Annotated in this window: 42 protein-coding genes, 2 tRNA genes, 1 other RNA gene and 1 pseudogene; 15 read left to right on the plus strand and 31 right to left on the minus strand. The window is 70.5% G+C overall.

Annotated elements, in window-relative coordinates; all coding sequences use genetic code 11:
• Positions 1–242: 242 nt before the first annotated feature.
• The 5 genes and pseudogenes from GEV10_13455 to GEV10_13475 form a co-directional block, all read right to left on the minus strand.
• The gene (locus GEV10_13455; protein MQA79463.1) at positions 243–1,031 is read right to left on the minus strand and encodes an MBL fold metallo-hydrolase; all 789 of its coding nucleotides are present in this window, start codon (positions 1,029–1,031) and stop codon (positions 243–245) included.
• Positions 1,032–1,123: 92 nt separating this feature from the next.
• Positions 1,124–1,810: pseudogene (locus tag GEV10_13460) on the minus strand (NUDIX hydrolase).
• A gap of 79 nt (positions 1,811–1,889) precedes the next feature.
• Entirely contained in the window at positions 1,890–2,348 is a 459-nt protein-coding gene (locus GEV10_13465) for a RidA family protein (protein ID MQA79464.1), read from the minus strand.
• Positions 2,349–2,562: 214 nt separating this feature from the next.
• Positions 2,563–3,816 carry an MFS transporter gene (locus GEV10_13470; protein ID MQA79465.1) on the minus strand — a complete coding sequence of 418 codons (1,254 nt, stop codon included), beginning with the start codon at positions 3,814–3,816 and terminating at the stop codon, positions 2,563–2,565.
• Complete coding sequence (locus GEV10_13475) at positions 3,816–4,271, minus strand: MarR family transcriptional regulator (GenBank protein MQA79466.1); 456 nt, start codon at positions 4,269–4,271, stop codon at positions 3,816–3,818. The genes GEV10_13470 and GEV10_13475 overlap by 1 nt, the downstream gene beginning before the upstream one ends.
• Positions 4,272–4,330: 59 nt before the next feature.
• Between GEV10_13475 and GEV10_13480 the strand changes: the two genes are divergently transcribed.
• Both GEV10_13480 and GEV10_13485 read left to right on the plus strand, forming a co-directional pair.
• On the plus strand, positions 4,331–5,332 hold the full coding sequence (locus tag GEV10_13480) for an ATPase (protein MQA79467.1): 1,002 nt from the start codon (positions 4,331–4,333) through the stop codon (positions 5,330–5,332).
• Entirely contained in the window at positions 5,329–6,531 is a 1,203-nt protein-coding gene (locus tag GEV10_13485; GenBank protein ID MQA79468.1) for an AAA family ATPase, read from the plus strand. The genes GEV10_13480 and GEV10_13485 overlap by 4 nt, the downstream gene beginning before the upstream one ends.
• A 23-nt stretch (positions 6,532–6,554) precedes the next feature.
• On the opposite strand, the gene GEV10_13490 is transcribed toward GEV10_13485, so the two are convergent.
• Positions 6,555–6,848, minus strand: coding sequence for a WhiB family transcriptional regulator (locus GEV10_13490; protein ID MQA79469.1), 294 nt, complete (start codon positions 6,846–6,848; stop codon positions 6,555–6,557).
• A gap of 345 nt (positions 6,849–7,193) precedes the next feature.
• Here GEV10_13490 and GEV10_13495 point away from each other — a divergent pair, with 345 nt between their 5' ends.
• Positions 7,194–9,602 (plus strand): PASTA domain-containing protein, encoded by a 2,409-nt coding sequence (locus GEV10_13495; GenBank protein ID MQA79470.1) that lies wholly within the window; start codon positions 7,194–7,196, stop codon positions 9,600–9,602.
• On the opposite strand, the gene GEV10_13500 is transcribed toward GEV10_13495, so the two are convergent.
• On the minus strand, positions 9,599–10,057 hold the full coding sequence (locus GEV10_13500) for a GatB/YqeY domain-containing protein (GenBank protein ID MQA79471.1): 459 nt from the start codon (positions 10,055–10,057) through the stop codon (positions 9,599–9,601). The two genes, GEV10_13495 and GEV10_13500, sit on opposite strands and share 4 nt — an antisense overlap.
• 145 nt (positions 10,058–10,202) lie before the next feature.
• Here GEV10_13500 and GEV10_13505 point away from each other — a divergent pair, with 145 nt between their 5' ends.
• Entirely contained in the window at positions 10,203–11,096 is an 894-nt protein-coding gene (locus tag GEV10_13505; protein ID MQA79472.1) for a metallophosphoesterase, read from the plus strand.
• Positions 11,097–11,199: 103 nt separating this feature from the next.
• On the opposite strand, the gene GEV10_13510 is transcribed toward GEV10_13505, so the two are convergent.
• Entirely contained in the window at positions 11,200–12,147 is a 948-nt protein-coding gene (locus GEV10_13510; protein ID MQA79473.1) for a cellulose-binding protein, read from the minus strand.
• 474 nt (positions 12,148–12,621) lie between these two features.
• Here GEV10_13510 and GEV10_13515 point away from each other — a divergent pair.
• A tRNA-Pro gene (locus tag GEV10_13515) sits at positions 12,622–12,695 on the plus strand.
• A gap of 360 nt (positions 12,696–13,055) precedes the next feature.
• Here GEV10_13515 and GEV10_13520 read toward each other — a convergent pair.
• The gene (locus tag GEV10_13520; GenBank protein ID MQA79474.1) at positions 13,056–13,505 is read right to left on the minus strand and encodes a hypothetical protein; all 450 of its coding nucleotides are present in this window, start codon (positions 13,503–13,505) and stop codon (positions 13,056–13,058) included.
• 186 nt (positions 13,506–13,691) lie between these two features.
• Here GEV10_13520 and GEV10_13525 point away from each other — a divergent pair, with 186 nt between their 5' ends.
• The gene (locus GEV10_13525; GenBank protein MQA79475.1) at positions 13,692–14,186 is read left to right on the plus strand and encodes a hypothetical protein; all 495 of its coding nucleotides are present in this window, start codon (positions 13,692–13,694) and stop codon (positions 14,184–14,186) included.
• 8 nt (positions 14,187–14,194) lie between these two features.
• Here GEV10_13525 and GEV10_13530 read toward each other — a convergent pair whose 3' ends face one another.
• From GEV10_13530 to GEV10_13555, 6 genes are read right to left on the minus strand one after another with little or no spacing between them, the layout of a single operon-like run.
• A complete protein-coding gene (locus tag GEV10_13530) occupies positions 14,195–14,797 on the minus strand; it encodes a sarcosine oxidase subunit gamma (GenBank protein MQA79476.1) in 603 nt (200 codons plus the stop codon).
• Positions 14,787–17,438 carry a ferredoxin gene (locus GEV10_13535; protein ID MQA79477.1) on the minus strand — a complete coding sequence of 884 codons (2,652 nt, stop codon included), beginning with the start codon at positions 17,436–17,438 and terminating at the stop codon, positions 14,787–14,789. The genes GEV10_13530 and GEV10_13535 overlap by 11 nt, the downstream gene beginning before the upstream one ends.
• Complete coding sequence (locus tag GEV10_13540; GenBank protein MQA79478.1) at positions 17,435–17,701, minus strand: sarcosine oxidase subunit delta; 267 nt, start codon at positions 17,699–17,701, stop codon at positions 17,435–17,437. Before GEV10_13540 ends, GEV10_13535 begins: the two co-directional genes overlap by 4 nt.
• A gap of 11 nt (positions 17,702–17,712) precedes the next feature.
• Positions 17,713–18,963: a sarcosine oxidase subunit beta family protein gene (locus GEV10_13545; GenBank protein MQA79479.1), complete on the minus strand. Its 1,251-nt coding sequence runs from the start codon at positions 18,961–18,963 to the stop codon at positions 17,713–17,715.
• The gene (locus tag GEV10_13550) at positions 18,944–19,861 is read right to left on the minus strand and encodes a pyridoxal-phosphate dependent enzyme (protein MQA79480.1); all 918 of its coding nucleotides are present in this window, start codon (positions 19,859–19,861) and stop codon (positions 18,944–18,946) included. Before GEV10_13550 ends, GEV10_13545 begins: the two co-directional genes overlap by 20 nt.
• Positions 19,862–19,879: 18 nt before the next feature.
• Positions 19,880–22,312, minus strand: coding sequence for an FAD-dependent oxidoreductase (locus GEV10_13555; protein ID MQA79481.1), 2,433 nt, complete (start codon positions 22,310–22,312; stop codon positions 19,880–19,882).
• A gap of 247 nt (positions 22,313–22,559) precedes the next feature.
• On the opposite strand from GEV10_13555, the gene GEV10_13560 reads away from it, so the two are divergent.
• From GEV10_13560 to GEV10_13580, 5 genes are all read left to right on the plus strand, one after another.
• Positions 22,560–23,468 (plus strand): RNA polymerase sigma-70 factor, encoded by a 909-nt coding sequence (locus GEV10_13560; protein MQA79482.1) that lies wholly within the window; start codon positions 22,560–22,562, stop codon positions 23,466–23,468.
• Positions 23,469–23,500: 32 nt separating this feature from the next.
• On the plus strand, positions 23,501–24,253 hold the full coding sequence (locus GEV10_13565; protein MQA79483.1) for an NAD(P)H-binding protein: 753 nt from the start codon (positions 23,501–23,503) through the stop codon (positions 24,251–24,253).
• Positions 24,250–24,666: a hypothetical protein gene (locus tag GEV10_13570; GenBank protein MQA79484.1), complete on the plus strand. Its 417-nt coding sequence runs from the start codon at positions 24,250–24,252 to the stop codon at positions 24,664–24,666. Before GEV10_13565 ends, GEV10_13570 begins: the two co-directional genes overlap by 4 nt.
• Positions 24,667–24,732: 66 nt before the next feature.
• Complete coding sequence (locus GEV10_13575; protein MQA79485.1) at positions 24,733–25,620, plus strand: LysR family transcriptional regulator; 888 nt, start codon at positions 24,733–24,735, stop codon at positions 25,618–25,620.
• Positions 25,621–25,716: 96 nt separating this feature from the next.
• Entirely contained in the window at positions 25,717–26,892 is a 1,176-nt protein-coding gene (locus GEV10_13580) for a hypothetical protein (protein ID MQA79486.1), read from the plus strand.
• 317 nt (positions 26,893–27,209) lie between these two features.
• Here the strand turns inward: GEV10_13580 and GEV10_13585 are convergent, their stop codons facing one another.
• The 7 genes from GEV10_13585 to GEV10_13615 form a co-directional block, all read right to left on the minus strand.
• On the minus strand, positions 27,210–28,157 hold the full coding sequence (locus GEV10_13585) for a glycine/betaine ABC transporter substrate-binding protein (protein MQA79487.1): 948 nt from the start codon (positions 28,155–28,157) through the stop codon (positions 27,210–27,212).
• The gene (locus GEV10_13590) at positions 28,157–30,169 is read right to left on the minus strand and encodes an ABC transporter permease subunit (GenBank protein MQA79488.1); all 2,013 of its coding nucleotides are present in this window, start codon (positions 30,167–30,169) and stop codon (positions 28,157–28,159) included. Before GEV10_13590 ends, GEV10_13585 begins: the two co-directional genes overlap by 1 nt.
• On the minus strand, positions 30,169–31,236 hold the full coding sequence (locus GEV10_13595; protein MQA79489.1) for a betaine/proline/choline family ABC transporter ATP-binding protein: 1,068 nt from the start codon (positions 31,234–31,236) through the stop codon (positions 30,169–30,171). The genes GEV10_13590 and GEV10_13595 overlap by 1 nt, the downstream gene beginning before the upstream one ends.
• Before the next feature lies 1 nt (position 31,237).
• The gene (locus tag GEV10_13600) at positions 31,238–32,761 is read right to left on the minus strand and encodes an oxidoreductase (GenBank protein MQA79490.1); all 1,524 of its coding nucleotides are present in this window, start codon (positions 32,759–32,761) and stop codon (positions 31,238–31,240) included.
• Between the two features lie 19 nt (positions 32,762–32,780).
• Complete coding sequence (locus tag GEV10_13605; protein ID MQA79491.1) at positions 32,781–34,277, minus strand: aldehyde dehydrogenase family protein; 1,497 nt, start codon at positions 34,275–34,277, stop codon at positions 32,781–32,783.
• A gap of 3 nt (positions 34,278–34,280) precedes the next feature.
• Positions 34,281–35,081, minus strand: a complete 801-nt coding sequence (locus GEV10_13610; protein MQA79492.1) for a helix-turn-helix domain-containing protein — start codon at positions 35,079–35,081, stop codon at positions 34,281–34,283.
• 92 nt (positions 35,082–35,173) lie between these two features.
• Positions 35,174–36,367, minus strand: a complete 1,194-nt coding sequence (locus tag GEV10_13615; protein ID MQA79493.1) for a glycine cleavage system protein T — start codon at positions 36,365–36,367, stop codon at positions 35,174–35,176.
• Positions 36,368–36,556: 189 nt separating this feature from the next.
• On the opposite strand from GEV10_13615, the gene GEV10_13620 reads away from it, so the two are divergent.
• Complete coding sequence (locus GEV10_13620; protein MQA79494.1) at positions 36,557–37,324, plus strand: helix-turn-helix domain-containing protein; 768 nt, start codon at positions 36,557–36,559, stop codon at positions 37,322–37,324.
• Here the strand turns inward: GEV10_13620 and GEV10_13625 are convergent.
• The 8 genes from GEV10_13625 to ffs all read right to left on the minus strand — a co-directional run bounded on the left by GEV10_13625 (position 37,321) and on the right by ffs (position 44,898).
• On the minus strand, positions 37,321–38,175 hold the full coding sequence (locus GEV10_13625; protein MQA79495.1) for a 5,10-methylenetetrahydrofolate reductase: 855 nt from the start codon (positions 38,173–38,175) through the stop codon (positions 37,321–37,323). The two genes, GEV10_13620 and GEV10_13625, sit on opposite strands and share 4 nt — an antisense overlap.
• Before the next feature lie 238 nt (positions 38,176–38,413).
• A complete protein-coding gene (locus GEV10_13630; GenBank protein ID MQA79496.1) occupies positions 38,414–39,478 on the minus strand; it encodes an aspartate-semialdehyde dehydrogenase in 1,065 nt (354 codons plus the stop codon).
• An 8-nt stretch (positions 39,479–39,486) separates the two neighbouring features.
• On the minus strand, positions 39,487–40,761 hold the full coding sequence (locus tag GEV10_13635; GenBank protein ID MQA79497.1) for an aspartate kinase: 1,275 nt from the start codon (positions 40,759–40,761) through the stop codon (positions 39,487–39,489).
• A 115-nt stretch (positions 40,762–40,876) separates the two neighbouring features.
• The gene (locus GEV10_13640) at positions 40,877–41,437 is read right to left on the minus strand and encodes a DUF5063 domain-containing protein (protein ID MQA79498.1); all 561 of its coding nucleotides are present in this window, start codon (positions 41,435–41,437) and stop codon (positions 40,877–40,879) included.
• A gap of 161 nt (positions 41,438–41,598) precedes the next feature.
• Positions 41,599–42,204, minus strand: coding sequence for a recombination protein RecR (gene recR / locus GEV10_13645; protein MQA79499.1), 606 nt, complete (start codon positions 42,202–42,204; stop codon positions 41,599–41,601).
• Positions 42,205–42,225: 21 nt separating this feature from the next.
• On the minus strand, positions 42,226–42,564 hold the full coding sequence (locus GEV10_13650; protein ID MQA79500.1) for a YbaB/EbfC family nucleoid-associated protein: 339 nt from the start codon (positions 42,562–42,564) through the stop codon (positions 42,226–42,228).
• A 77-nt stretch (positions 42,565–42,641) separates the two neighbouring features.
• Positions 42,642–44,573 carry a DNA polymerase III subunit gamma and tau gene (locus GEV10_13655; protein ID MQA79501.1) on the minus strand — a complete coding sequence of 644 codons (1,932 nt, stop codon included), beginning with the start codon at positions 44,571–44,573 and terminating at the stop codon, positions 42,642–42,644.
• 228 nt (positions 44,574–44,801) lie between these two features.
• Positions 44,802–44,898, minus strand: an RNA gene (gene ffs, locus GEV10_13660) — signal recognition particle sRNA small type.
• A 40-nt stretch (positions 44,899–44,938) separates the two neighbouring features.
• On the opposite strand from ffs, the gene GEV10_13665 reads away from it, so the two are divergent.
• Positions 44,939–45,026, plus strand: a tRNA-Ser gene (locus GEV10_13665).
• Positions 45,027–45,342: 316 nt separating this feature from the next.
• Here GEV10_13665 and GEV10_13670 read toward each other — a convergent pair.
• Positions 45,343–45,615: an NrdH-redoxin gene (locus GEV10_13670; GenBank protein ID MQA79502.1), complete on the minus strand. Its 273-nt coding sequence runs from the start codon at positions 45,613–45,615 to the stop codon at positions 45,343–45,345.
• Between the two features lie 36 nt (positions 45,616–45,651).
• Between GEV10_13670 and GEV10_13675 the strand changes: the two genes are divergently transcribed.
• Positions 45,652–46,260: a TetR family transcriptional regulator gene (locus GEV10_13675; protein ID MQA79503.1), complete on the plus strand. Its 609-nt coding sequence runs from the start codon at positions 45,652–45,654 to the stop codon at positions 46,258–46,260.
• A gap of 764 nt (positions 46,261–47,024) precedes the next feature.
• Positions 47,025–47,624: a hypothetical protein gene (locus tag GEV10_13680; protein ID MQA79504.1), complete on the plus strand. Its 600-nt coding sequence runs from the start codon at positions 47,025–47,027 to the stop codon at positions 47,622–47,624.
• Positions 47,625–47,672: the final 48 nt, after the last annotated feature.

Consider the following 47,672-nt stretch of genomic DNA (forward strand, 5'->3'; position numbering starts at 1 on the left):
CACGTGCACGTGATCAACGTGGACTTCACCTCGTGCCGGGACGAGGTGAAGTCCACGTCGGTGAGGTGAAGCTCCACCGACGACCCTCGCAGCGCACCCGTGAACGGCACCCTCACCATGCCCCGACACGGTGAGGGTGCCGTTCACGTGTTGCGGCCGCGAAGCGACCGACACCACGACCGAGTCCACCCTTGTCACCCGCCCCGGGGTCGCCGCACCAGCGGCGATGGATGACTGACAACTCAGCCATGGCTGCGGAGGTAGTCGAGCTGGGCGCGGACGGACTGTTCGGCGGCGGGCCAGACGGCGCGGTCGACGTCGGCGTAGACGGTGCGGACGACGTCCATCGGCGTCGTGTGGCCGGTGGCGACGGCCGCGCGTACCTGGTCGAGACGCTCGGCCCGGTGGGCGAGGTAGCCGTCGAGCACGCCGACCGCGTCGGCGACGACCGGGCCGTGCCCGGGCAGCAGCGTGGCGACCGGCGCGGACCCGGCGAGCTCGCGGAGCCGGTGGATCGAGGCGAGGTAGTCACCCAGGTCGCCCTCGGGATGCGTCACCACGGTCGTGCCGCGGCCCAGGACGGTGTCGCCGGTGAAGACCGCCGAGTCGGCCGGCAGGTGGAACGACACCGAGTCGGCGGTGTGTCCTGGCGTCGCGACCACGTCGATCCGCAGGCCGTCGACGTCGATCGACTCACCGTCGACGAACGGGTCCCCTCCGGTGCAGTACGCGGGCGCGAACGCACGGACGGGCGCGTCGACGAGCTCGGCGAACCGCGGTGCACCCTCGGAGTGGTCGAAGTGCCCGTGGGTGAGCAGCACGACCGCGACCCGGCGACCCGAGCCGTGCACGTGGTCGGCGACCCGCCGCAGGTGGTCGTCGCCGGCGGGACCGGGGTCGATCACCACGACCCGCTCGGCGCCCGGCTCCGCGACCACCCAGGTGTCGGTGCCGTCGAGCGTCATCGGTGACGGGTTGGGCGCCAGCAGGCAGCGCGCCCGCGTCGTGCCGCTGCCGTCGATGGTGCTCATGCGCGCCCGCCTCCTCCCTCGGTCTCCTCGTGCCCGGGGACGAGCAGGTCGGCGCCGTCGTCGGTGAGCACGACCTCGGGGAGGATCGGCTGCACCACGCGGGCGTCCGCCCCGGCGAGGACGGCTTCGGCCGTCGGGTACGTCGCCACCTCGGCCAGCGTCGTCGCCGTGGGCGGCAGCAGCTGCAGCTCACCGTGGTGGAACCGGTCGAGCGCGTCCGCCGGACGCAGCCAGGCGACGCGGTCGGCCTCCCCACCGACGTCCCTCGTGCGCTGGCCGGGGGGCAGTGCCGCGACGAAGAACCTCGTGTCGTAGCGCCGCGGCTCGACCTCGGGCGTGATCCAGTGCGCCCACGCGCGGAGCAGGTCGGCACGCAGCACGAGCCCGCGGCGGTGCAGCATCTCGGCGAACGCCAGCGACCGGTCGATGAGCGCGAGCCGGTCGGCCTCCCAGTCGTCGCCGGTGGTGTCGTCGACGACGGTCGTCGGGCCCGGACCCGCGAGCAGGACGCCCGACTCCTCGAACGTCTCGCGCACCGCGGCGCACACCAGCGAGGCCGCGAGGTCGGGCCCCGCCTCCAGCGTCGCCGCCCAGGCATCGCGCGGCGGCCCCGACCACGCGAGGTCCGCGTCACCGTCCCTGGCGTCGACCCCGCCGCCGGGGAAGACGTACATGCCGGCCGCGAACGACATCGACGTCTTGCGCCGCAGCAGGTAGACCTCGACGCCGTCGGCGCCGTCGCGCAACAGCACGACCGTGGCCGCGTCGGCCGCGGTCACGGTCGGCCGGGGCTCGACCTGTCGACGCCTCGCCTCCGCAACGAACTCGTCAGGAAGCCGCCAGCGCCGAGCCACGGGGTCACACCTCGACGATCAGCTCGACCTCGACGGACGCGTTGAGCGGCAGCGCCGCGACACCGATCGCGCTCCGCGCGTGCTTGCCCGCGTCACCGAACACCTGGCCGAGCAGCTCGCTGGCGGCGTTCATCACCTGCGGCTGGGAGGAGAAGTCGGGTGCGCTGTTGACGAAGCCCACGACCTTGACCACGCGCTTGACCTTGCCCAGGTCACCGACGACCGACTTCACCGCGGCGAGCGCGTTGAGCGTGCAGGCGCGGGCGCCCTGGCGGCCCTCGTCGATGTCGACGTCGATGCCGAGCTTGCCGCTCACCGCCAGCTCACCGTCGACGAACGGAACCTGTCCCGAGGTGTACACGAACGAGCCGCTGACGACCGCCGGCACGTAGTCGCCCGCCGGTGGTGCGACGGGCGGCAGCTCGAGCCCGAGCTCGGCGAGCCTCTCCTCCGGGGCGCTCACGACGGCAGCTCCCGTTTGAGGTAGCCCACGACGTTCTCCGGGTTCGGACCCGGGACGACGGCGACGAGCTCCCACCCGTCCACGCCCCAGGTGTCGAGGATCTCCTTCGTCGCGTGCACGAGCAGCGGCACGGTTGCGTATTCCCACTTGGCCATGGCGCGACCATATCGCCTACCCGCGCGGCTGCCACGGCGGCGAGACGCTCGTCACGGAGCTAGGCGTCGCCGGCGGTGACGGCGAGTGCCTCGTCGTGCGAACGCGACGGGACGCGATGGTCGTCGACGTGGGCGAGCGACCTGCGGCCGCTCGCCAAGACCAGCACCGCCACCAGCACGACACCGGCGCCGACCCAGAACGGCACGTGCGGGTTGATCGACTCGCCCAGCTTGCCGGCGAGCCACGGCGCGATCGCGCCGCCGGTGAACCTCACGAAGCTGTACGCCGCCGACGCGGTCGGACGCTCGACGGGTGCGGCCAGCATGACCGCCTCGGTGATGAGCGTGTTGTTGACGCCGCTGAGCAGGCCGCTCAGCACCACGCAGACGATGAGCACCGCCTTGTGGTCGGTGCCGATGGCCATCACGACGAGCACGGCGGCGAACGCCGTCAGCACGCCGAGCAGCACCGGCACCGTGCCGCGCAGGCGTTGCAGGACGGGCGCGAGGAACACCGAGGTGACGGCGACTCCCACGCCCCAGCCGCAGAAGATGAGCCCGATCTCGATCGCCCCGAGCGCGAGCGGGAACGGCGTGTAGGCGAGCAGCGCGAAGAAGCCGAAGTTGTAGCAGAGCGCGGTGATGCCGACGGTCAGCAGCGACCGGTGGCGCAGCGCGCGGAACGGGTCGAGCAGCGAGCTGTGCCGCGCCGGTCGCGGGGTGCTCGGCAGCAGGACCGTCGTCACGATGAACCCGATCGCCATCAGCGCCGCGACGCCGAAGAACGGCCCGCGCCAGCTGACCTCGCCGAGCAGGCCGCCGAGGAGGGGGCCGCTCGCGATGCCGACGCCGAGCGCGGCCTCGTACAGGATGATCGCGCTCGCCACGCCACCGCTAGCCGAGCCGACGATCGCCGAGAGCGCCGTCGCGATGAACAGGGCGTTGCCGAGACCCCACCCCGCACGGAATCCGATGATCTGGCCGATGGTGTCGGACGACCCCGCCAGCGCGCTGAACACCACGATGAGCACCAGCCCGATGAGCAGGGTGCGCTTCGCGCCGAACCAGCTGGAGACCACGCCGGTCACGAGCATCGCGAAGCCCATGATGAGCAGGTAGCTCGAGAACAGCAGCGACACCTGGGACGGCGAGGCGTCGAGCTGTTCGGCGATGGGCTTGAGGATGGGGTCGACGAGGCCGATGCCCATGAACGCGATCACGCACGCGAAGGCCACGGCCCACACGGCCTTGGGCTGACGGAGGATGCTCGAGCTCGCGCTCTCGGGTCGGTCGTCGGTGGGGTTCGCGCGCATCAGCTGGTCGGGTCCTCCATCAGCGTTCGCAGGATGTCGGCGTGCGCGACGAGCTGGTCGCGCTCCGACGGACTCAGCCGCTCGATGCTCGGGACGAGCACCGCGGCCATCGAGGCCCGCGCGACGGAGAGCCGCCGTACGCCCTCGTCGGTGACCGCCACGAGGACCGCGCGGCCGTCGTCGGCGTCGCCACGCCGCACGACGAGGCCGGCGCGTTCGAGCCGGTCGACCGCAGCGGTCATGGACGGTTGCGTGCAGTGCTCGTGGCGAGCGAGCTCGGTGACCCGCAGCGGGCCGCCGTCGCGCAGCCGCGCGAGCACCCGCGACTGCGTGGCCGACATCGACACGTCGGCCATCGCGCCGACCATCCGCACCAGGCGCGCGCTCAGCGCGATCAGGTCGTCGGCCAGCGCCTCCACCGGCCTCGTCTCGGTCATCACCCCCACAATATACATAGCCTATCTATACAACTGCCGAGCCGCCGGTGCCCGCGGACGCCTCCTACCCTGGAGGTGTGGCACGAGCGACGGGCTGGGGCGAGGTTCGCCTGCATGTCATCACCGGCAAGGGCGGCACCGGCAAGACGACCGTCGCCGGTGCACTCGCGCTCGCCCTCGCCGCGGGCGGCAACCGCACGCTGCTCGTCGAGGTCGAGGGTCGCCAGGGCATCGCGCAGCTCTTCGACGTCCCGCCGCTGCCGTACGAGGAGCGCAGGATCGCGGTCGCCCGCGACGGTGGCGAGGTCTACGCGCTCGCGGTCGACCCGGAGGCTGCCCTGCTCGACTACCTCGACATGTTCTACAAGCTGGGACGTGCCGGGCGCGGACTCGAACGGCTCGGCGTCGTCGACTTCGTGACGACGGTGGCGCCGGGGCTGCGTGACGTGCTCCTCACCGGCAAGGCGGCCGAGTCCGTGCGCCGCCGCCGCGGCAGCGGGTACGCGTACGACCACGTCGTCGTCGACGCGCCGCCCACCGGGCGCATCGCGCGGTTCCTCAACGTGTCGAGCGAGGTCGCGGGCATCGCCCGGATGGGCCCGGTGCGCACCCACGCCGATCTGGTGCTCGGCGTCATCCGGTCGGCGCAGACGGCCGTCCACTTCGTCTCGCTGCTGGAGGAGATGCCGGTGCAGGAGACCGTCGACGGGATCGGGGAGCTCGACCGCACCGGCATCGCCACCGGCAAGGTCGTCGTGAACATGACGCGCGAGCGGCTGCTCCCCGCCGACGAGCTCGCCAGGATCGCCGACGGCACGGTCGACGCCGCCTCGATCGAGGCGGGCCTCGCGGCCGCGGGCGTCGCCGCCGGCGAGCGCACCACCGAGGCACTCGCGCGGCAGCTCGTCGACCACGCCCAGCGCGTCCAGGCCGAGGACGAAGCCCTCGGCGCGCTGGAGAAGCTCGATCGGCCGCTCCTGCGGCTGCCGTTCGTCGCACACGGCATCGACCTCGGCGCGCTGTACGACCTCGCCGAGCACATCGAGGACCAGGTCGCGACCGAGGCGGAGGACGCATGACGCGGGCGGCGAGCGGAGGAGAGAGCTCGGGAGCGAGCGGGCGCGTCAGGAGAGCACAGGCACCGCGGCTCGCGGTCGACACGCTGATCGGCGACCGGCGCACGCGGATCGTGGTGTGCTGCGGCTCGGGCGGCGTGGGCAAGACCACGACCGCGGCGGCGATCGGCCTCCGGGCCGCCGAGCTCGGCCGCTCGACGGTCGTGCTCACCATCGACCCGGCGCGGCGGCTCGCGCAGTCGCTGGGGCTTGCGGAGCTCGACAACGTGCCGCGCCGCATCGACTGCGTCGACACGTCGAACGGCGGCGACCTCTGGGCGATGATGCTCGACATGAAGCGCACGTTCGACGAGATCGTCGAGGCGCACACCGATTCCGGCAGGGCGAGCCAGATCCTGGCGAACCCGTTCTACCAGTCGCTGTCCGCCGGGTTCGCGGGCACGCAGGAGTACATGGCCATGGAGAAGCTCGGCCAGCTCCGCGCCGCCGACGAGTGGGACCTCATCGTGGTCGACACCCCGCCGAGCCGGTCGGCCCTCGACTTCCTCGACTCGCCCGAACGGCTCGGCCGGTTCCTCGACGGACGGTTCATCCGGTTGCTCGTCGGGCCGGCGAAGAGCGGCGGTCGGGCGTACCTGCGCATGCTCACGGCGGGGTTCGGACTCGTCGCCGGCGCGGTCACCAAGGTGCTCGGCGCCCAGCTGCTGAAGGACGCGCAGACGTTCGTCACCGCGCTCGACACGATGTTTGGTGGGTTCAGGGAACGCGCGGAGGCGACGTTCCGGTTGCTCCAGGCACGCGGCACCGCGTTCCTCGTCGTCGCCGCCCCGGAGCCGGACGCGCTGCGCGAGGCTTCGTACTTCGTCGAACGGCTGTCGCGGGACGACATGCCGCTCGGCGGGCTCGTCCTCAACCGCGTGCACCGCACGACCGGCACCGGGGGACGGATGCGGCTCGGCGCCGAGCGCAGCGTCGCCGCGGCGGAGACCCTGGAGGAGTCGGGCGAGCACCCGCTCGCGGCCGCGGCACTACGGTTGCACGCGGAGCGCCTCGTGCTGGCTGCCAGGGAGGGCCGGCTGCGGGACGGGTTCGTCTCCGCTCACCCTCGTGTCGCCATCGCCGAGGTGCCGGCACTGCCGGCGGACGTCCACGACCTCGACGGCCTCCGCGCGGTCGGCGACGCGCTGGCGGCGCGGAGCTGACGAGAGTCCGGTCGCGAGCGACGTCAGGCCGCGCCCGACGCCGTCTCCCAATCGGACTTGGCGGCCTCGAACAGGCTGCGCCAGGAGCTGACCTCGGTGCGCTGCCGCAACAACGACCTGCGCTCGCGCTCGGTCATGCCGCCCCACACGCCGTACTCCATCTCGTAGTCCAGCGCATAGGCGAGGCATTCGGCACGTACCGGGCAGTGTCGGCAGATCCGCTTCGCGTGATTCTGCTCGGCGCCCCGGACGAACAACTTGTCTGGATCGCCGCCCTTGCAGGCAGCGGACCCTGCCCACGACTCGTTCCACGTCATCGGGTACGTCCCCGTCTTTCCCCCGTGTGTGCCGCCCCCGGTACCGACCCAAGCGTAAGAATCTCGCTCACCCTGTGTAATCCCTCGCCCCGACCATCTGGCGTAGCCAGAAATGACTAGTCACTCGAAGGTTCGCGTAGTGCTCAAGTACCACGTACACGACGCTTCCCCTCCATTCGTGACATTGGCGGCATGTTGCCCCCTGCCTCAGCTAACGCTTGGCGCGTCCCCAGGTAACGCCCAGTCGTGTACTGTTCCGCCGGTTACCGACCCGGCTCGGAAGTCGCCGTCCTGAGAGAGGGCGACTTGCGGTAATGATGCGCCTTCCGAGCCGATCGATAATGGATGGCGGGCGGCCACGGAACCACCGTGCCGGTGGCTTACCCTGGACCGGTGTCTGGCAACTTCGCACCGATCCACATCCTGCGTAATCTCGCGCTGCTCGTCGTCCTGAGCCTGGTGGCGGGCATTCTCGTGGCGGGCATCGCCCTGCCCGCGGTCGGTGGTGCCGGACTCGTCGGCAAGGCGGGAGCGGACAGCTTCGAGTCGCTGCCGAGCGAGCTGGCGACGCCGCCCCTGCCCGAGCGATCCCGCATCCTCGACAGGAGGGGCAACGAGATCGCGACCTACTACCGCGAGTACCGCGTCAACGTGCCGCTCGAGAAGGTCGCGCCCATCATGCGCAAGGCGATCGTCGCGATCGAGGACTACCGCTTCTACGAGCACGGCAGCCTCGACTTCAAGGGCACGCTGCGCGCGCTCGCGCGCAACCAGGCGGGCGGCAGCACCCAGGGCGGCTCGACGCTGACGCAGCAGTACGTCAAGCAGGTGCAGGTCGAGCAGGCGAAGTCGCCGGACGAGGTCCAGAAGGTCACCAACCGCGAGGGCGCGGAGGGATACGGCCGCAAGCTGCAGGAGCTCAGGTACGCCGTCACGATGGAGAAGAAGTACTCCAAGGACGAGATCCTCGAGCGCTACCTCAACATCATCTACTTCGGCGACGGCGCGTACGGCGTCGAGGCGGCCGCCCAGCACTACTTCAGCACCTCGGCGAGCAAGCTGACACTCACGCAGGCGTCCATGCTGGCGGGGCTCGTCCGCAGCCCGTACGCCTACGACCCGACCAAGCACGCGACGACGGCGAAGGCCCGCCGCAACACCGTGCTGCAGCGCATGGGCGAGACCGGCGCTATCTCGATGGCCGAGGCCGCGAAGGCCCAGAAGGAGTACCTCGAGCTCAAGGTCACCGAGTTCCCCAACAGCTGCGGCCAGGCCGGCAAGTACAACGGGTTCTTCTGCGAGTACGTCGCGCAGGAGATCCTGGGCAACCCGGCGTTCGGTAAGACGCGCACCGACCGCTACAACCTGCTCGTCGGCGGCGGCCTCACGATCCGCACGTCGCTCGACCCGAAGGTCCAGCGGTCGGCCATCAAGGCGATGCGCAACAACGTGTCGAAGAAGTCGCCCATCGCGGGATCGCTCGTCACGGTGCAGCCGGGCACCGGCAAGGTGCGCGCGATGGTCGTGTCGCGCGACTTCACCACCGCGGGCAAGGCCAAGAAGGGCCAGCTCAACTTCAACACCGCGGTCGACCGCGCCCACGGCGGTGGCAACGGCGCCCAGTTCGGCTCCAACGCCAAGGCGTTCACCCTCGCCGCCGCGCTGCAGGACGGCATCCCGCTCGGCTACGAGATCAACGCACCCGGCAGCATCCACAACCTGGGCGGGTTCAAGGACTGCCAGGGCAGGCCGAACTTCTACCCGAGCGTCTTCAACGCCGACGGCGAGGGCGGCGGCGGCGGTGTGCTCGACCTCCCCCGCGGCACGATGAAGTCCGTCAACACCTTCTTCGTCCTGCTGGAGCACCGGGTCGGGCTGTGCAAGACCTGGAAGATGACCCGCTCGCTCGGCATGATCCGCAGCGACGGCACGCCGATGAAGCAATACCCGTCGCTGACCCTCGGCTCCGACGAGGTCGACCCGCTGCACGTGTCTGCCGCGTACGCCGCGTTCGCCGCCAAGGGCAAGTACTGCCGGCCCACGCCGTTCGAGTACGTCCTCGACACCAACGGCAAGAAGCTTCCCGGCATCGGGCCCGAGTGCAAGCAGGCGCTGAGCGCGGGCGCGGCCAACGCCGTCGCGTACGCGATGAAGAACGTGTTCTCGTCCGGTGGCACCGCCGCCGGTCTCGGCATCGGCCGGCAGGCCTACGGCAAGACCGGCACCACCAACGACGGCGCCGCCGGCTGGTTCACCGGGTACACGCCCGAGCTGGCGACCTCCGTCTCGCTCGCGTCGCCGAAGGGCGCCGCCGCCCAGCGGCTGCGCGGCGCCGATCTCGGGCCGCGGACCGCCTCCGGGTTCGGCAAGGACGCCGCGCCGATCTGGCAGCAGACCATGCAGCGCGCACTCAAGGGCGTAGAGCCGTCCCAGGTGCCGATGCCCCCGCCCAACCTGATGCGCTCAGTGCACGTGCAGGTCGAGCTGCCCGACGTCAAGGGCATGCCCGTCGCCGCGGCGACCGACCTGCTGAAGAAGAAGGGCTTCGAACCCGTCGTCGACCCGACACCCGTCGACTCCACGGAGGCGAAGGGCACGGTCGCCCGCACGGAGCCGGGCGGCGGTCAGGCTCGGCCGGGCAGCAAGGTGACCCTCTTCGTCAGCAAGGGACCGCCGGGCGCCACTCCGACGGCCAGACCGTCGACCTGGCCGACGAAGAAACCCGAGTGCAAGCCGCCGTGGTGCAGACCCTAGGCGCCGGTGAGACGGTCCCGGACCACCGCGGAGACGCGACCGCCGTCGGCCTGCTTGCCGACCCGGCCGAGCACGGCCTTCATCACCACGCCCATCTGCCTCGGTGACGACGCGCCCGTCTCGGCGATCACCTCGTCGACGATCGCCACGAGCTCGTCGTCGCCGAGCTGGCTCGGCAGGTAGTTCTCGAGCACGGTGAGCTCGAGCCGCTCCTGCTCGGCGAGATCGTCGCGCCCGTTCTGCGTGTAGACGTCGGCACTCTCACGGCGCCGCTTGGCCTCGGTGGCCAGCAGCGCGAGCACCTCCTCGTCGCTGAGTCGGCGGGCCGAGTCACCCGCGACCTCCGCGGTGGTGACCGCCGTCAGCGCCATGCGGATGGTGCGGCGCCGGACGTCGTCGCGCGCCCTCATCGCGTCGGTGAGGTCCTGCTGGAGACGATCCTTGAGCGATGTCATTGCGACAGTGTCCCAGGCGTGCCCCGCTACCCGCCGCCCTCCTCCGCTCCGCTCCTCGCTCGCTGGGCGGGTGGACGAGGCGTGCGCTTCGGACCGCTGCGATGCTCACTTTGGAGGACGGCTCGTGTCCTGAGACGATGACGGCATGCGTGCCTCTCGTGCAGTTCCGCTGGGCGTCCTCGGTGCCGGCGCCGCGTGCTTCGCGTACGCCACGCTCGTCGAGCGCAATTCGTTCCGGCTGCGCCGGTGCGAGATCCCGGTGCTCCCGGCGGGGGCACGCCCGCTCAAGGTGCTGCACCTCTCCGACGCGCACCTCACACCCGACCAGCTGCGCAAGATCGAGTGGATGCACGACCTCGCGGAGCTCGAGCCCGACCTCGTCGTCAACACCGGCGACTCGATCTCGCACCCCGAGGCGCTGCCGGCGTACCTGTATGCCGTGGCGCCGCTCCTCGACGTGCCGGGCGTGTTCGTCCTCGGGTCGAACGACAGGTACGCGCCCGTGGCGAAGAACCCGTTGCGCTACCTGCTCCCCGGCGACAAGGGAGTCGAGCTGAAGCGGCCCCAGTCGCTGCCGTGGCGCGAACTCAGCGAGGCCATGACCGCGCGGGGCTGGCTCGACCTGGACAACCGGCGCGGGCGGCTCGAGGTCGGCGGGCTCACCGTGGAGTTCGGCGGCGTCGACGACTCGCACATCGACCTGGACAGGTACGACGACATCGCCGGAGCCGTCGACCCGGCCGCCGACGCCCACCTCGGCGTCCTGCACTCCCCCGAGCCGCGCGTCCTCGACAGGTTCGTCGCGGACGGCTACACGGCGATGTTCGCCGGACACACCCACGGCGGCCAGGTGTGCGTCCCCGGCTACGGCGCGCTCGTCACGAACTGCGGCATCGACCGGGCCAGGGTCAAGGGCCTGTCGCGCTACGGCAACGCCTGGCTGCACGTGTCCGCCGGCCTCGGCACCTCGCCCTACGCGCCGTTCCGGTTCGCGTGCCCGCCCGAGGCCACTCTCGTCACGCTCGTCCCGCACACCTGACTGCGTTGCCCGTACGGCCCGAGCACGACGACGTGTGAAGGGCACCGTCACCACACCATGGTGGTGACGGTGCCCTTCACACGTTCCGGGGACGGCAGGTGGGCTAGCTGCCCGCCCTGGCCGACTCCTTGTTCGCCGAGATCGCGTCGGACGGGTCGTCGTCGTCGACCGACGGCAGCTGGTCGAACAGGTCACTGGACTGCCCACCGAGCAGGGTGGACAGCATCTGCCTGACGTTGGCCAGCTGCGCGTTGATGCTGTCGCGGCGCTGGGCCACGGCGGCGAGCTCGCGCTCGGACTCGGCACGCAGGCGCTCGGCACGGCCGGTCGCCTCGGTGACCATCTCGCGGGCCTTGCGCTGGGCGTCCTCGACGAGACGCTCGGACTTGCCGGTCGCCTCCTCGTAGATCTGCTCGGCGTCGGCACGCGTGCGCTCCGCACGCTCCTGCACGGAGACCAGGTGCGCCTCGGCCGCCTGCGTGCGCTCCGCGAGCGACTGCTCGGCACGCTCGCGGCGCTGGGCGAGGTTCGTCTCGAACTCCGCCGCGGCCTTCGCGGCCTTGGCACGCTGCTTCTCGAAGATCGCCTCGGCCTCACCCTTGCGGCTGGCGGCGTCACGCTTGGCCTGCTCGCGGATCTCCGCGGCCTTCTGCTTGGCCCCGGCGATGACCTCTTCGAACTCGGCCTCGGCCTGGAAGCGCTTCTCCTCGGCGTAACGGTCGGCCTCGTCGCGGACCTTGACCGCCATGCCCTCCGCTTCCTTGCGACACTGCTCGGCGTCCGCCGTCCCGCTCGCGCGGAGCTCGACGGCCTCCTCCTGAGCCATCGTCAGGATCTGTCCGATCCGGGCACCCAGGTCTGCGAACGTCGGCTCCGACGACTCGCCCGAACTCTGCTGGTGCGACTCGAGCTCCTCCACCCGTCGAGCGAGCTCGACGGACTGGCGTCGAGCGACCTCGACGGCCTGGGTGAGCTCGCGGATGCGTTCATCGACCTGCGCGGGTTCGTAGCCCCGGCGGGCCATACGGAACTCGGTGGATGTGTTGCTCATTAGCCTCTTGTCCCTATCGGCGGCGCGTCGAACTGTGGGTCCTCGAAACGGTCCGGGACACTCGATTCGGCTGCGAACAGCCCGGTCGTCCCGGTGGCGGCGAAGCGCCGGCGCGGCCCGTCGCTCCCGCAACGAGCTCCCGGTCGGAGCAGCACCATCAGCTCCAGCGTGTGGTAATGGGGCCAACACCCGGGCACGAGCGTTCGAGGGGCGAGACCCGTGCCCAGTCCCCGAAGATATTACTCGCCGTCCATACCCGCTTACCAGGGGTATGACCCGATCAATCGGGTCAGGCGTGCACTGAATGTCGCTCAGTGTCGCACGGTGCGACGATTGTCAGCGCAACGATGTCACGCGACTCCACCGCCGACACGGCCGCGTCGCCGCGCGACCTCGCCGAACCCGGCAGGACCGCGGAGGGAAACCCCCGCGCAGGCTCCGGACCGCGACCGCTAGACTGCGGAAGGTTTTACACGGGCTGTGGCGCAGCTTGGGAGCGCGCGTCGTTCGGGTCGACGAGGTCGTGGGTTCAAATCCCGCCAGCCCGACGTTGGGTCGTCGTGTTTGCCGCTTGTTGCGGCTGCACCGCGGCCTTTGCGTCTATGTGGGGGGCCCAGCCCCCCACACCCCCCAGGTTCCCTCACACGGAGGAAGCGCGCTCCGGTGGCTGCCTGCTCGCCTTCGGCTTCGCGGCTCTCCGCTCGCCGCTCGCCTTCGCTCGGCTCTCGCTCGCCTTCGGCTTCGCTGATCACCGTTGGTGCCGTTGACGTTCCTTCGAAAGTACGGCGGCGACCAGGCACCCCGTGAGCGGCACCCTCACCGTGTCCAGGCACGGTGAGGGTGCCCCTGACGGGTCCCGGCACGACCCCGCGGTCGTGCCGCGATGCCTCACCTCAACATTGACGCCGTTAGCGGGGGATCGGGCGGCCGGAACTCGGGTTGCGCATCGCGTGGGTGAACCTGAGCCACAGGATCGTGTGGGTCACGGCGCCGAGCAGCAGCATGAACCCGGTCATCAGCAGGGCCGTCCGCGGCGTGGTGGCGACGGCCGCGCGGTCGCCGAGTGCGCGGACCGCGACGTCCTCGCCCTCCTGGTCGAGATCCGCTCCCTCGACCCGGCCCGCGTGCCGTTCGCCGTCGAGCGTCCACGTGCCGTCGCAGTCGACCGACTCGGTCTGGTTGCCGTTGCTGTCGGTGCTGACCGACGTCACGCACCTGGTGACGTGAGCGGTGGTCTCGGCACCGAACACATACGTGACGACCTGCGGCCCGAAGACGATGCACCACCCGATGACCAGCGAGCCCCACACGATCCATGGCGTGAGACGTCGTGCCGACCGGGCCGTCGCGGCGTTCATTAGCCAGGGACTATAACGGCGCCGAACTCTCCCGCACGTACTCCGTCGCGACGCCGAGGCCCTACCGGCCCACCATCAGAGCGGTGACAGCGTTTCGTCAAGGTTCCGCATTCTGCCGCGCGTTCGAAGCAGACGTGTCACATTGGGGAGACCGTCAGCTCTCAAATCGGGGTGGGAGCGGGTCCAATGGCGCGCAAGAAGACGCGTGCAGGTTTCGCTGTACTCGTCGTGTCCACGCTCGTCGCGGTCATGCTGTGGGTCAACGGCGAGACGTTCTGGTTCGGCGTGTTCTTCCTCGTCTACGTCCCCACGCTCGTCGCGTTGTGGTTCGCGTTCTTCACGAAGACCAACTGCGGGGTGATCACCGCAACTCGCGGACGCCCGTGCAAGAACCCGGTACGCGGCCGACTCCGCGGCTGCCGGATCCACAGCAGGGAGAAATGGGCCGTGCAGCTCGCGCGGATCGGGATCACCAGTCCGGCTTCCCGGCTCGGACACAGAGTGGCTCGACAGCGCGGGCCCGAGCCGGCAGCGTCGTCGCGTGAGACGACTGGTCCCGACCGCGAGAAGACGTTATCGACGGAAAGGCCGGTGAAAGAGACCGTCACGTTCGTGTGCACCGTGCTCGGCACGGCGGCGACCATTGTGAGTACTGGTGTCGGGGTCGTGGGCATCCTGTGACGATGACTTCACCGCACGTACTCCGTCGCGGCATCGAGGAGCCAGCGACCGAGGTAGTCGGCGAACGACGCGCGCACCGCCAGGCGGTACGTCGGCACGTCGTCGAGCTGCTGCAGCACGACCTGTGCCTTGGCGAGCATCGTCTGCGCACACCGGCCGGGCGCGAACTCCCGCGGATGCAGGTCGAGCGAGCAGCCGTGCGCGAGGACGTCGCGCGCATGCGGTCCCGCCACGTCGATCGTCGTGCGTTGCGCGGAGACGTCGACCGCGGAAACGTCCTCGCCTCCGGACGCACGCAGCTCGCCGGCGAGCGCGCATTCCAGACGCACGTCCGGCTCTGGGACGTCGGTCACGAGCCACCACCGCGGGCCGAGGCACGACGCCTGCCGCTCCCCGGCGACTGCGAACGCACCGACGCGCTCGGGCAACGCGAGACCAAGGACGTCCTCGAGCCCGCCGAGGTCCCCGTCGCGCGCCACGCGCAGCTCGACCTGCACGCGGAACGGCCACTCGGTGAACGTCACCGACCCCGGACCACCGGTCGCCGCAAGATCCCGTGCGAGGGCATCCAACGGACTCCGCCGCCGCCGTTCCTTGACGTCAGCCGTCACGGCGCTCCCCCTCCGGGTCGTAGAACACCGGCGACGTCACGATCACCGGCACCGCGTCGACGCCATCGACCGCGTACAGGCGTTCGCCGTGCCGCGACTCTCCGCGTTCGACGAGGGCGAGCGCGAACGGTCGGTCGAGCGGCACCGACCAGTAGCTCGACGTCACGTGCCCGGCCATCGGCACGGGCATCGGAGCCGACGGGTCCGCGACCACCTGCGCGCCTTCGGCCACCACGCGGTCGCCGTCGGGCAGCAGGCCCACCAGCTGCCTGCGGTCGTCACGCAGGTTGTCGTCGCGGGCGTACGACCGCCTGCCCACGAACGACTTCTTCTTCGAGACCGCCCACCCCATGCCGAGGTCCTGCGGCGTGACCGTGCCGTCGGTCTCCTGCCCGACGATCGGAAAGCCCTTCTCCGCGCGCAGTACGTGCATCGTCTCGGTGCCGTACGGCGTGATGCCGTACGGCTCGCCCGCGCGCAGCACTGCCTCCCACAGGCCGAGTCCGTGCCACGCGGGCACGTTCACCTCGTACGCCAGCTCGCCAGAGAAGCTGATCCGCATGACCCGCGCGGGCAGGTCGGCGACCTCCGCCTCGCGCACGCTCATGAACGGGAACGCCTCTGCGCTCACGTCGAGGGCGGGTGCAAGCGCGGCGAGCACGTCGCGCGACCGCGGGCCGGCCAGCGCGATCGTCGCCCAGTGGTCGGTCACCGACGTGCACCTCACGTCGAGCTCGGGCCACTCGGTGGACAGCCACTCCTCCAACCAGTCGAGCACCGCCGCGGCGTTGCCTGTCGTGGTCGACATCAGCCACCGGTCCTCGGTCAGCCGCGCGGTCGTTCCGTCGTCGAACACCATGCCGTCGGCGTGACACATGACGCCGTACCGGATCCGGCCGACCTTCAACGTCGAGAACATGTTGGTGTACATGCGATCCAGGAACACACCGACGTCTCGCCCCTGCAGCTCGATCTTGCCGAGGGTCGACGCGTCCATCATGCCGACCGACTCGCGCACCGCCCTGCACTCGCGGCGCACAGCGGTGTCGATGTCCTCGCCGTCGCGCGGCACGTACCACGGGCGCTTCCACTGCCCGACGTCCTCGAACGGCACCTCGTGCGTGACGTGCCACGGCTGCATCGGCGTGACGCGCTCCGGGTCGGCGAGCCCGCCGCGGTCGCGCCCGGCGAGCAGGGCGAACGACACCGGGACGTATGGCGGCCGCCGCGTCGTCGGCGCGAGATCGGCGAGCGGCGTGCCCGTCAGCTCCGCCAGCACGCCGAGCGTGACCGTGCTCGACGTCCGGCCCTGGTCGGCGCCGGTGCCGATCGTCGTGTAGCGCTTGACGTGCTCGGGGCTGCGCATCCCGACGGCGACCGCGCGTTCGACATCGGCGAGCGTGGCGTCGCGCTGCAGGTCGAGGAACGTCCGCTCCGCGGCCGTCTCGTCGCCGGGCACCCGCACCGCGAACAACGCCACCGGCGCAGCCCCCACTCCGTTGGGGTCCCCGGTGGGTGTGCCGGCACCGGCTGGGGTCCCCGGTCGTGCCCCCCACCCCCGCTGGGGACCCCGGCTGGGGTCGGGGCCGCCGGAGACCGCGACGAGATCGCACGCCACCGTCTCGCGGTCGCCCACCACCGTGCCCGACGCGTCGACCGGCGCGACGTGCGCCGCGGCGACTCCGCCGTCGGTGTCGGGGGCGGTGCCGCACACGGCGAAGCCGGTGCGCACCTCGATGCCGCGCTCGCGCAGCCGGTCGACCTCGTCGCCGCCGACGTCCGGTCGCGCATCGACCACCAGGGCGACCCGGACGCCGGCGTCGGCCAGGTCGAGCGCGGAACGCAGCGCACCGTCGTGCGCGCCCGCCACCAGAGCGGCGTCGCCCGCACGGACGCCGTAGCGTCGCGCGTACACCGCCGCCGCACCGGCCAGCATGACACCGGGACGGTCGTTGTCGGGGAAGGCGTACGGGCGTTCGTGCACGCCGGTCGCGTACACCACCTGCTTCGCACGGATGTGCCACAACCGTTGCCGTGCAACGGTTGTGGAGACCACGCCGAGGTGGTCCGTACGGCGTTCGACCGCGACGAAGTAGCCGTGGTCGTACGCACCGACGACCGTCGTGCGGGAGAGTGCACGCGCCTCGGGCAGCGCCGCGACCTCACGAGCGGTCGAGTCGTCGAGCGTCGGAGCGGCGTCGCAGAGCAGCACGCGCCCCCCGCCGTGCGCGACCGCAGTGGCCATGCCGCCGTCACCCGCGCCGACGACGAGCACGTCGCAGTGGGTGTGCACGTGGTCGTGACGTGCCTCGTCCGGCCCGTCGAGCAGCCGCCCCCTGCCCGCGAGCCCGGACGCCCGCAGACCGTCGTACGCCTCGACCACCGTGGCGGCCACCATCGGTTCGCCCACGCCGGACTCGACCTGGACGTACGCGCTCGGCTCCTCGATGCCGATGCCGGCGACACCGCGCGGCCGGCCAGAGTAGATGCCGCGCGCGACCGTGCGCACGCCATTCGCCAGCAGCGCGGACGCAAGCGTGTCGCCGACGTACGCCGGGTACGTGACGCCGTCGAACGTCACGGTGATCGGCCGCGACCGGTCGATCCGACCGCCGCCCGCCGCGAGTCTCGTGCCGCTCATGCCGGATCCCCGATCGGCCGCGGGTCGCGTATCTCGTTCGTCACCGTGTGCCGCTCGACGCTGAACCACTGTCGGCAGCCGGCGGTGTGCACCCAGCGCTCGTGGAACCAGCCCTCGGGGTTGGCGCGGACGAAGAGGAACTCGGCCCAGGCGGCGTCGTCGAGTGCGTCCGGGTCGGTCGGGTACGCGACACCGGCCTCGCCTCCGTTGCGGAACTCGGTCTCGTCGCGTGGCCCGCACCACGGGCACGGCAGGAAGAGCACTGACGGGCCTCCTAGTGCGCCACGGCCGCGGCGCCGTGCTCGTCGATGAGCGCGCCCGTACGGAACCTGTCGAGCGCGTACGGCTCGGCCAGCGGATGGGGCCGGCCGTGCGCGATCGTGTCGGCGTAGACCCAGCCCGCGGCTGGCGTCGCCTTGAAGCCGCCGGTGCCCCAGCCGCCGTTGACGTAGAGCCCTTCGATCGGGGTGAGCCCGAGGATCGGCGACGCGTCGGGGCACACGTCGACGATGCCCGCCCAGGTGCGCAGGACGTGTGCGCGCGCGAAGATCGGGAACAGCTCGAGCGCGGCGGAGAGCTGGCGCTCGACGACGTGGAACGAGCCGCGCTGCCCGTAGCCGTTGTACCCGTCGACGCCGGCGCCGAGGACGAGCTCGCCCTTGTGCGCCTGGCTGACGTACACGTGCACGGCGTTGGACATGACGACGGTGTCGAGCACCTGTTCCAGGATCTCGGACACCAGTGCCTGCAACGGATGGCTCTGGATCGGCAGCCGCAGCCCGACCATGTCGCCAAGCACCGTGGTGTGCCCCGCGGCGCACAGGGCGACCCGTCCCGCGGCGATGGGCCCACGGGTCGTCTCGACCCCGGTGACGCGGTCGCCGTCGACGGAGATGCCCGTCACCTCGCAGTCCTGGACCAGCTGCACGCCGCGCTCGTACGCGGCGCGCGCGAAGCCCCAGGCGACGTAGTCGTGCTTGGCGATGCCCGCGCGCGGCTGGTACGTCGCACCGTGCACGGGGTAGCGGACGTCGCGCGAGGCGTCGATGATCGGGACGAGCTTCTTCACCTCGTCGGGCTCGAGCCATTCGGCGTCGACGCCGTTGAGCCTGTTGGCATTGACGCGTCGCTTCGCCTCGCGGACGTCGCCGAGGCTGTGCGCGAGGTTGAGCACGCCCCGCTGGCTGAACGCGAGGTCGTAGCCGAGGTCGTCCTCCAGGCCCTCCCACAGCGTCAGCGCGTGCTCGTAGATCGCCGCGCTCTCGTCCCAGAGGTAGTTGGACCTGATGATCGCGGTGTTCCTGGCCATGTTGCCGCCGGCGAGCCAGCCCTTGTCGAGCACGGCCACGTCGGTGATGCCGTGGTTCTTCGCGAGGTAGTACGCGGTCGCGAGGCCGTGCCCACCGGCGCCGACGATGACGACGTCGTACGTCCGCTTCGGCTCGGCGTCACGCCAATGCGCGACATCGTGGCGCGGCGGAACGTATGGCTCACTCCAAGCTGCGTTATCCCAAGAAATGATCATCGATGTACTTCTCGCCCTCATCGGAGAAGAAGGTGACCACGTTGGCGCGGCCCTGCTCGCGCAGCCGCTTCGCCGCCACGAGGTGGGCACCGGAGCTGGGCCCGACGAACATGCCGTGCTCGCGGGCGATCCGGCGCATCTCGGCGACGGCGGCGTCGCTGCTGACCGAGACGTACTCGTCGATCTCGTCGCGATGCCGCTCGACGATGCCGGGGACGAAGCCGTCGGCGATGCCCTCGATCAGGTGCTTGCACACCTCGCCGCAGAGGATGGTGCACGACTCGTCGGGCTCGAGCGCGACCACGCGGCAGTCCGGGTTGACCGCGCGGAGTCCCTGGCCGACGCCGATGACCGTGCCACCGGTGCCGATTCCGCACACGACGGCGTCGGGGATCACGCCCTGCGGCAGCTGTTGCAGGATCTCCCGCGCCAGCCACTCGCGGTTCTCCTCGACGTTCCACTCGTTGTCGAACTGCTGCGGCGCGTAGTAGCCGGGCTGCTCGCCGAGCTCCCGCGCCAGCGCCAGCGCGTCGTTGACGTGGAAGTCGCCGATCGATCGCACCTCCGCGCCGAACGCGCGCGAGATCGCCGTCCGTTCCGCGCTCATGCCGTTGGGCATCACGACGAGCATGCGGTAGCCCTTGACCGCCGCCACCATGCTCATCGCGTTGCCGGTGTTGCCGCTACTGGCCTCGACGATGGTGTCGCCGGGCCTCAGCAGGCCTTCCTGCTCGCCGCGCTCGATCAGGTACTTCGCCAGCCGCGCCTTGATGGAGCCGGAGGGGTTGAGGAACTCCAGCTTCACCCACACGCCCTCGATGTTCACCAGCGGCGTGTCGCCGATGGCGTCGAGAACGCTCGCCGACGTGGTCGCCCCTGCCGTCACCAGCCCTGTCATCGCCATCACCCCAGCGTCCTAGCCACGTAGCCGGGACATCTCGGCGTCGAAGAGCGGCTCGGCCGCGACGCGGGCGGACACCCGGCGATCGAAGTATCCGATCTCGACGGTACTGCCGATCGTCGTGTACGTCGCGGGCAGCCAGGCGTACGCGATGCCGTGACCGAGCGTGTAGCCCCAGCCCGCGCTCGTGACGTATCCGACGCGCTCGTCACCGGAGTACACCGGCTCCTTGCCCATGACGACCTCGTCGCCCGTCACCAGGCAGGTGAGCCGACGCTCCACCGCCTCGGGGTCGCGGCCGGCGAGGGCCGCTCTGCCGACGAAGTCGGGCTTGTCCATCCGCACCGCGAAGCCGACGCCCGCCTCGTACGGGTCGTGCTCCCAGGTCATGTCGGTGCCGAACGACCGGTAGCCCTTCTCCAGCCGCAGCCCGTTGAACGCCGCACGTCCGCCCGCGATGACGCCGTGCTCCTGGCCGGCGTCCCACAGCGTGTCCCAGAGCCTCAGGCCCATGTCCGCGGTGGTGTAGAGCTCGTAGCCGAGCTCGCCGACGTACGACAGCCGCAGCGCGGTGACCGGCACCATGCCGAGGTAGGTGTGCCTGCCGCGGAAGTAGCGGAGCCCCTCGTTCGAGAAGTCGTCACGCGAGAGCGACTGGACGAGGTCGCGTGCGCGTGGTCCCCACACGCCGATGCAGCAGGTCTCGGCAGTAGTGTCGCGGACGACAACGGAACCGTCCGCGGATGCGAGCCGGCGCAGCCGGTCGAGGTCGAGGTTGCCGTTCGCACCGAGCTGGAACAGCCGCGGACCGAGGCGCGCGACCGTGACGTCGCTGCGGATGCCCCCGGTCTCGTCGAGCAACAGCGTGTACGTGACCGCGCCGACGGACTTGTCCATCTTCCCGGTGGTGACGTGGTCGAGGAACGCGAGTGCGCCGGGGCCGGACACCTCCAGGCGCTTGAGCGCGGTCATGTCGTACAGGGCGACGCGCTCGCGGGTGACCTGGGCCTCGGCGGCGGCGATCGGCGACCAGTAGCGCACGCCCCAGTCGTCGGGCACGGGCACGTCACGGCCGTCGACGAGTCCGGCGTTGGCCTCGTACCAGTGCGGACGCTCCCAGCCGTTCGCCTCGAGGAACACCGCCCCGAGCTCCTGCTGGCGTGCGTGGAACGGGCTGGTGCGCAGCGGTCGCGGGTCCTCCATCGGCTGCAACGGGTGCAGGATGTCGTACACCTCGACGAAGTTCTGGCAGTCGCGGGCGAGCAGGTAGTCGGGCGCGAGCTGGTGCTTCTCGAACCTGTTGACGTCGCACTCGTGCAGGTCGATCGACGGCACGCCGTCGACGAGCCACTCGGCCATCGCCCTCGCGACGCCGGCCGAGTGCGTGACCCAGACGGCCTCGGCGACCCAGAAGCCGCGGACGTCAGGCGACTCGCCGAGCAGCGGCATGTTGTCCGGCGTGAACGAGAACACGCCGTTCATGCCGTCGTCGACCTTGGCGTCACCCAGCGCCGGCAGCAGGCGCATCGACTCCGCCCACGCGGGCTCGAAGTCCTCCGCGGTGAAGCGCAGCACGCTCGGCATGACCTCCGCGTCGTCGTACGCGACGAGGTCGTCGGCCGACAGCGGCATCGGGCGGTGCCCGTAGTAGCCGACGCCGACCTGGTCGCCGCGCTCGCGGTAGTAGAGATCGTGGTCCTGGTGCCGCACGATCGGCCGTACGCTCTCCGCGGTCTGCCCCGCGAGCGCCGGCACCGGCGACGTCCACGCGAACTGGTGACCGAGCGGCGTCAGCGGCAGGGTCATGCCGACCATCCGCGTGACCTTCGGGCCCCAGATGCCCGCGCAGCACACGACGATGTCCGCGCGGAGGTCGCCGTGGTTGGTCCGCACGCCGGTGACCCGTCCGCCCTCGGTGAGGACGTCGAGCACCTCGTGCCGTTCGAGGAACCGGGCGCCGCGCTCCCGCGCGCGCCCGGCCTGCGCCTCGACCGCGCGGACGGCCTTGAAGATCCCGTCGGTCGGCGTCAGCAGCCCGCCGAGCACGACGTCGCCGTCGAGCAGCGAATGCAGCCGCACGCACTCGTCGGTGTCGACGACGCTCGCCTCGACCCCCCACGACCGCAGCCAGCCGTACCGCCGGTGCAGCTCGGCGAGCCGCTCCGGCGTGGTCGCCACCTCCAGCCCGCCCACCGGCAGGTAGCACGGCTCGCCGTCGAGGAAGAGCGACGACGCCTTCTCGACGGTGTACCTGGCGAGGTCGGTCATCGCCTTGGACCCGTTGCACTGGAACACCAGACCCGGCGCGTGCGAGCTCGACCCGCCGGTGGCGTACAGCGGTCCCTGGTCGACAACGGTGACGTCGGTGCATCCGCGCGCGGTGAGCTCGTCGGCGAGCGCGGCACCGACCACGCCGGCACCGATGACGACGATCGCGGGAGAGGTCATGGCAGCTCCGCAGAGTTTCTTCATACGCAACGAGCGGCGTATACCGCAACACGAGACAGCGTGACCCCGCACCCGTCACGTGTCAAGGGACGCTGCTCCTGGGCGCAACACACGCCGGTCCGACCATCGCGACCGCACCCGTGAGGGGCACCCCGACCGGACCAGGGCACGGTGAGGGCGCCCTTCACGGGTGCGGACGCACGCGGTCCCCCTCCGGGTCGGTGCTCGGTCTGGGAGGCTGGCGGGCGTGAACCTCCGTTCGGTCGACGAGTTCGAGGGGCAGCGGTCGCGGCTGTTCGGGATCGCGTACCGGATGCTCGGCTCCGCCGAGGAGGCGGAGGACGTCGTGCAGGACGCCTTCCTGCGGTGGGACGGCGCCGAGCGCGACGCGATCGTCGCGCCGTCGTCCTGGCTCGCGAAGGTCGTCACCAACCTCAGCATCAACCGACTGACCTCGGCGCGGGCGCGCCGCGAGCAGTACATCGGGCCCTGGCTGCCGGAGCCGGTGCTCACCAGCGACGGCGCGCTCTGGCCGGACGACGAGGCCGAGCAGCGCGACTCCGTCTCTCTCGCGCTGCTCACGCTGCTCGAACGGCTCACACCGACGGAGCGCGCCGTGTTCGTCCTGCGTGAGGCGTTCGCGTACTCGCACCGGGAGCTCGCGGAGATCCTCGAGCTGTCCGAGGCCAACTGCCGGCAGCTGCACCACCGCGCGACGCGACGGCTCGGCGAGTCGCCACCGCGATTCCGTCCCGACACCGACCAGTGGCATCGCCTCGTCGAACGGTTCCTGACGGCCGCGCGCGACGGTGACATGAGCGCGCTCGAGGACGTCCTCACCGCCGATGCCGTGGCGGTGGGGGACGGCGGCGGCAAGGCGACGGCGGGCACGCGGCCGGTCCTCGGTCGCACGCGCGTCGCACGCCTGCTCGTCGGGCTGCTCAGGAAGTACGCCACCACCCAGATGGAGCTCACGTTCGCCGAGGTCAACGGCCAGGCCGCGATCCTCGCCTGGCACCGCGCGACGCTGGCGGGCGTCATGGTGCTCGAGATCGCCGACGGCGCGGTCAGGGCGACCCGCACGGTCACCAATCCCGAGAAGCTCGGCTACCTCGCCATGCAGCTGTCACATTCCGAGGTGCCGTCCGGTTCATAACGGGTGAGAGCGGCAATCCCGGAGGACGAACCGTGCGCAAGACGATCCTGGTCACCGGCGGCACCGGCGTGCTCGGCCGTGTCGTCGTGGAGCGGCTGCTCGACGCCGGCCACACGGTACGGCTCGCCAGCAGGCGGGAACGGCCGCCGGGCACCTCGTCACGGGCCGAGTGGTGCACCGTCGACTACCGCAGTGGCACGAGTCTGGCCGCCGCCGTCGATGGCGCGGACACCGTCGTCCTCTGCACGTCGAGCTTCGGCGCCGACGTGGACCGCACGGTGGTCGAGGCGGCAGCCGCGAACGGCAGTTCGCACGTCGTCTACGTCTCGATCGTCGGTGTCGACCGGGTCCCGTTCGCCTACTACCGCCGCAAGCTCGCCAGCGAGCGGATGATCGAGCGCTCGGAACTGCCCTGGACCGTGCTCCGTGCCACGCAGTTCCACGATCTCGTCAGGGGACTGTTCATCGCCGGCGCTCGGGCTCCCGTCATGCCGGTGCCGGCCTTCCACGTCCAGCCGATCGACGTCTCCGAGGTCGGTGCCCGGCTCGCCGAGCTCGCCGTCGCGCCACCCGCCGGCCGGGTACCGGACATGGGCGGGCCGACGATCCACCACTTCCGCGACCTCGCCCACCGGTACCTCGAGGCGACCGGACGGCGCAGGCGCGTCGCGGCGTTGCGCCTGCCCGGCAAGACGTTCCGCCGCTTCGCCGCCGGAGAACACCTCGCACCCGACCACGCCGTCGGCACGATCACGTTCGAGCAGTACCTAAGGAGCGCACGATGACAATGGCACGATGGCTGCGGGCCGGGCTTGTCTTCCTCACGGTCACGCAGCTCGCGACCGGCGGCTGGCAGCTCATCTTCCCCCGGTCGTTCTTCACGTCTGGGCCGTTGCCGACCAACCCGTGGGTGGCGATGCTCCCGCCCTACAACGAGCATCTGATGCGTGACGTCGGTGCGCTGAACCTCGCGCTCGCCGTGGTCTTCGTGGCCGCCACGGTCGCCATGGAACGCCGCCTCGTGCTCGTCGCGCTGACGGCGAACCTGACGTTCACCGTCGCGCACTTCACCTTCCACGCCACGCACCTGCACGGCTTCGACCTGGGCAACGCGATCGGTCAGACGATCGCCCTCGGCTTCGGCGTCGTGCTACCGGTGGTCCTGCTGGTCCTCGCGGTACGCCTGCCGCGTCGTTAGCCGTACCGGCACCGTCATTCCCGGCGGTGCTTGCACTCGATGACACGAGACGGAAGCTTCGCGGCGATGGAGCTGCGCCAACTCAGGTACGTCGTCACGGTCGCCGAGGAAGGCACGTTCCGTCGCGCCGCGGAACGGCTGCAGGTCACCCCGCAGGCGCTCAGCCAGCAGGTCGGCCGCCTCGAACGCGACCTCGGCACCGAGCTGTTCCTGCGCACCGCACACGCCGCCGAGCCGACGGACGCCGGACGCGCGCTCGTCGAGCAGGCGCGCCGGGTGCTCGCCGAGGCGACGCACGCGGAGTCCGTCGTCGCGCAGGCGGCACGCGGGGAGCTCGGCAGGATTCGGGTCGGCTTCGTCAGCTCGGCCGCGCTCGGCGTCATGCCGCGCATCGTCCTCGCCATGCAGCGGTCCTGGCCGGGGCTGCGGATCGAGCTCGAGGAGTCGGTCTCCGGCCGGCAGCTCGACGACGTCGCCGCGGGCAGGCTCGACGCCGGGATCGTCCGCGAGGTCACCAGCGCGCCTGGGTTGCGGGTCACGCCGCTGCTGCGCGAACGCCTGGTCGTCGCCGTCCACCGCTCGCACCCGCTCGCGAAGCGCAGGACCGTCCGCCTGCGCGAGCTCGGCAGCGAGCGGTTCCTCGCGTTCCCGCGCCGCCAGGTCTCCCGGCTGTACGACCACATCGCGGCGCTGTGCCACCGGGCCGGTTTCCACCTGGAGCCGGCGCAGGAGGCGATCCAGTTCCCCACCCTGCTCGGCCTCGTCGCCGCCAACATGGGCGTCACGATCGTCCCGGACTCCATGCGCGCCCTGCGCCTGCACGGCCTGCGCTACCTGGAGCTCGACGACAGGGAGGCGTCGTCGACGGTCTCGGTGGTCAGCCGGCCGGACCGGGAGCAGAGCCCTGCCCTGCGCAGGTTCCTCGAGACCGCGTCGGCCGTCGCCCCGAGCTGAGGATCGGCCGAAGGACCGAACGACGTCGGTCGGACGACGGAGGTCGCGGCCACCGTCGCCGGCGCATCGTGAGGACATCACGATGCGGAGGCTCACATGATCATGTCGACGCGACGGCCTTGGGTGCTCTCTCTGTTCGCCTCGCTGGCCGCGGCGTCCGTCGCCGTGACCTGGCTGGCGGCGCCGGACACCTATCCCTACGGGTCGGGGGACAACGTCAGAGCGGGCGTCAACCATCTGATCGAGCGCGCACCGGCCTCGGCGATGTTGCTGACGTTCGCCGCGGTGGGGATCCTGCTGACGGTCATCGCCCTGCGGGGCGGCGCGAGCCGAGCGGCTCTTCGGGTCGCCGGCGCCGGCGCCGGCGCGGAGACGCTGTTCTTCGCGTTCGTCATGGCCGACGGCTCGATCATGTCGAGCTTGGGGTACGTCGCCGCCCTGACCGCGCCGGTCGGCGTCGCCGTGGTGGTGGTGCTGGCCTGCCGGAGATGGCGTCCTGCCGGACTCGTGGTGGTGTCGCTCCTGCTGGTCCTGGGCGCCGCCGGGTTCGCGTCAGGGGCTCTGAACACGTTGGGCGAGGCCGTCGCCACCTACCTGGGCAGCTTCACGAGTGACCCCGAGGGCTACTACGTCCGCATCGTCTGGTCGTGGGGTATGGCGGCCGCGGCGGCATGCTGGGCGTGGACAGCGGTCGCGTCGCTGCTCAGGCTGCAGTCGCACGACCGGGCCGCGGAGGCGTCGGCATCATGGGCGAGGCCGGCATCAGTACGACGGTGGGGCCGGGTGGTCACCATCGCCGCGGCGCTGGGTCCCGTCCCCTACGGTCTGGCCCGGTTGACCTGGCTGACGCCGTGGCCGCTCGGCGGCCCCGGCGTCGACGAGCTCGTGATATCCATGAGCTTGGACGCGGCCACGAGGCTTCGGGGGAGCTTGTTCGCGCTCCCCTGTGCCCTGGGCGTGATCCTGACCCTCGGGCTGATCAGCCGCTGGGGCGAGGTCTTCCCCCGGTGGGTCCCGGTCCTGAGCGGACGCGCCGTCCCGGTGAGGCTGGCGGTCGTCCCCGGCACGCTGATGGCGGCCGTCATCACCATCTCCGCACCCGGCTTTCTGCTGGGTTCCATCGAGTCGGGCGACCCGCGCGAGGTCGCCTACAGCTTCTTCGGCATGCCCTTCCCCGTCTGGGGTCCGTTACTGGGCGCCGCAGTGTTCGCCTACTGGCTGCGACGGACCCGAGAGCCGGCCGCTCCGGTCACCGCTGCCGGCGCATCGTGAGGGCACCACGATGCGGGAGGCACACATGATCACGTCGACTCCACGCTCACCAGCAGCCGAGCCGGCACCGCGCGGGCGGCTCGTCCACCTGCCGGCACTGATCGCCATCTGGGCGGCCGCGCACACGCTGTTCGGTGTGTGGTGGCTCGTACACCCGGCCGCCCGGCCGTTCCAGCGCCACGAGGGTCCCGAGGCGCCGTCGGCTCTTCCCGTTCCCGCTGTGGGGCGCGACGCTCGGCCTGGCGACCCTGGCGTACTACTACCGGCGCCGCGGCCGCTGCCGGGTCTGCACCGCGGCGTGACGGCCGGCCGTGCGGTCAGGACCTCGGCGGGAGCCAGGTGCGCCAGGCGTCGGGATGCGCCTCGACCCACTTCTTCGCGGCCTCCTCGTTCGAGAGGCCGTCGACGGCGATCGACCTGGCGACCTCGTTCTGGTCGTCGTTGGTCCACCGGAACTTCTTGATCAGCTGGTACGCGGCGTTGTCGTCCTCGGCGAACTCCGCGCTCACGATCTTGTCGAGCTTCAGCTCCGGGTAGTCGCAGTCGACCTTCTGCGGGTCGGCGTCACAACCGGTCTCGTACGGCGGCAGCTTCACGTGCGCGAGCTTCATGTCGGAGAAGAACCAGTGCGGCTCGTAGAAGTAGCCGAGCATCGGCTTCTTGCCACGCTCGGCCTGCCGGAAGCCCTGGATGAGCGCGGCCTCGCTGCCCGCGTACACCACCTTGTAGTCGAGCTCCAGGTTCTGCACGAGCGCGGCGTCGTTGGTGACGAACGCGGGATCGCCGTCGAGCAGCTGGCCCTTCTGCCCCGACTCCGACGTGCGGAACAGCTTCGCGTACTTGTTCAGGTTGCGGTAGTCGAGGATGTCCGGGTACTTCTTCACCATCCACGGTGGGACGTACCAGCCGATCTGACCAATGTTGCCGGTCCAGCCGGCCTCGACCGCGACCTTCTGCTCCTTGATGTAGCGCTGCTTGAGGTCGTCGTGGCCCCAGTTCTCCAGGATCGCGTCGACCTCACCCGTCGCGAAGCCCTGCCACGCCACCTCCTCCTTGAGGTTCTTCTGCGTGACGATGCAGCCGAGCTCGTGCTCGGCGATGTACGACACGACCGCGGCGTCGGCGTAGTAACCCACCCAGTCGTTGATCGCGAGGTTGAGCTGGCAGTCGGCGGCGTTCGGCGGTGTCACCTCCGACACCTTCGTGCCGATGCAGCCGGTCGCGGCCAGCGCGACCGCCGCGAGCAGGGCGACGATCCTCGTCATCACACACCTCCGGGACGTGCGCTCGCGCGGGCCGCGGCTCGTTGCGTGATCCGGTCGAGCATGATGCCGAGCAGCACGATCGCGATGCCGGCCGCGAGTCCCTTGCCGTACAGCTCGAGCTGGGAGAACCCGGCGACGACGTCGTAGCCCAGCGCACCGGCACCGACGAGACCGCCGACCACCACCATCGACAGGACGTAGATGAGGCCCTGATTGGCGGCGAGCGTCAGCGCGCGGCGGGTCATGGGCAGCTGCACCTTGGTGATGGTCTGCCAGGTCGTCGAGCCCGCCGACTTCGCGGCCTCCATGACACTCGCGGGTACCCCGCGGATGCCGTCGGCCACCAGCTTGATGCTCACCGGCGCGGCGTACGCCACGGCCGCCACGATCGCCGTGAACCTCGTCGCACCGAACAGGCCGAGGAACGGCACGAGGTAGACGAACGCGGGCATCGTCTGCAACGCGTCGAGCACCGGACGCACCACCTGGTCGAGCCTGGCGCTCCTGCCCATCGCGACGCCGACGACGACGCCGAACAGCATCACGATGACCGTCGCGACCAGGCTCGCCGCGAGCGTCACCATCGAGTCGCCCCACAGGCCCGTCACGAGGATCAGGGCGAGGCACCCGGCCGCGACGATCACGGCGCGGATGCCGGCGAGCGCGAAGGCGATGGCCAGGATCGCGAGAGCCGTGACGAACCAGGGGGACCCGCCGAGCAGCGCCTGCAGCGGGTTGAGCAGGGCGTACGTGACGGCGTCCTTGACGGCGGTCGTGACGCCGGCGAGGTTCTCCTGGATCCAGGTGACGACGGCGGTCGTGACGTTCACGATCCCCGTGCCGAGGTCGAGCGAGAACCGCACCGGTCCGACGTCGACCTCGCTCGGGAAGCGCGCCGACCACAGGTACGTGCGCGACTGCCAGATCGCCCAGATCACCGCGGCGGCGCCGACCCCGAGGATCACCCGGCGCCTGCGGAGGTGGCTCGCGTCCGCCCGCCGGACGCGCTCGGTGCGGCGGCTCGCCGCCGTCGTCACGCGGTCGAGCACGATCGCGATGACGACGATCGCCAGCCCCGCGTTGAACGCCGTGCCGACGTCGAGCGCCTGCAGCGCGTTGATCACCGTCTGGCCCAGGCCGGGCGCCGCGATCAGCGCGGCGATGGTCGCCATCGACAGGGCCGCCATCATCGTCTGGTTGACGCCGACGACGATCGTCTGCCCCGCCAGTGGCAGCTGCACCTTCAGGAGCTTCTGCCAGCGGGTCGCACCGAGCGACGTGGTCGCCTCGAGCGCCGCCGGCGACACCGTGCGGATGCCGTGCGCGGTGATGCGGATGACCGGCGGCAGCGCGTAGATCAGCGTCGCGATCGTCGCCGCGGCGGGACCGATGAGGAAGAACAGGGTGAGCGGCGCGAGATAGACGAACGTCGGCATCGTCTGCATGAAGTCGAGTACCGGGGTGACCACCCGCTCGATACCCTTGCGCAACCCCGCCAGCACGCCGAGCGGGATGCCGATGAGGAGCGCGAGCACGACCGCCGCGATCGTCAGGCTCAGCGTGTACATGCTGTCCTCCCACAGGCCCTGCAGGCCGAGGAAGGTGAAGCCGACGGCGGCGAGGATCGCCATGCGCACGCCGGCGAGGGCGTACGCGAGCCAGGTCGCGATCGCGACGACGCCGAGCCAGCCGATCACCGGCACCGGACGACCGTAGGCGGGACGCGCGAGCAGGTCCTGCAGCAGCGAGACGAACGCGTCGATCGCGGCGCGGATGGCGTCGAAGAAGTATGCGAACACGGGGCTCGTGGCGCGGCTCGCGTCGACGGTCGAGCGCAGGTCGTTGAGCCACCCGTGCACCGTCGTCAGCTGCGCGGGCTCGAGAGCGAGCGTGAACCTGTTGCGCAGCACCGCCCACAGCACGATCCACGCGACGATCACGCCGGCGACGAGCCACCGGGTCCTGACCCGTCGCAGTCCCCGCCCGCCGGTCGCCACCGTGGCGGTCGCCATCACGCGTCCTCGGCGACCACGACGCGCAGGATCTCGTCGTCGTCGACGACACCGAGCAGCGTGCCGTCCTCGACGACCCGTACGGGCGCGTCGGCGGCGAGGACGGCGGGTGCCGCCGCACGGATGACCTCGTCGGGCCCCATCTCCGGGCCGTCGAGGCGGTCGTCCTCCCTCGGCTCGCGCATCACCCATCGCAGGGTGAGGACGTGCGACTTCGGCACCTCGCTCACGAAGTCGCGTACGTAGTCGCCCTGCGGCGCACCGACGACCTCGTCGGGACGGCCCACCTGCACGACCTCGCCGTCGCGCATGATGAGGATGCGGTCGCCGAGCCTCAGCGCCTCCTGCAGGTCGTGGGTGATGAACACCATCGTCTTGCCGACCTCGTGGTGCAGGCGGATGACCTCGTTCTGCATGTCGCGCCTGATCAGCGGGTCGAGCGCGGAGAACGGCTCGTCGAAGAACAGCACCTTCGGGTCGACCGCGAGCGCCCTGGCCAGGCCGACGCGTTGCTGCATGCCGCCGGACAGCTGGTCGGGGTACGAGTCCTCGTTGCCGGACAGCCCGACGAGGTCGACCACCTCCTTGGCCTTGGCCAGCCGCTCCGCCTTGCCGACACCACGGATCTCCAGCCCGTACGCCACGTTGTCGAGCACGCGCCGGTGCGGGAGCAGTCCGAAGTTCTGGAACACCATCGCGAAGGTGTGCCTGCGTAGCTCACGCAACCGCGCCTCGGACGCCCCGCGCACGTCCTCGTCGTCGAGGCGCATCGCGCCCGCGGTCGGCTCGACGAGGCGGGTGAGGCAACGGACGAGCGTGGACTTGCCGGAGCCGGACAGCCCCATGACGACGAAGACCTCGCCCGGCGCCACGTTGAACGTGACGTCCTTCACCGCGCTGACGCAGCCGGTGCGCTCGCGCAGCTCGTCTCTGGCCAGGTCGGCCTCCGCGCTGCCGGGGATGCGTTCCGGGTGCGGGCCGAACACCTTCCACAGCCCCTCGACGTGCAGCGATGCCCCAGACGCCTCACGGCGCGGACGCTCGGTTTCCACTGTGGGCACGGCCATGTCAGACGCCCTTCACGAGATCGGCGGCCCGTTCCCCGATCATGAAGACTGCGATCATCGGGTTGACCGTCGGCATGGTGGGGAAGATCGAGGCGTCTGCGACCATCACGCCGTCGACGCCGCGGAGCCTGAGGTCCGGCGTGACGACCGCGAGCCGGTCGTCGTCCGCGCCCATCCGGCACGTGCCGGCGGGGTGGTAGACGGTGTGGTGCGACCGCCGGACGAACTGCTCGAGGTCGGCGTCGTCGACGACGTCGGGTCCCGGTGCGATCTCGCGCGCGATCCAGTCGCGGAACGGCGCGGTGGCCGCGACCTCCCGCGCGATCCGCACGCCGTCGACGAGCGTGCGCGCGTCGTAGCCGCCGGGATCGCTGAGGTAGCGGAAGTCGAGCGCCGGCTTGTCGTCCGGGCTCGCGGACGTGAGGGACAGCCGCCCGACACTGCGCGGGCGCGGGATGTTCGGCGTCATGCCGAACCCGTGCTCGGGCACCGGGTAGCCGAGTCGTTCGGTGTTGACCGTGAACGGGATCATGTAGAGGTGGAACATCAGGTCGGGCGCGGTCTCCTCCGTGTCGCGCCTGACGAACAGCCCGGCGTCGGACTGCATGACCGACGGCTCCGGCACCGGTCGTGACGCCTCCCACAGCACCAGCGCCTCGGGATGGTCGAGCAGGTTCTCGCCGACGCCCGGCAGGTCGACGACCGGCTCGATGCCGAGGCCGTCGAGCTCACCAGCGGGCCCGATGCCGGAGAGCAGCAGGAGGCGCGGGGTGTCGACGGCTCCGGCGGCGAGCACCACGGTGCCGCCGGGCGCGAGCGGGACGGTGTACTCCCCGCCCGTCGTCGAGGACCTGACCCGTACGCCGGTCGTCCGGCCCTCGTCGGTCTCGAGACGCACCGCGCGGGTCTCGAGGAGCATCGTGAGGTTGTCCCTGTCGAGCACGCCGTGCAGGTACGACACCGACGACGACGACCGCACACCCGACGCCGGGTCGTAGCCGACCGGCAGGTATCCCGCGCCCTCGACGAACGGCGCGGCGTTGAAGTCGGTGACGAGCGGCACGCCCAGCGCGGTGCCGCACGACGACACGAAGGCGTCGCACAGCGGGTTGTGGTGCACGTCGTCGACGGGCTGGAAGCGGTTGAGCAACCGCTCGCCGTACGGTTGCATGTCGGCGGGCGACCAGCCCTTCGCGCCCGCGGCCACCCACGCGTCGAAGTCGCCGGGCATCGGACGGAGGCTGATCATCGTGTTGTGCGACGAGCAGCCGCCGAGCACCCGGGCGCGCGCGTGCCTGATGTGGCTGTTGCCGTGCGGCTGCTCGACGGTGCCGTAGTCGAAGTCGAGCTCACCGCCGAGGAGGTCGAGCCAGCGGCTCAGCTGGAGTACGCGCTGGTCGCCGACATCGCTCGGGCCCGCCTCGATCACGCAGACCCGGCGCTCGTCGTCGACCAGACGCCGCGCGACGACCGCACCCGCCGTACCGCCACCGACCACGATGACGTCGTAGTCGTGCTGCCTCAATTTTCACCCTCCCGGTCGGTCAGCCCCCGTCGACCTCCGCCTTCTCGCCGGCGCCGAACCAGTGGTCCGGCTTCACGTCGAGACGTCGCCAGACGTGCTTGGGCTCGAGGTACTCGGCGAGCCCGGTGGGCCCGAGCTCGCGACCGAACCCCGACTGCTTGAATCCGCCCCACTCCGCCTGCGGGACGTAGGGGTGGTAGTCGTTGATCCAGATGGTGCCGTGCCGCAGGGCGCGTGCCATCCGCTCCGCCCTGGCGTCGTCGCCCGTCCACACGCCGCCGGCGAGCCCGTACCGCGTGTCGTTGGCGATGCGGACGGCGTCGTCCTCGGTGCGGAACGTCTCGACGGTGAGCACCGGACCGAACGACTCCTCCTGGGTGACCGACATGCCCGCGTGGCAACCATCGAGGATCGTCGGCGGGTAGTAGAAGCCGCTCGCGAGCTCGGGATCGTCGGGACGACGACCGCCGCACCGCAGGAGCGCGCCCTCGGCGAGGCCGGCGGCGACGTACTGCTCGACCTTCGCGAGATGGGCGGCGGAGATGAGCGGACCAGTTTCCGCGCGCTCGTCGAACGGCCCGCCCAGCCTGATGTTCCCGGCTCGCCTGACGAGCTCGTCGACGAACGTGTCGTGCAGGCTCTCCTCGACGATCAACCGCGCACCGGCCGAGCAGACCTGGCCGGAGTGCAGGAAGACGGCGGTGAGCGCGAAGTCGACGGCTGTCTCGAAGTCGGCGTCGGCGAACACGACGTTGGGGTTCTTGCCGCCGAGCTCCAGCGCGACCTTCTTGACGCCCGCGGCCGCGGTCGCCATGATCCGCTGTCCCGTCGCCAGGCCGCCGGTGAACGACACGAGGTCGACGCCGGGATGCTCGACGAGCGCCGCGCCCGCGTCACCGCCGGCGCCGAGCACGAGGTTGGCCACACCGGGCGGCAGCCCGACCGCCTGCAGGATGCGGGTGAGCAGGATCGCCGACGAGGGTGTCAGCTCGCTGGGCTTGAGGCAGAACGTCGCGCCGGCCGCGAGCGCGGGTGCGACCTTCCAGGAGGTCTGCAGCAGCGGGTAGTTCCACGGGGTGATCAGCGCACAGACACCGACAGGCTCGCTGAGCACGCGACTGTGCACGTCCGACCGGCCGGTGTCGACCGTCCGCTCACCCACGGTCGCGGCGAGGTCGGCGTAGTAGCGGAACACGCCGACGACGTCGGACACGTCGATGCGGCTCTCGACGATCCGCTTGCCGGTGTCGAGCGACTCGGCCCGCGCGACCTCCTCGGTGTCGGCCTCGAGGAGGTCGGCGACCCGGTGGAGCAGCTTGCCGCGCTCGCTCGCGGGCCAGTCGCGCCACGGACCGTCGTCGAACGCGCGCCTCGCCGCGACGACCGCCGCGTGCGCGTCGGCACGGTCGCCCTCGTCGACGGTGGCCACGAGGGCGCCGTCGGCCGGGCATCTGATCTCACGGGTCCTGCCGGCCGCGGCCGGCACCCACTCACCGTCGACGTACATCTCGGGCATCGCTCACCTCCGATCCACCGAACCTACCGCGGTGGACGAGTGCCAGCCGAGGCGTCGCGAGATCGCCTCGCCCGCCGCGACGACGGACGCCGCGACCTGGTCGATCCTGCCCTCCAGCCGGAAGCCGGGACCCGACGCGCTGACCGAGGCGATCACGTGACCGCGCGAGTCGTACACCGGACCCGCGATCGCCGTCAGGCCGAGCTCTAGCTCGTTGACCGCCACCGCGTATCCGGTCTCCCGCACGGTCGCGAGCTGGCTCTCCAGCTGGCGCAACGACGAGACCGTGTGCTCGGTGAAGCGCTCCAACGGCGAGCGCACCACGTCGGACAGCCGGCGGTAGGAGTGGAAGGCCAGCAGCACCTTGCCGTTCGACGTGGCGTGCAACGGGATGCGCCTGCCGACCCAGTTGTGGATCTGCAGCGCGGACGGGCCTGCGGCCTGGTCGATGTACAGGGCGGCGCCGTCGGACATCACCGTCACGTTGACGGTCTCGCCGACCTCGACCGCGAGCCGCTGGGTCACCACCCGGCTCTCCTGCACCAGGTCGAGCTGCTTCTGGGTGGCGCCGGCGAGCCTGAGCAGGGCGACCCCGAGGCGGTACTTGCCCCGGTCGCTGTCCTGCTCGACGAGGCCGCGGCGTTCGAGCGTGTTCACGAGCCGGAACGCCGTGGACTTGTGCACCCCGAGCTCCGCCGCGATCTCGGTGACACCCACGTCGCCCTCGCGCGCCATGATCTCGAGGATCGTGACCGCGCGATCGACCGACTGCACGCCCGCGCTGTCCGCGCCGGTGTTGCCCATGCCGCAACCGTAGTGCACCTGACGCGACCGCGGAACGCCGAAGATCCGGCCGCCTGAGGCGACCGGATCCCCGGGTGCGTACCGGCGCGCGGTCAGGCCGGCGCAGCGGTCACGAGCTGCTGCTTCGGGATCGCCTTCTCCTTGTCAACGAACGGCTTCTCCACCACCACCGCGGGCACGCGGGCCGACGGCGTCTCGACCTCGAGCTGCGTGCCGAGCTCGGTGTGCTCGACGGAGACCATCGCCATGCCGATGTTCCGGTCGAGCGACGGCGAGTGGCAGGCCGAGGTGACCTTGCCGGCGAGCACGCCGTTGGCGTACAGGGGGAAGACGTCGATCATCGAGCCGTCGTTGTACGAACCGAGGCGGTCGCCACCGATCTCGAGGCCGACGATCTTGCGCTTCACGCCCTCGGCCTTGATCCGGGTGAGGGCCTCCTTGCCGATGAAGTCGGCCTCCTGGTCGACGTCGACCATCCAGTCGTAGCCCATGCCGACCTCGTACGGGTTGGTGTCGAACCACATGTCGGAACCGAAGGCGAGGATGCCGCCCTCGATCCGACGGATGTGGCAGGGCCCGATGACCTCGAGACCGTGCGGCCTGCCCGCCTCGAGCACCTTCGCCCAGAGGCGGTCGGCGTTGCCGTTCTTCGTCGCGTCGTAGAGGTAGATCTCGTAGCCGAGCTCGCTCGTGTACCCGGTGCGGGACACCAGCACGCGCAACCCGTCGATCTCGTAGCGACGCAGGTAGTAGTACGGCACCTCGCGGATGCTCTCACCGAACAGGTCGACCATCACGTCGATCGACTTCGGGCCCTGCACCTGCACGGGCGCAATGTCGACCTCCTTGATCTCCACGTTGAAGTTCGACCGGTACGCGACACCGCGTGCCCAGAGCTCGACGTCGCTGTCGGCGAGGGACAGCAGGAACCGGTTCTCCTCCAGCCGCAGCAGGACGGGGTCGTTGATGATCCCGCCGTCGGGCAGCGTGAGGAACACGTACTTGCACTGCTCGACGCGACACTTGCCGAGGTCACGGGGGATCAGCAGGTTGGTGAACTCGAACGCGTCGGGTCCGCTGATCTCGATCTGCCGCTCGACACCGACGTCCCACAGCGTCACGCCGTTCAGCAGGTGCCAGTACTCCTGCACGGGGTCGCCATAGTGCCGCGGGTGGTACGTGTGGTTGTAGACGCTGTACAGCTGCACCCCGTGCTGACGGGACGAGTAGAAATACGGCGACTTCCGGATACGCGAGTACTGCAGTACACCTGGATTCTCGTTCACCTGAGACAACGTGCTCACTCCTTCCTGCTACGGTGGAAATTCAGGGGTCGCGGACAGAACGTCCGACTGACTTATGGGGGCATTTCGAAACTGATGGCCAGCCGAGCGGCTTGACCTCTCTATCCTGGGAGCCTACCCTCATTATGTGGGATGTGGTCTCATGATGTAGAACTCTGAAGGGGGCCTTTCTTGCCGCCGCCAGCGACCGGCACGCAGGCCGTCGACCGGGCCGCCGAGCTGCTCAGCCTCGTCGTCGAGTCGACAGAACCGCGCAGCTTCACCGACCTCGTCCGGGAGACCGGCCTCGCGAAGTCGACCGCGTCCCGGCTGCTCCAGGCACTGGAGCGCCACGGTCTGTTGCTGCGCGACGACGCCGGGCAGTTCCGGCCCGGTGCCCAGTTCTCGCTGTACGCACTGCGCCACGAACCGACCGACGGGCTCGTCGACATCGCCGGCAAGACGCTGCGGCGCCTCGGTGAGGAGACCGGCGAGACCGTGAACCTCGCCGTCCCGCGCGCCGGCCTGGTCGTCGAGGTCGCGCAGATCGACTCCGCGTACCTGCTCGGCGCGACCAACTGGGTCGGCACCCACGTGCCCGCCCACTGCTCCGCCCAGGGCAAGGTGCTGTACGCGTACGGCGCGCTCGCACAGCCGGAGGAGCCGCTCGAACCACTCACGCCGCATACCATCACCGAGCCCTCGATGCTCGGGCGCGAGCTGCGTCAGGTGCGGCGACAGGGCTATGCGATCTCCAACGAGGAGCTCGAGGCGGGACTCGTCGCGGTCGCCGCCCCGATCAGGACCCGCGGCGCCGCGACGGTCGCGGCCATCGGTATCACGGGGCCATCGCCCCGCATGATCGACCGCACCGCGGCGCTCGGCCGGCTCCTCGTCGCCGAGGCTCGCCGGCTGTCGCGTCAGCTCGGCTACCGACCCGAACACGACTCCACCTCCTAGTGTTGGGCCTCGGCGAGCAGACGCTGCCGCCACCGCTCGGTCTCCGCCACCTGGTTGAACGTGAAGATATGCAGGCCGGCCACCGGCGTCTGCTGCCGCGCCAGCGCCGTGGTCGTACGGCGCAGGTACCGCTCGGGCGAATAGCCGCCGGGGCCTGCCATACGCAGGAACCAGCTCGGGTGCTTGCCGAGGAACCTCGTCGACTCCCCGACGCCGATCTTGGCGGCCATCGACACGAGCTTGGCGCGCTCGACCGGACCGGCCACCCCGAGGTAGAGGGGTAGCCCGACACCGCGTGCCCGCATCCGCTTGACCCAGCGCGCGACGACCGTGTGGTCGAAGCACAGGTTGCTGACGACGTAGGTCGCATGGCCGCGCTTGTCCCACATCGCCTGCACGACGATGTCGTCGGAGAGCGTCGGGTGCGACTCCGGGTACCCGGTGATGCCGACCTGCCGGAACGGGCGCCCGAGGTCGGTCAGCCGCCGGAGCACGTCGAGTGCCGCGGTGAACTCACCCACGGGTGGATCGGCGTCGCCCGCGGGGACGAACACGTCGGAGACGTTCGCCTCGCGCAGCCGCGCGACGAGGTCGGCGAGGTGGACGTCGTCCTCGACGAGCCTGGCCGACAGGTGCGGCACGACGTGGTAGCCGGCGAGCGCCAGCCTGGTCGCGACGTCGACCGTCGGGCCGAGGCCCTTGGTCGGCGACGCGGTCACGGCCACACTGACGTCGAGCGGCACGTGCGCGCGGATCGCCTCCTCGGCGGCGGCCGTGGGGATGATCTCGTACCTGGGCGCGGCGAGCAGCCCGGTGAGCACGGTGGGACGAACCAGCACACTGTTGCGCATCAGGCAACCAATCTCTCAATACGCAATATGTGGTGAGAGTAGCTCGGCCACCCGACGTCGACACCGGCGCGTTTCACTCAGTGCAACACCAATATGCGGTGCACCCTTAATCGCTGGCCCGCCCCTTTCACGTTGATCACGTTAACGTGATCAACGTGAACTTCACCTCGTCCGGGGACGAGGTGAAGTCCAGCTTCACGAGGTTAACGTGTTCAATCGGGACAGGGCGGGGACCGACCTACAGGTCGGCGGCGACCAGCTCGGCGATCTGCGCCGCGTTGAGTGCGGCGCCCTTGCGCAGGTTGTCGCCGCAGCAGAACATGTCGAGCGACCGCGGGTCGTCGAGCGCGCGGCGGATGCGGCCGACCCAGGTCGGGTCGGTGCCGGTGGCGTCGACGGGCGTCGGGAAGTCGCCGGCGGCCGGGTCGTCGCACACCACCACGCTGGGTGCGTCGGCGAGCACGCGGCGCACCTCGTCGACGTCGACCTCGTCGCGGAAGCCGGCGTGGATCGCGAGGGCGTGCGTGCGCATGACGGGCACCCGCACGCAGGTCGCGGACACGCGCAGGTCGGGACGGTCGAGGATCTTGCGCGACTCGTTGCGCACCTTGAGCTCCTCGGAGCTCCAGCCGTCGTCCTTCAGCGAGCCGGCCCACGGTACGACGTTGAGCGCCAGGGGCGCCGGGAACGGGCCGAGGTCGTCGCCGACGACGCGCCGGACGTCGCCGGGCGCGGTGCCGAGCGTACGGTCGCCGGCCACCTTCTCCAACTGCGAGTACAGCGTGTCGATGCCCTCCTGACCGGCACCCGACGCCGCCTGGTACGAGGCCACGACGAGGTCCTCGACGTGGTAACGGCGGTCGAGTGCGCCGATGACGACGATCATCGAGAGGGTGGTGCAGTTCGGCGTGCTGATGATGCCGAGCGGGCGGTCGGCCGCGGCGCTCCCGTTGACCTCGGGTACGACGAGAGGCACGTCGGGGTTCATCCGGAACGCACCGGACTTGTCGACGACGACGGCACCGCGCGAGGCCGCGATCGGCGCGTACTGCGCCGCCACCTCGTCGGGCACGTCGAACACCGCGACGTCGACACCGTCGAACACCTCGGGCGCGAGCGCCTCGACCTCGACCTCGACGCCGCGTACGTCGATGCGCCGGCCGGCGGACCTCGGCGAGGCGACCAGCCGGACGTCGCCCCAGACGTCGTCGCGCGTGGACACCAGGTCGACCATCACCGTGCCGACGGCACCGGTGGCCCCGATCAGCGCGAGAGTCGGCTTGCTCGCACTCTGTGTTCCCATGCGACCGCTCATCTGCCCGTTCCTCCGTAGACCACTGCCTCGACCTGGTCGGAGTCGAGGTCGAACGCGCTGTGCACGGCCGTGACCGCGTCGTTGACGTCGTCGCCGCGGACGATCACGGAGATGCGGATCTCCGAGGTCGAGATCATCTCGACGTTGACGCCGGCGTCGGCGATGGCCGCGAAGAACGCCGCCGACACGCCCGGATGGCTGCGCATGCCCGCGCCGACGAGCGACACCTTGCCGATCGCGTCGTCGTACAGCAGGCGCTCGAACCCGATCTGGTCCTTCACCTTGGCGAGGGCCTTCATCGCCGCATCACCGTCGGTCTCGGGCAGCGTGAACGACACGTCGGTGCGCCCGGTCGTGGCCTGTGAGACGTTCTGCACGATCATGTCGACGTTGATCGCCGCGCCCGCGACCGTGCGGAAGATCGCGGCGGCCTCGCCCGGCTTGTCGGGCACGCCGACGACCGTGACCTTCGCCTGGCTCCTGTCGTGTGCGACACCGGCGATGATGGCGTTCTCCATGTCGGCACCTCCTTCGGTGTCGGCGGACTTGTCTGCGACCCAGGTGCCCTCGCGCTGCGAGAACGACGACCGCACGTGGATCGGAATGCCGTACCTGCGCGCGTACTCGACGCAGCGCACTTGCAGGACCTTCGCGCCGGACGCGGCGAGCTCGAGCATCTCCTCGTACGCGACCCTGCCCAGCCGCCGCGCGGACGGCACGATGCGCGGGTCGGCGGTGAACACGCCGTCGACGTCGGTGTAGATCTCGCAGACGTCGGCGCCGAGCCCGACCGCGAGCGCGACGGCGGTCGTGTCGGACCCGCCGCGCCCGAGCGTGGTGACGTCCTTGCTGTCCTGGGACACCCCCTGGAAACCGGCGACGATCGGGATCGCGCCGGCCGCGAGCGCCTCGCTGATCCGACCCGGCGTGACGTCGACGATCCGCGCCTTGCCGTGGCTGCTGTCGGTGACCACGCCTGCCTGGCTACCGGTGTACGAGCGCGCCTCGAACCCGAGGTTGGCGATCGCCATCGCGACGAGCGCCATCGAGATGCGCTCGCCGGCGGTGAGGAGCATGTCGAGCTCGCGTCCGGGCGGGACAGGTGAGACCTGCTGGGCGAGGTCGGACAGCTCGTCGGTGGTGTCACCCATCGCGGACACCACGACGGCGACGTCGTTGCCGTCCCTGCGGGTGGCGACGATGCGCCGCGCGACCCGCTTGATGCCTTCGGCGTCGGCGACGGACGAGCCGCCGTACTTCTGAACGATCAGCAAGACGCGCACGCCTCCGCGGACAGGGACACCAGGAATCCCCAGTCTACGTACGGCACCAGGCGTCCCTCACCTGGAATACGCGTCTCGGCATCCGGACGCCGAGGCCCCTCGGTCAGAGGACGCCGACCTCGTCGGCGGCCTCCACCGTGAGGTCCTCCGCGACGTCGAGGCGCGCGTGCGCCACGACGGCCTGCAGGGCGCGCAGCGCCGCGCCCGCGTGGTTGCCCCAGTGGTTGAAGTAGGAGTACTGCCACCACCACAGCGCCTCGATGCGGTTGCCCTCCTCGTAGTGGCGCAACCCGTGGGTGAGGTCGGCGGCGATGTCGGCGAGGTCGTCGGACAGGCGGTACGCCTCGAGCTCCGGCTTCTTGGAGAAGGGGTCGAAGACCTCGACGTAGTCGTCGACGTCCGCCAGGCGGGCCGCGAGTCCCTGACGGAGCGCGTCGACGTCGCCCTCCAGCGCGTGGGGCGGCTCGATGTTGCCCTCGGGGACGACGTCCTCGTTGGCGCCGAGCTGCGCGCCGATGAACGAGATCTGCGACACCTCGAGCAGCAGGAAGGGCACCACGCCCTCCTCGCCGTCACCGAGCGCGACCCGTTCCAGGCCGTCGAGGTAGTTGGCGATGTGCTGCGCCACCTGGTCGGCGAACGCTTCGAGATCGGTAGTGCTCATGCGCGACCGCCTCCTCCCGCACCTCCGGCAGGTGTCGCGACAGCCACCGCGCTACGAGAGGTCGCATCGCGACCCCTACCTGCGGTGCGCTCGTCGAGCTCCATCGCTTCGGTACTCATCATCTCCCCCGTCCAACAGCAGCAAGATCACGGGCAGTCAGGTCACGAGCCATCGAGCTGCCTCCGTCCCTCGAACGCGCGACCGAGCGTGACCTCGTCCGCGTACTCCAAGTCGCCCCCGACCGGGAGGCCACTGGCGATCCTGGTGACCCGCAGCCCGAGAGGCTGAAGTACCTCACGATAGAGGTAGGTCGCCGTCGCCTCACCCTCCCAGTTCGGATCGGTGGCCAGCACCACCTCGGTGACCGCACCGGGCGTGAGCCGGTCGCGCAGTCCCGCGATCCGCAGGTTGTCGGGGCCGATGCCGTCGATCGGGCTGATCGCGCCGCCGAGCACGTGGTACTTCCCGCGGAACGCGCGGGTGCGTTCGATGGCGAGGACGTCCTTGGGCTCCTCGACCACGCAGATCACCTGGGTGTCGCGCCGCGCGTCGGTGCAGATGCGGCACTCCTCCTGCTCGGACACGTTGCCGCAGGTGCGGCAGAACCGCACCTTCTCGGTGAACGCGACGAGCACGTCGGCGAGCCGCCTGGTGTCGATCGGGTCGCCGGCGAGCATGTGGAACGCGATGCGCTGGGCGCTCTTCGGCCCGATGCCGGGCAGCCTGCCGAGCTCGTCGATGAGGTCCTGGATCGCGCCCTCGTACACGTGGAGTCTGCCCGAGCCCGCTCAGGCGCCGAGCATGCCGGTGCCCATGCCGCCGCCCAGCGCCTGGGCGAACGGACCGAGCCGCTGGGTCTGCAGCTCCTGGGCGTTGGCGGAGGCGTCGCGCACCGCGGCCACGACGAGGTCGGCCAGCGTCTCGGTGTCGTCGGGGTCGACGGCCTTGGGGTCGATGAGCAGCGCCTTGAGCTCACCCGTGCCCGACACGGTCGCCTTGACCAGCCCGCCGCCGGCGGAGCCGTCGACCTCGGCCTCGGCCAGCTCCTGCTGGACCTCCACCATCTGTTGCTGCATCTGCTGGGCCTGCTGCAGCAGCTCGTTCATGTCCGGGTTGCCTGGTATCACGGGCGCTCCTGCGTCTTCGATGGGTCACGCCGCCCGCCATGGGTCGACGACGTCCTCACGGGCGAGCCTACGACTCGTCAGGGCTCGTCGATGACCCGGGCGCCGAGCTCGCGTTCGAGCAGTGGGAGGCCGGTGAGGTCGCCGTCACCGGAGTCGGCGACCACGTCGTCGGTCTCCTCGTCGGGCAGGTCGGCGGGTGGGGTGGGGTCCGGCGGGACGGGGGGCTCGTCGCGTCGCGGTGCCGGCGCGGGCGTGGCGGCCGGCGAGGCCGCCGGGGCGTCGCCGCCCTGCGACGCGGGCGCGGGGCCGGAGCTCGCCTCGATCCGCCAGTCGACGCCGAGCACCTCGGCGAGTGCCTCGCGGAGCACGGTGTCGCAGCCGTTCTGCGCGAAGCCCTTGGCGTCGCCCTCGCGGGGGAAGACCAGGCGGAGCACGCCGCCCTCGGCGCCGGCCACCTGCGCCTTGCCGTCGAGCACCATCCAGGCGAACCTGCGCCTGGCCTTGACGGCCTCGAGCACCTCGGGCCAGAGCCGGCGCAGCTCACCGACGTCGGCGACGTCGCGTGCCCGCGCGTCGCCGGACGGCGCGACCGGGCTCGAGGCGGGGGTCGCCTCAGCGGGCGGTGGCGCGGAGGCCGCGGGCGCCGGCTCCTCGACAACGGGAGGCGCGGTCGGCACCTCGGGCGCCCGGGCCTCCGTGGGAGGCGTCGGGACGTCGGCGGGCGGAGCCTCGACCACCGGGTCGGGAGCCGGTGCCGGTGCCGGCGCCGGCGCCGGGGTGGACGGGACGGGCTCGGCGCGCGCAGGGGCCGGCGGCGCCTCGGACCCCGTGTCGGGCGCGGAGCCGACCATGCGCAGCCGGCGTTCCATCCGGTCGAGCCGGGCGGCGAGCGCGGCCTCGCCGCCGAGCGCCTCGGGCAACAGCAACCGGGCGCACATCAGCTCCAGCAACAGCCGGGGCGCGGTGGCCCCGCGCATCTCGGTGAGCGCGTCGCTCACGATGTCGGCGGCCCTGGTGAGCGCGGCGGCTCCCCCGCGGTCAGCCTGGCCGCGCATGCGCTCGAGCCGGTCGGGCGGCGCGTCGAGCAACCCGCGGTGCTCGACGTCGGGGACCGCGGCGAGGACGACGAGGTCGCGGAGGCGCTGCAGCAGGTCGGCGGCGAACCTGCGCGGGTCATGGCCGCTGGAGATCACCTGGTCGACGGTCTCGAAGACGGTAGCCCCGTCACCCGCGGCGAGGGCGTCGACGACCTGGTCGAGGAGGTTCTCGTCGGTGTAGCCGAGCAGCGCGACGGACTGCTTGTACGACACGCCCTCGGCGCCCGCGCCGGCGAGCAGCTGGTCGAGCACGGACAGGGCGTCGCGTGCGCTGCCGGCGCCCGCGCGTACGACCAGGGGCAGCACCGCGGACTCGACGGCGATGCCCTCGTCCTCGCACATCCGGGCGAGCAGCGACCGCAGCACCTGCGGCGCGATGAGCCGGAACGGGTAGTGGTGCGTGCGCGACCTGATCGTGCCGATGACCTTCTCCGGCTCGGTCGTGCAGAAGATCAGCTTGACGTGCTCGGGCGGCTCCTCGACGAGCTTGAGGAGGGCGTTGAAGCCGTCCTTGCTCACCATGTGCGCCTCGTCGATCACGTAGATCTTGAAGCGCGACGACACGGGCGCGAAGAACGCGCGCTCGCGCAGCTCGCGGGCGTCGTCGACCCCGCCGTGCGAGGCGGCGTCGATCTCGATCACGTCGATGCTGCCGGGGCCGTTGGGCGCGAGCGCGACGCAGGAGTCGCAGGTGCCGCACGGCTCGGGGGTGGGACCCTGAGCGCAGTTGAGCGAGCGGGCCAGCACGCGGGCGCAGGTCGTCTTGCCGCAGCCGCGCGGGCCGCTGAACAGGTAGGCATGGTGCACCCGGCCGTTGCGGATCGCCTGCTGGAGCGGCTCGGTCACATGCTCCTGGCCGACGACCTCGGCGAACGATCCGGGGCGGTACTTCCGGTACAACGCGAGGGACACGCCAGTGACCCTACCCCGCACCCCCGACACCCAGCAGGCCCGTTCCGCCACCGCCGGATCCAGCGCACGCCAGCGGCGAAACCGCCGACGTGTGAGCGAGGGACGAAGGACCGAAGCCCCCAACCAGAGGCATTCCACAGGGAGCCGGGAACGGGGGGTCCGGGGGCTCGGCCCCCGGGTAGATACGAGGCACCGGGGAAGGTGCGTCTGCCAGCACCGAACAAGGGCTGCCGGGACCCCTCACGCACCCGACAGAGCCTGCCGACCCTTGCTGCCTTCCGGCCCTGGGGGAGTTGAGCTGGGTGACGCCGCGTGAGGGGCCTGAAAGCAGGCTAACAGGTGGCCGGTACGCTCGGATCACACCGGGAGGATTCGCCTAGTGGCCTATGGCGCACGCTTGGAAAGCGTGTTGGGGGCAACCCCTCGAGAGTTCGAATCTCTCATCCTCCGCCAGCCTGACCAGGCAAAACGCACAGGGCCGGCCCGCTCGGGCCGGCCCTGCTTTCTGTGGGTAGTCTCAGTTGATCTCGATCAGGCCGGGATCCGACGCCTGTCGAACCATCATCGTCGCGTCATGAACGCCTGGTTCATGTCCAACCACGGCGCGCCCTTCGCGACGTCCTGGTCACTGGAGTACGACCCCGACGGCACGCCCCCGGCGCGGGCCGCGGCAGGCGTCATACTCACCCCCGTCGAGGGAGAAGACGACTGGTGGTTCCCCTGCTGCGCGGACTAACAACGGCGACCTCATCACGACTGACGACCGGGTTCACTGCACGGTGGATGTCGCGTCGCGGACTTCGCGCCAGCCGGGGTTTGTGAGCCACCGGTCGGCGATGTGGACCGTCGGCGAAATCTCGTTGCCGTCGTTCACGTCGCGGACCCGGGCGGCACCGTCCTCATCGTCCCGAAACCGCACGGAGCGGTGGGGGATCCGGTGCAGGGTCAAGGCAGTCCGCAACCTGATGCCAAACGGACATCCTGGCTTGAAGTACACGACCGGCTCTTCCATGTGACTTCCCCTTGATAGGAATCCCATCATAGCCTTACTATGACGAACATACTGGTACTGTGACGTGTGGCCGTCAAGGGATCGACCGGACATCGCCAGCGCCAGGCCGAAGCCACCAAGCGGGAGGTGGCACGCATCGCCCGGGCGCTGTTCGCAGAGCACGGCTACGTCGCCACCACGATCAGCACCATCTCCGCCGAGGCAGACATCCCGGTCCAGACGATCTACTCGGCCTTCGGATCGAAGGCGAAGATCCTCGACAAGATCACCGAGCTCTGGATGAGCGAGACTCAGACGACGTCACGTGCCGCCGCGTATCTAAACGAGCCAGACCCCGCCCGGCAGCTGAGGATGCTCGCCGAGCTCAACCGGCGCCAGATGGACGTCGGCTCCGACGTCGTCGTGATCTACCAGGAAGCGGCGGCGTCGGACCCGCAGATGGCCGAGACCCTGCGCAACGTCTTGGCCGCACGCGAGCGCGAGATCCGCAAGCTCATCGACGCCCTCGCCCCGCGGCTCCGCTCTGACCTCACGGTCGACTCGGCCCTCGACCTCACGCTGGCGCTCACCCTGCCCGAACTCTTTCACTTGCTCGTCGTCGAGCGGGGATGGAGCCCCCTCCGCTACGAGGCGTGGCTGGGAACCACCCTGGTCAGCCAACTCCTCCGAGACTGACCCGCGGCCGCACGTCGGGCGGCGATCATCGCCGCCCGCGAACTCGAGGTCGAACGCATCCGATCGGCAATGCAGCGAGCCCAGGAGCTCACCGATGGGGCCGGCGAAGCACTCGAAGCTGCTGCCGCAGGCTGAGAACCCTTCGTTGCAGGAGCCGCTGACCCCGAGCCAGACTGAAGGAGCACAAGTCGACCGATGCACCTGGAAGACGAGACCGCGCTGCTCGTCGACGGCCGGCTCGAACGCGCCGACGGCGCCGTCAACCTCGTTGCCGAACGGCTCACCCCGGTTGCACGTCGGGACACGGTCACGTGCCGCGATTTCCGGTAGAACCTCGTTACGCCTTGGTCTCAGTCTTGGTCTCATCCACCACCGTCCGGTGGCGTACGCCTCGTCCCGCAGTCCGACGATTCCTGCGAGTGAGTACACAGCGGAACGTCGGCGAACTACGCCGTGCGGACTTGGAAAGCGTGTTGGGGGCAACCCCTCGAGAGTTCGAATCTCTCATCCTCCGCCAGCCTGACCAGGCAAACGTCGAGGCCGACCCAAATGGGTTCATCGTCGCCACCAAGGCTGCGCCTAGCTGTTCAGGCTGCCGAATTCTCGGTGCGAGGAACGGGAGCTAAGAAGGTGGACGAGACCGGCCGCCTCGCTCTCAGGTAGGTCACACACTGCCGCTGTCGTACTAGACCTGTTTCGGTTGAGGATCGTCCTGCGGAAATTCGGTTGGGGCGCGGCTTGGCGCTTGGTTACCGTCGGCCACTGTGACCCATCCAGGCTTCGATTCGTACCTGATCTGCGCGACGCCACGCTCTGGAAGTACCCTGCTGTGCGGTCTGCTGGAGTCGTCCGGAGTCGCTGGCCGCCCAGCCTCCTACTTTAACCGTCGGGCTCTGCATGACTACGCCGACGATTGGCGGATAGCTCGACCTCGTGACGGACGGATCGACGAAGCGTACGTTCGAGCGGCGCTGGCCGCCGGCAAGACATCGAATGGTGTCTTCGGCGGAAGGATCATGGCCGAGACGCTGCCGGAACTGATCGGTGACCTTGCCGCCGATTCTGGATCAGCGGTGACCGATGTAGAGCTGTTGAGCGCCCAGTTGGGTCGGCTCAGATTCGTTCACCTGCGACGACGTGATGTCGTGGCCCAGGCGGTGTCGTGGGCGAAGGCGCTGCAAACCCACTATTGGCATCCGGGTGAGGCCGTCAAACCCGGAGGTCAACATCCTCACTATGACGAAGAACTGATTGGCCGGCTGGTCGCCGCAGAGCAATTGTCAATACCTGTGGATAGGTGTGTCATGCAGCTTGCTGCTGACTCGGTTGGTCGTCGGGTCGTTCGACGAGTTTGCCTTTCTTGAAGGTCGCTCCTGTTCGGACGAGGGCGACGAGGTGGGGTGCGTTGACGG

The sequence above is a fragment of the Streptosporangiales bacterium genome (assembly GCA_009379955.1).
GTDB lineage: Bacteria > Actinomycetota > Actinomycetes > Streptosporangiales > WHST01 > WHST01.

Bases quoted from the DNA above. Each gene is read 5' to 3' on its own strand.
- GEV10_13455 (MQA79463.1), bottom strand. From the start codon at position 1,031: ATGAGCACCATCGACGGCAGCGGCACGACGCGGGCGCGCTGCCTGCTG.
- GEV10_13470 (MQA79465.1), bottom strand. From the start codon at position 3,816: ATGCGCGCGAACCCCACCGACGACCGACCCGAGAGCGCGAGCTCGAGC.
- GEV10_13475 (MQA79466.1), bottom strand. From the start codon at position 4,271: ATGTATATTGTGGGGGTGATGACCGAGACGAGGCCGGTGGAGGCGCTG.
- GEV10_13485 (MQA79468.1), top strand. From the start codon at position 5,329: ATGACGCGGGCGGCGAGCGGAGGAGAGAGCTCGGGAGCGAGCGGGCGC.
- GEV10_13490 (MQA79469.1), bottom strand. From the start codon at position 6,848: ATGACGTGGAACGAGTCGTGGGCAGGGTCCGCTGCCTGCAAGGGCGGC.
- GEV10_13495 (MQA79470.1), top strand. From the start codon at position 7,194: ATGGCGGGCGGCCACGGAACCACCGTGCCGGTGGCTTACCCTGGACCG.
- GEV10_13500 (MQA79471.1), bottom strand. From the start codon at position 10,057: ATGACATCGCTCAAGGATCGTCTCCAGCAGGACCTCACCGACGCGATG.
- GEV10_13505 (MQA79472.1), top strand. From the start codon at position 10,203: ATGCGTGCCTCTCGTGCAGTTCCGCTGGGCGTCCTCGGTGCCGGCGCC.
- GEV10_13510 (MQA79473.1), bottom strand. From the start codon at position 12,147: ATGAGCAACACATCCACCGAGTTCCGTATGGCCCGCCGGGGCTACGAA.
- GEV10_13520 (MQA79474.1), bottom strand. From the start codon at position 13,505: ATGAACGCCGCGACGGCCCGGTCGGCACGACGTCTCACGCCATGGATC.
- GEV10_13525 (MQA79475.1), top strand. From the start codon at position 13,692: ATGGCGCGCAAGAAGACGCGTGCAGGTTTCGCTGTACTCGTCGTGTCC.
- GEV10_13535 (MQA79477.1), bottom strand. From the start codon at position 17,438: ATGAGCGGCACGAGACTCGCGGCGGGCGGCGGTCGGATCGACCGGTCG.
- GEV10_13545 (MQA79479.1), bottom strand. From the start codon at position 18,963: ATGATCATTTCTTGGGATAACGCAGCTTGGAGTGAGCCATACGTTCCG.
- GEV10_13550 (MQA79480.1), bottom strand. From the start codon at position 19,861: ATGACAGGGCTGGTGACGGCAGGGGCGACCACGTCGGCGAGCGTTCTC.
- GEV10_13555 (MQA79481.1), bottom strand. From the start codon at position 22,312: ATGACCTCTCCCGCGATCGTCGTCATCGGTGCCGGCGTGGTCGGTGCC.
- GEV10_13570 (MQA79484.1), top strand. From the start codon at position 24,250: ATGACAATGGCACGATGGCTGCGGGCCGGGCTTGTCTTCCTCACGGTC.
- GEV10_13575 (MQA79485.1), top strand. From the start codon at position 24,733: ATGGAGCTGCGCCAACTCAGGTACGTCGTCACGGTCGCCGAGGAAGGC.
- GEV10_13580 (MQA79486.1), top strand. From the start codon at position 25,717: ATGATCATGTCGACGCGACGGCCTTGGGTGCTCTCTCTGTTCGCCTCG.
- GEV10_13585 (MQA79487.1), bottom strand. From the start codon at position 28,157: ATGACGAGGATCGTCGCCCTGCTCGCGGCGGTCGCGCTGGCCGCGACC.
- GEV10_13590 (MQA79488.1), bottom strand. From the start codon at position 30,169: ATGGCGACCGCCACGGTGGCGACCGGCGGGCGGGGACTGCGACGGGTC.
- GEV10_13595 (MQA79489.1), bottom strand. From the start codon at position 31,236: ATGGCCGTGCCCACAGTGGAAACCGAGCGTCCGCGCCGTGAGGCGTCT.
- GEV10_13605 (MQA79491.1), bottom strand. From the start codon at position 34,277: ATGCCCGAGATGTACGTCGACGGTGAGTGGGTGCCGGCCGCGGCCGGC.
- GEV10_13610 (MQA79492.1), bottom strand. From the start codon at position 35,081: ATGGGCAACACCGGCGCGGACAGCGCGGGCGTGCAGTCGGTCGATCGC.
- GEV10_13625 (MQA79495.1), bottom strand. From the start codon at position 38,175: ATGCGCAACAGTGTGCTGGTTCGTCCCACCGTGCTCACCGGGCTGCTC.
- GEV10_13630 (MQA79496.1), bottom strand. From the start codon at position 39,478: ATGGGAACACAGAGTGCGAGCAAGCCGACTCTCGCGCTGATCGGGGCC.
- GEV10_13640 (MQA79498.1), bottom strand. From the start codon at position 41,437: ATGAGCACTACCGATCTCGAAGCGTTCGCCGACCAGGTGGCGCAGCAC.
- GEV10_13670 (MQA79502.1), bottom strand. From the start codon at position 45,615: ATGATGGGATTCCTATCAAGGGGAAGTCACATGGAAGAGCCGGTCGTG.